The sequence below is a fragment of the Haloleucobacter ellipsoideus genome, assembly GCF_052491725.1.
On record NZ_JBQWAR010000015.1, the window covers coordinates 57,672 to 115,342 of the forward strand.

Sequence of the window (57,671 nt, forward strand, 5' to 3'; positions counted from 1 at the left end):
TGACCCCCAACTTCAGACCCAGCCCGGCTGAACCGGGCATCTGGAAGAAACGCCACAATCAAGAATGCGAGGCTCCGGCAGTCCCGGCCTTGCCCAAGATTTCAGGGAGGAAACCATGACCTATCAGGAACCGATCCACGACATCGCCCAGCTCGCGATGGTTGAGCTGTTCACTCCGAAGTACGATGAATCCCTTCGGTTCTTCACCGATTTTCTCGGCATGTACAAGCATGCCGAAGATGAGCATTCCGCCTATCTGCGCGCCTATGAGGACCGCTACCACCACTCCCTCAAGCTGACCCGCCGCGATCAGGCCGGCGTTGGCGCGATTTCCTGGCGGGCAATGTCGCCACAGGCGCTTGACCGGCGGGTGGCCGCGATCGAGTCCTCGGGCCGCCCCGGGCGCTGGGTGGAAGGACACAAGGGCTATGGCCGCGCCTATGAATTCACCACCCCCGACGGGCATGTGAACCACCTGTTCTGGGAGGTTGAATATTTCCACCCGACAGAGAGCCAGCGCTCGCGCCTGCTCAGCCGCGCCCAGAAGCGTCCGCTTTCGGGCGTGCCGGTGCGCCGTCTCGATCACATCAACATCATGGCATCCGATGTCACCGCCAATGCACGCTTCTTCGAGGACCTCCTGGGGTTCAAGAAACGCGAGAATGTGATTTTCGGCGGCACGCAGGAACTGGCCTGCTGGCTCTCCGTCAGCCCGCTGGCGCATGAAATCGCCCTGACCAAGGACCAGATGGGCCCGGGCAACCGCCTCCATCATGTCGCCTTCTGGTATGGCAATCAGGGCCAGATGCTGGATATCGCGGACCTGTTCGCCGAATATGGTGTGCATGTGGAGGCAGGGCCCGCCAAGCATGGCATCACCCAGGGCTACTTCATGTATCTGTATGAGCCGGGTGGAAACCGCATCGAACTGTTCGGCGATACGGGCTATCTGATCTTCGATCCGGAGTGGAAAACCGTCACCTGGACGGAAGACAATTTCTGGTCTGAGGGCGGCGTGTGGTTCGGCGGTGACCTGCCGCAGGACTTCTTCATCTATGGCACGCCCCTGATCGAGGCCGCCCAGAAGGCGACGACGCGCGAGACTGAAGCGGCACAATAGCCTCCTGAGCCTCCTGCCGGGGCGTGGAAAACACGTCCCGGCCTTCCAGACAGAACAGGGTCCCGGCAAAAGGCGACGCACGAGGCATGTCCCGGCGGCGCCTTTTGCATGTTCGCCCGCATCTCTGGATAAAAAGGCGGCAAGCTGCCACCCCTGCCTCATGAACGGGCAGAAAAGCGAAGCACAACAGGAAGGAAGCCCTGTCGACATCCTGAAAAACATCCGACAACAGAAATGGAATGGCCGATACAGAGTATGTACGCTCCGGCTGCGGCAAGACGTGACAGTCCTGCTGTGAAATGCATCCATATGTTCGGGCAATTGTCTGCTCCGCTCGCCTCTCCTCCACATCTCCATCCATGAAATGCATGGTCATTCACCCGCTCTGGTGTATATATACCCCGCCGGCGGCAGAGCCTGATGGGCAGTGTTCTGGCAGCCCCTGGACCGTGACATGCAATTCGGGATGAAGGATCAGGCGATCATAAAAGTCCGCACACAGTGCATATGGCGCTTGTCGGCAACGCACCTGCATGGCGTGTGATGGCGGGTTCTGACACGCGGACGAGAGCGCGCGGGCCGTGGCGGCCCGTGGCACGGATCGCCTGCGCGGGTGGGGCATTGCTGCTGGCGGGCTGCGGACGCGCGCCACCGAGCCCCTCGCTGTTTTTCTTCGGTGCCTATTTTCCCTCATGGCTGATCTGCGTGGCCGGCGGCATCATCGGCGCGCTGGTGCTGCGACTGGTGTTCATCCGCACCGGCATAGATGACCAGTTGCCGGTGCGCCTGCTGGTCTATGTCTGCCTTGCCGCTGCGGTGGGCTTTGCCCTCGCCCTCGTCATTTACGGGTTGTGACCATGACCGACCCTGAAACCCAGCCCGCCGCCACACCGGACGCGCCGAACGGGACACCGCCAGCACAGCAGCGCTCCCCCTATGCCGGGCACAAGGCGGGCCGGCTCGGCATTGTGGTCGCGGCGCTGATCATTATCGGCGCGGGGCTGCTGGGCTGGCTGTATCTGCGCATGGGCGAGAACAACCCCACCTCGAAGGATGTGGTGCTGGTGGCCGATACGGTGAATGTCGCCCCCAGCATACCGGGGCGGATCATCGCCATTCATGCCCGGGAAAACGGCAAGGTCCGCAAGGGCGATCTGCTGTTCGAGCTGGACCCGGCGCCTTACCAGCACATGGTGGCCCAGACCGGCGCCGACCTGAAACTGGCCGAGGCCGCGCTGGAAACCCAGCGCCGCAATATTGCCGCCGAACAGGCCAATGCCGAAATCGCCAGCCAGCAGATCCAGCGGGCGCGCACCAATCTTGCCTTGGCCGAGGCGACCCTCGCCCGCCTGAACGCCCTTCTGCCGAAAGGTTATGTCACCCGCCAGCAGGTGGATGATGCCCGCACGGCGCGCGATGATGCCCGCGTCAGCCTGTCCCAGGCGATCAAGCAGTCCGAGGCCGCAAACCGGCTGGTGGGCACGCTGGATGAGGCCGAGGCGCTGGTTGCGGCCCGTCGGGCGGCGCTGGCGGTGGCGGAATACAATCTGGACAACACCCGTGTCTATGCCTCCCATGATGGCCGCGTGGTGGGGCTGAATACGGCGGCCGGCCAGTTCGTCATTTCGGGCCAGTCCCTGTTCACGCTCATCGTCACCGACAGGTGGTATGCTTCCGCCGCCTATGAGGAAACCGAGCTGCCGCTGGTGCGGATCGGCAATTGCGCCCGTGTCTATGTGCTCTCGGACAGTTCGCGCCCCCTCAAGGGCGTGGTGGAGGGGATTGGCTGGGGTGTCGCCTCGGAGGAGCTGATCAACCTGCCCCGCGCCTTGCCCTATGTGCCCAAGACGCTGAACTGGGTCCGCATCGCCCAGCGTTTTCCCGTACGCGTGCGCCTGATCGACACTCCTGAGGAGCTGATGCGCATTGGCGCTTCGGCAGCCGTGACCATACAGCATGGAACAGACTGCTGAATCGCCCCTGCGGCTGATGGTCCGCCAGACCCTGGAGGACCTCAAGCCCTTTCCCCTGCGCTTTGCGATGACATGGCGCGTGGCCGCCGTGTGCGCGCTCGTTTCGGGGATTGCGATGATGTATCATATCCCGGAATCCGCCATCAGCTGCTATCTGGTCATCTTCCTCATGAAGTCGGATGGCACGCAGAACATCATCGTGCCGCTGGTGGCCGCCTTTCTGATCACGCTGGTTGTCGCCATGCTGCTGGGGGTGGTCATGGTCACCATCGAGTCCCCGCTGCTGCGGGTGCTGGCGATGGCGTTCTTTTCCTTCATCTTCCTGTTCATCGGCGCGGCCTCCAAGCTGGGAGAGGCCGGCGGCGTGGTGGGGCTCATCTTCGCCTTCATGCTCACCCTGCTGGACCTTGTGCCGGTGGGAAAGCTGGTTTCCGAAGGCCTGCGCTATGCCTGGGAAATGGCGGTCATGCCCCTCGTCGTCACGGCGGCCTTCAGCCTTGTCTTCGGCCCCTCCACCCTGAGCGTGTTGCGGGTGACGATGACGGAGCGGCTGGGCGCCGCATGGGCGGCCCTTGCCGGACGGCCCGAAAAGCTGAACGACCTGCTGCTTGAGGGCAATGACGACGGCGTGAAGGGTGCCCTTCTCACGCGTGTGTTTCATCTGGCGCCGGCGCCAGCCATCGCGCAGATCGAGACGGACGTACAGGCCTCCTACAAGGTGATGCTGGCGGCCGGAGCCATGCCGCAGAACACGCCCCCTGCGGAGCGGGCGGCACTGGCGGCGGATCTGGAACGCGCCGGCCGGGCGCTGGAGGCCGGCCAGCCTGTCCCCATGCCCGTTTCAGCGCCAGGCTCGGGCCATGCGGAACGCGCCCTGCGGAATGCGCTGGCAGAAATGGCCGGAGACAACCGCAAACCTTTCAAGCCGGCCCCCGCCGAGCCCTTCTTTGCCCCGGATGCCCTGACCAACCCGGCCTATCAGCAGTTCGCCCTGAAGATCACGCTCGCGGCCATCAGCTGCTATATCTTCTACACGGCCATTGCGTGGGATGGCATCCACACGGCCATGATCACCTGCTATGTGGCTGCCCTCGGCACGACGGGCGAGACCATCCACAAGCTGGCCCTGCGCATTGGCGGCTGCCTCATCGGCGCGTCGCTGGGGTTCGGCTCCATCCTGCTGTTCATGCCCTATATGGATGAGGTGTGGCAGCTCATGCTGCTCATCTTCCTGGCCACGCTGGTGGCGGCGTGGGTCTCCACCGGGCCGGAGCGCATTTCCTATGCCGGAGTGCAGATCGGCCTCGCCTTCTTCCTCACTTTGCTGCAAGGCTTCAGCCCCAGCACCAGCATGGATTCCGGGTGGGACCGAATTGTCGGTATTCTTGTCGGCAATGTTGCGGTGTATCTGGTATCCACACTCATCCGCCCGGCCCCGCTGGCCGGCACGGTGCGGCAGAATCTGGCGAAAGCGCTGGAAGGGGCTGCGCGTCTGGCCCGAACAGCGCCGGATGAGCGCACGATGCATGTGGCGCAGGCAGCGCAGGTGGAGAAGCTGGTGGGGCAGGTCAAATATCAGATTTTTCTGCTGCCCTTCGAGCCGGCGCGCATCCAGCTTGCCCCGCGGGAGAAACTGAATCTGGGTAAGATGGCCGGGCAGCTTGCCATGCTGAACCGGGAGATCTTCCTGTCTTCCGAGGATCTTTCCGGCCTTGCCACACGGCTGGAAAATCTGGCCCGGAATGTGCGGCGCCCCCATTCCGGCTCCAGCGACCTTGAGGAAACGACCGTTCCCGGCGGGGAGGATGATGCCGCGGCCAGCGGGCGCATGCTGCGCCGTATGGGCCACATGGAAGCGCTGGGCGCGGGGGGGCTGTGATGCGCAGGCGCCTTTCAGGCCCCGGCGGCCTTCCCCGCTTTCTGCGCCGCACCTGTGTGCTGCTGGTCTGCACCGGCCTTGGCCTTGCCGCCTGTGCGCCCAATGCCGTGAGGCTCGCCCCGGAGGCGGCGGACCAGCCATGGGTGCCGGGCACCGGGGAACAGGGGCAGCCCAATGCCCTCCTGCCCCAGTTGCAGGGGGCGCAGGACAGCGCAGCCCGGCCCGGAGATGACACGCGCCCCCCGGACTTCACCATTCCCGCCAATCCCGAACTGGCCCGGATGGCCGAGGCGCCCCAGCTCGACACCACACACAGCTACGGACTGGCCGAACTGATCGACATCGCCCAGCGCTCCAGCCCGGATACGAGGCTGGCATGGGAACAGGCCCGGCAGGCCGCCCTTGCGGTGGGCATGGTCGAGGCGACCTATCTGCCCCTCATTACGGCGAATGTTCTGGCTGGCGGCATTGAAACCTCCGTTCCCGATCCGGTTCCCGGCCGCGACCGGCATATCAAGCTGACCGCGCAGGGCACCGCGACACTGGTGGCCTTCGAATGGCTGGTGTTTGATTTCGGCCAGAGGGGCGCGGTGGCCAAGGCCGCGCGGGAGGGGTCCTTCGCCGCCAATGTGCTGTTCAACGCCGCCCACCAGAAACTCATTCTGGAAGTCGCATCGGCCTATTACCGCCATGGCGCGGCCGTCAACGGCCTGCGGCTGGCGCGGCAATCCCTCACCAACAGCAATGCGGTTCTCGCGGCTGTGGAAGCGCGGATGCAGAATGGCCAGGCAACCACGGTGGAGCTGGCACAGGCCCGCCAGCAGGTGGCGCAATCGAAACTGAAGATGGTGACCGCCGAAGGGCTGGTGCGCGACCATTATCAGGGCCTGCTCACCGCCATGGGCGTGAACGCCACCCAGAAAATCAGGATCAGCGAGCCGGCGCGGCGGCCGCTGCCGGCGCGGGTGGACCATACGGCGGAAGAGATGATCCGCCTCGCCCTTTCCCGCCGGCCGGATGTGGTGGCCAGCTATGCGGCCCTCAAGGCCAGCAAGGCGGGAGTGGAGGCGGCACAGGCCGAGGTCATGCCCAAGGTGTTCCTCACCGGTGTCGCCGGGTCGAATGATACACGCTATGGCATGGGCAACCTGCCCCCCGCCCGTGAGCGCCACGACACCTCCGCCATCATGCTCGGCGCCACCGTGCCGCTCTATGATGCCGGCCTGCGCGCGGCCCAGATCAGGAATGCCCAGTCACAGGCCGCCGCGGCCGAACAGACCTTCCGCAAGACCCAGAATGCCGCCGTTTCGGAAATCGTGGTGGCGTCCAATGTGCTGCGCACGGCGCTGGAATCCTACCGGGCGGCCGGCGCATTGGCGGATGCGGCCAACACCACCTATGACGCCGCCCTTGATGCCTACAGGAACGGGCTGGGTACCGTAACGGTGGCGACCGAGGCGAATACCGCGCTGCTGGATGCCCGCCTTGCCCAGATCGAAGCCCATGCCACGGCCCTGATCGCCGCTGTGAATCTGGCCTTCCTGACCGGCAGCCTCACCTCACGGGACAATCTGGGCCTTTACGGCCCGCGCCACTGAACACAGGCCGCCGCCTCACTCCGGCTGGTCGATCAAGGGGCTCGGGCAGGCGAAGCGCACCAGCGCCGCGCGGTCGGTGATGCGGATATGCGCCCCTTCCGTGCTGACCCCATGCTTGCGGACAACGGCAAAGGCCCGGGACAGGTTTTCCGGCGTCATGCCAAGCAGGGCGGAGAGCACGCGCTTCTCGAACTCCAGCTCCACATAACCCTCGCCCCCCGAAGCCGCCTCTTCCTGCAGCAGCCAGTTGGCGAGGCGCTCCGCCCCCGTGCGCAGCTTCTGGTTCTTCACCTCCTTCACCATGCGCCTGTAACCGCGCGCCAGCTCGGCGACAGTGGCCTGCATGAAGGCGGGATCGGCGGTTATCGCCGCACGCACCGCCTGGCCCGGTATCATCAGCACCTGCGACTTCTCCAGCGTGCGGGCGGATTGCAGATAGACATCATCATTCAGGACCGCGGCCAGAATGAAGGTGCCCACCGGGCGGATGATGCTGATAGTGGTTTCCCGGCCGGAACCGGTGGTGAACATTTCCACCAGCCCGTCCACCACCACGTGCAGGAACCCTGCCGGGTCGCTCTCGTTCACCAGCACCACACCGGGCGGGAAGCGCTGGAGGAAGCCGGCATGCACCAGCCCTGCAAATGTCTCTTCGCGCGCATCGTGGAACAGGGGCAGGTCACGAATGGCGGCTGCGTCTTCGGGCCTCATTATCATCCTCAAACCGGGTGCTCACCGGATAACAAGGGGTCGATTGATAAATGTCAAGTACAGAGAATACATACATCATTTTGTGAGAAAAACTATTTCAATCAAGAATGGCTATACAATCAATTACTTCATTTATTCTGACTAGATGACATCAAAACTGACACAGGTCAAAGCTGATCCCGGATGCTGGAGGAATTATAAAATGGCACAATAGAAAAGTGCTATCGCAACAGGCGAGTTGAAGCCATGCAAACGCAGACAGGGGTGAGCGTCGCAGACCAGCGAACCTCCCTCGCCATGAGCACCGTCGCTTTCACCGTATGTTTTGCGGTGTGGACGATCTTCTCCATCATCGGCATCCGTATCCGGCAGGAACTGGGGTTGAGCGATACCCAGTTCGGCCTGCTGGTCGGCACGCCCATTCTCACCGGATCGCTCATCCGCGTTGCACTGGGAATCTGGACCGATGTGTATGGCGGGCGCGTGGTCTTTTCGCTGACCATGCTGGCGGCCGCTGTCGCCACCTTCCTGCTCACCTATGCCGATACCTATCCCATGTTCCTGCTGGCGGCCCTTGGCGTGGGCATTGCCGGCGGCTCGTTCGCGGTTGGCGTGGCCTATGTCTCGCGCTGGTATCCGGCCAGCAAGCAGGGCACGGCGCTGGGCATTTTCGGCGCCGGCAATGTCGGCTCGGCTGTCACCAAGTTTCTCGCGCCCTTCATCATGGTCGCCTATGGCTGGCAGGCCGTGGCGCAGATCTGGGCGGCGGCGCTGGTGGTGATGGCGGTGGTGTTCTTCTTCACCACCAAGGATGACCCGGTTCTGGTGGAACGCCGCCGCACCGGCGTGCGCCCCAAGAGCGCCTGGCTGGAGCTGGAGCCGCTGAAGAATGTTCAGGTCTGGCGCTTCTCCCTCTACTATTTCTTCGTGTTCGGCGCATTCGTGGCGCTGGCGCTGTGGCTGCCGCAATATCTGGTGAAGGTCTATGGGCTGGACATCACCAGCGCGGGCATGATCGCGGCCTTCTTCTCCGTGCCCGCCAGCCTGTTCCGCGCCTATGGCGGCCATCTGTCCGATGTGTATGGCGCACGGCGGGTGATGTACTGGACCTTCATCGTCTCGGTCATCGCCACCTTCGTGCTGTCCTATCCGCCCACCGATTATGTGGTGCAGGGCATCAATGGCCCCATCTCCTTCCATATGGAAATGGGTGTGGTGGGCTTCACCATCGCGGTCTTCGTCCTCGGCTTCTTCATGGCTCTGGGCAAGGCTGCGGTCTACAAGCACATTCCTGTCTACTACCCCCACAGCGTGGGCTCGGTCGGCGGCCTTGTGGGCATGATCGGCGGGCTGGGCGGCTTCATCCTGCCGCTGGTTTTCGGCGTGCTGAACGACCTGACCGGCCTGTGGACGAGCTGCTTCATGCTGCTCTTCCTCATCGCCGTCGTCTCGCTGGTGTGGATGCATCTGTCCATCCGCCAGATGGAGAAGGATGCGGTTGGCGAGGAGCTGTCCAGGCTGCCGGAACTGCCTGAAATGCAGGGTCTGGCGGAAGCACGGCCGGAGGCGCCCGCAGCGCCGGCACCGGCGCCTGCAAAAGGCAGGAGCCGTGGCAAGACGATGGCCTCTCCGATGGCCTCTCCGGCGGCCGGCGGGCCTGCGCCCGCAGCCCTCCCGGTTGCCGCGGCAACGCTTGCCGAACAGGCCGGAAAGCCGGCCCGCATCAATGGCGCCGTGCTCTATGACTGGAGACCGGAGGACAAGGGCTTCTGGGAAAAGACCGGCCGGAAGATCGCCACGCGCAATCTCTGGCTCTCCATTCCCGCGCTGCTGCTGTCCTTCGCCATCTGGCAGATGTGGTCGGTGGTTGTGGCCAAGCTGCCGCTGGTGGGCTTCAGCTTCACCACCAACGAGCTGTTCTGGCTCGCCGCACTGCCGGGCCTGACGGGCGCGACCCTGCGCATCTTCTACTCCTTCATGGTGCCCATCTTCGGCGGGCGGCTGTGGACGACGTTGACCACATGGTCGCTCATCATCCCCGCCGTCGGCATCGGCTATGCGGTGCAGAATCCGGACACGCCCTATGTGATCCTGCTCATCCTCGCGCTGCTGTGCGGGTTTGGCGGCGGCAACTTCGCCTCCTCCATGGCCAATATCTCCTTCTTCTTCCCGAAGGCGGAGAAGGGCAATGCGCTGGCGCTGAATGCGGGCCTGGGCAATCTGGGCGTGAGCGTGGTGCAGTTCGTGGTGCCGCTCGTCATCACCATGGGCATTTTCGGCAGCTTCGGCGGAGATCCCGCCATGGTGAAGACCGCCACGGGCGAAGCGCCGCTGTGGCTGCAGAATGCCGGCTTCATCTTCGTGCCGTTCATCATTCTCTCGGCTCTGGGCTCCTGGTTCGGCATGAATGACATTGCCGCGGCCAAGGCCTCGTTCCGCGAGCAGGCGGTGATCTTCCAGCGCAAGCACAACTGGCTGATGTGCTGGCTCTATACGGGCACGTTCGGCTCGTTCATCGGCTATTCGGCCGGCTTTCCGCTGCTGACCAACATTCTCTTCCCGGAAGTGAATGCCCTCAGCTATGCCTTCCTTGGCCCGCTTGTGGGTGCGCTCTCGCGCTCCGGCACCGGCTGGCTGGCGGATCGCTATGGCGGCGGGCGCGTCACCATCTATGTCTTCGTGCTGATGATGGCCGGTGTGCTGGGTGTGCTGTGGTCCATCGGCATGCGTGCGGAGCCCTGGGCGTTCTGGGCCTTCTTCGGCTGCTTCCTGCTGCTGTTCTTCGCAACGGGCGTGGGCAATGCCTCCACCTTCCAGATGATCCCGGCGATCATGTCTAAGGAGATGGAGCGGCTGATGCCGAAGGCCAGCGCCGAGGAGCGTCGCCTCCACGCCGAGAAGGAAAGCGCGGCCATCACCGGCTTCACCTCCGCCATCGCCGCCTTCGGGGCCTTCTTCATCCCCAAGGGCTACGGCTCGTCCATCGCCATGACCGGCTCGGTGGATGCGGCGCTGTGGGCCTTCTTCATCTTCTATGTGAGCTGCCTGCTGCTCACCTGGGCTGTCTACACGCGCAAGGGCGGCCTGCTCCACGACATCGAACGCGGGATCACCCCGCGCCCCACTTCCCGCGCGGCTTCGGCCCGCTGAACGGAGGCCATGATCTCATGTCCCATTTCCTTGACAGGCTCACCTTTTTCCGGCGGGAAACGGAAACCTTCTCGAACGGGCACGGCATTGTCACCCATGAGGACCGCTCATGGGAGGATGCCTACAGAAAGCGCTGGCAGCACGACAAGATCGTGCGCTCCACCCATGGGGTGAACTGCACCGGCTCATGTTCCTGGAAGATCTATGTGAAGGGCGGCATCGTCACCTGGGAAACCCAGCAGACGGACTATCCCCGCACACGGCCGGATCTGCCCAACCATGAGCCGCGCGGCTGCGCCCGTGGCGCATCCTACAGCTGGTATCTCTATTCCGGCGCGCGGGTGAAATATCCCATGGTGCGCGGGCGGCTGCTGAAGCTGTGGCGCGAGGCGCGCCGGCATCTCACCCCGGTGGCGGCCTGGGCCTCCATCGTGGAGGATGCAGGCAAGCGCGCCTCCTACACCTCCATCCGCGGCCATGGCGGGCTGGTGCGGGCGGACTGGGACGAGGTGAATGAACTCATCGCCGCGGCCAATGCCTACACCATCCGCAACCATGGGCCGGACCGCATCGCCGGCTTCTCGCCCATTCCGGCCATGTCGATGGTCTCCTATGCTTCCGGCGCGCGCTATCTCTCGCTGCTCGGCGGGGTGTGCCTGTCCTTCTATGACTGGTATTGCGACCTGCCCCCCGCCTCGCCCCAGACATGGGGGGAGCAGACCGACGTGCCGGAAAGCGCGGACTGGTACAATGCCGGCTTCCTGATGGTGTGGGGCTCCAACGTGCCCCAGACCCGCACGCCGGACGCCCATTTCTACACCGAGGTGCGCTACAAGGGCACCAAGAGCGCCGTGGTGAGCCCGGATTATGCCGAGGCCACCAAGTTCGCCGATATCTGGCTGAACCCCAAGCAGGGCACGGATGCCGCGCTGGCACTCGCGCTCGGCCATGTGATGCTGCGCGAATATCATCTGGACCGCACCGTCCCCTATTTCGATGATTATCTGCGCCGCTATTCGGACATGCCCTATCTGGTGCGCCTGGAGGAGCGCGATGGCGCATGGCTGCCCGAGCGGATGCTGCGCGCCAGCGACCTGCCCGGCGCGCTGGGCGAAACCAACAATCCCGAATGGAAGACGGTGGCGTTCGACGAGAGCGGTGATCTCGTCGCGCCCATCGGCTCCATCGGCCATCGCTGGGGCGAGCAGGCCAAGTGGAACCTTGAGGAGAAGGACGGCTCCGGCCGCGCCATCCGCCTGCGCCTGACGCTGGATGGCAAGGGCGACGAGATGGCCTCTGTCGCCTTCCCCTATTTCGGCCAGCGCGCCACCGAGCATTTCGTGGCCACCGCCCATGATGAGGTGCTGTGCCGCAATGTGCCGGTGCGCCTCATTCAGGGGGCGAATGGCGAGGTGATCCGCGTCGCCACCGTCTATGACCTGATGATGGCCAATTACGGCCTCGATCGCGGCTTTGGCGGCGGCAATGTCGCGCGCTCCTATGATGAGGACCTGCCCTTCACCCCGGCCTGGGCCGAGCGCATCACCGGCGTGAAGCGCGACGCCATCATCACGGTTGCACGCGAATTCGCCACCAATGCGGAAAAGACCAATGGCCGCTCGATGATCATCATCGGCGCGGGCATGAACCACTGGTACAATATGGACATGAACTACCGGGGGGTGATCAACCTTCTGGTGTTCTGCGGCTGTGTCGGCCAGTCGGGCGGGGGGTGGTCGCACTATGTGGGGCAGGAGAAGCTGCGCCCGCAGACCGGCTGGACACCTCTGGCCTTCGGCCTCGACTGGAGCCGCCCGCCGCGGCATCAGAATGCGACCTCCTTCTGGTACGCCCACACCGACCAGTGGCGCTATGAGACACTGACGGCGAACGAGCTGCTGTCTCCCACCGCGCCGAAGGGCGAGTGGAACCACAGCTTCATCGACTACAATGTCCGCGCCGAGCGCATGGGCTGGCTGCCGTCCGCCCCGCAGCTCAAGCAGAACCCGCTCACCATTTCCGCCAGGGCAAAGGCCGCCGGGCTGGAGGTGAAGGACTATGTGGCCTCCGCGCTGAAGAGCGGCGAGCTGAACCTGTCCTGCGAAGACCCGGATGACCCGGACAACTGGCCGCGCAACCTGTTTGTGTGGCGCTCCAACCTGCTGGGGTCTTCCGGCAAGGGCCACGAATATTTCCTCAAGCACCTGCTGGGCACGCAGAACGGCGTGATGGGCAAGGATCTTGGCGCGGAAGGCGCTGTGCGCAACAGCGAGGTGAAGTGGCACGAGAAGGCGCCGCAGGGCAAGCTGGACCTGCTGGTGACACTGGACTTCCGCATGTCCACCACCTGCGTCTATTCGGACATCATTCTTCCCACCGCCACATGGTATGAGAAGAACGATCTGAATACTTCAGACATGCACCCCTTCATCCATCCGCTCTCCGCGGCGGTGGACCCGGCATGGGAATCGCGTTCGGACTGGGAGATCTACAAAGGCCTTGCCCGTGTCTTCTCGCAGATCGCGCCGGAAGTGCTGGGCGTGGAGGAGGACACGGTCCTCACCCCCATCCAGCATGACAGCGCCGGCGAACTCGCCCAGCCCTTCGATGTGCAGGACTGGAAGAGCGGCGATATCGACCCCATCCCCGGCAAGACCATGCCGCAGGTGAGCGTGGTGACGCGCGATTATCCCGCCCTTCACGCCCGCTTCACCGCGCTTGGCCCGCTGATGGAGAATGTGGGCAATGGCGGCAAGGGCATTGGCTGGAAAACCGGCCATGAAGTGGATGCGCTGCGCGAGCTGAACGGGGTGCACCGTTCCGGCCCGGCCAAAGGCCAGCCGAAGATCGAGACCGACATCGACGCGGCCGAGGTCATTCTCATGCTCGCGCCCGAAACCAATGGCGAGGTGGCGGTGAAGGCGTGGGAGGCGCTGGAGAAGTTCACCGGGCGCGACCATGCCCATCTGGCGCTGCCGAAAGAGGATGAGAAGATCCGCTTCCGCGATGTGCAGGCCCAGCCGCGCAAGATCATCTCCTCGCCCACATGGTCCGGCATCGAGAGCGAGAAGGTCTGCTACAATGCCGGCTACACCAATGTGCATGAGCTGATCCCCTGGCGCACGCTCACCGGCCGCCAGCAGCTCTATCAGGACCATTTGTGGATGCGCGCCTTCGGCGAGGCTTTCGTCACCTGGAAGCCACCGGTGGACCTGAAGACCATTGCCGGCGTGCGCGGCAAGAAGCCCAACGGCAATACCGAGATTGCCCTCAACTTCCTGACTCCGCACCAGAAATGGGGCATCCACTCGACCTATACCGACAATCTCCTGATGCTGACGCTCAACCGTGGCGGCCCGGTGGTGTGGATCTCCGAGGATGACGCCAGGAAGGCCGGCATCGTCGATAATGACTGGGTGGAGGTGTTCAACTCCAATGGCGCGCTGACAGCCCGCGCGGTCGTCTCCCAGCGCGTGATGAACGGCATGATGATGATGTATCACGCCCAGGAGAAGATCATTAACACCCCCGGCTCCGAAATGACCGGGAACCGCGGCGGCATCCATAACTCGGTGACCCGCACGGTGCTCAAGCCCACCCACATGATCGGGGGCTATGCACAACTTGCCTACGGCTTCAACTACTACGGAACCGTGGGCGCAAACCGCGATGAATACATCATTCTCCGCAAGATGAACAAGGTGGACTGGCTGGAAGAGCCCCTTTCCGCAGCCCCTGCACGGGAGTTGGCCGAATGAAGATCCGCGCCCAGATCGCAATGGTGCTGAACCTCGACAAGTGCATCGGGTGTCACACCTGCTCCGTTACCTGCAAGAATGTGTGGACCAGCCGGCAAGGCGTGGAATACGCATGGTTCAACAATGTGGAGACGAAGCCCGGCATTGGCTACCCGCGCGAGTGGGAAAACCAGAAGAAGTGGAATGGCGGCTGGCGCCGCAAGAGGAACGGGAAGATCGAGCCGAAGATCGGCGCGAAGTGGCGGATTCTTGCCAATATATTCGCCAATCCGGACCTGCCGGAAATCGACGACTATTATGAGCCCTTCACCTTCGATTACGAGCATCTGCACAATGCGAAGGAATCGCAGGCTTTCCCCACCGCCCGCCCGCGCTCCCTCGTTTCGGGCGAGCGGATCGAGAAGATCGAATGGGGGCCGAACTGGGAGGAAATCCTCGGCGGCGAGTTCGACAAGCGCCGGAAGGACATCAATTTCGAGGGTGTGCAGGCCGATATCTATGGCCAGTTCGAAAACACCTTCATGATGTATCTGCCGCGCCTGTGCGAGCATTGCCTCAACCCGGCCTGCGCGGCCTCCTGCCCTTCCGGCGCCATCTACAAGCGCGAGGAAGACGGCATCGTCCTGATCGATCAGGAGAAGTGCCGGGGCTGGCGCATGTGCGTTTCCGGCTGCCCGTACAAGAAGATCTATTACAACTGGTCTTCGGGGAAGTCGGAGAAGTGCATCTTCTGCTATCCGCGCATCGAGGCCGGCCAGCCCACCGTCTGTTCGGAAACCTGCGTGGGGCGCATCCGTTATCTTGGCGTGCTGCTGTATGATGCCGACCGCATCGAGGAAGCCGCCAGCGTGCCGGACGAGAAGGACCTCTACCAGGCCCAGCTCGACCTGTTCCTCGATCCGAACGATCCGGCCGTGATCGCGCAGGCGCGCGCCGATGGCGTGCCGGAAGCGTGGCTGGAAGCGGCGCGCATCTCGCCCATCTGGAAAATGGCGATGGACTGGAAGGTCGCCTTCCCGCTCCATCCTGAATACCGCACCCTGCCCATGGTGTGGTATGTGCCGCCGCTCTCGCCCATCCAGTCCGCCGCGGAAGCCGGAAAGATGGGGCTGGATGACGGCATGCCGGATGTGCGCTCCCTGCGTATCCCCATGAAGTATCTCGCCAATCTTCTCACGGCCGGCAATGAGGAGCCGGTGGCCCTGGCGCTGGAGCGCATGCTGGCCATGCGTGCCTATATGCGCGCCAAGACCGTGGACGGACGCATTGACGAGAGTATTGCCTCCCGTGTCGGCCTCACCGGCCATGACATTGATGACATGTACCAGATGATGGCGATCGCCAATTACGAGGATCGCTTCGTCATCCCCACCGCGCATCGCGAATGGGGCGATGATGCCTTCGACATGCGCGGCTCCTGCGGCTTCTCCTTCGGCAATGGCTGCTCGGGTGGAGAGACCGAACTCAACCTGTTCGGCAGTCCTTCCCGACCCAATCTGAAGGTGCGCACACCGATGGAGGTGGAATGATGGGCAACGCAACCCGGACTTCAGGGCATGGCCTCACCCTGCGCGTGCTGTCGCAGCTCCTCACCTATCCGCGCGGGGAGCTGGTGGAAGCCATGCCCGAACTGGCCGGAATCCTGACACGGGACAGGGCGCTGGATGACGCCATGCGCGCCAGCCTCTCCCCGTTGCTGGAACGGCTCGGGCAGGATGATCTCTATGCCGTGCAGGAAACCTATGTGGCCCTGTTCGACCGCACCCGCCGCCTCTCCCTGCACCTGTTCGAGCATGTGCACGGGGAAAGCCGCGATCGCGGACAGGCGATGGTGGATCTGGCCGGGCTCTATGAGAAGGGCGGGCTTTTCGTGGCATCCAATGAGCTGCCCGATTATCTGCCCCTGTTTCTGGAGTTCCTCTCCACCCGCCCATGGGATGAGGCACACGACCTGCTGAAGGATGTCTCCCACATTCTGGAGCAGATCGAGCAGCGCCTTGTGGAGCATCATTCTGATTATGCAGCCATTTTCACGGTGCTGCGGAGGCTGGCCGGTGAAACGGCCAGCGTCCCGCTGGTGAATGCCGGCACCGTGCAGGCCCCCGCGCCCGATTTCGAGGCGCTGGACAAGGAATGGGAGGAAACGGTGGTCACCTTCGGCCCCGGCGATGCCATGGATGGCTGCTCCGTCGACCGTTTCCGCACCCAGCTGCGCGCCGCGCGCCGCGACGTGCGCCAATCCGCCACCTGAGGGAGACAAGGCCATGTCCGGTTTCACCATGTCCGGCCTCACAGCCTATGAGGCCATCAATGACGCCCTGTTCGGCTGGTATCCCTACCTTGCCCTCACGGTGTTCTTTCTCGGCTCGCTGATGCGGTTCGACCGCGAGCAATATACCTGGAAAACAGGCTCCTCGCAGCTTTTGCGCCGCCGGCAGCTGCGCTGGGGCTCCAACATGTTCCATATCGGCATACTGGTCATCTTCATCGGCCATGCCGGTGGCCTGCTGACCCCCATCTGGGTGTTCGAGATGCTCGACATCGAACCCAGCACCAAGCAGGCCATGGCGGTGACGATCGGCGGCATTGCCGGCGTCATCTGCTTCATCGGCATCTCGATGCTGGCGCACCGGCGCCTGTTCGATCCGCGCATCCGCGCCAATTCCAGCTTCGGCGACACGGCCATCCTGCTCATCCTGTGGGTGCAGCTCACCCTGGGCCTCTCCACCATCTTCATCTCGCTCCAGCATATGGACGGGCATGAGATGGAGAAGTTCATGTTCTGGGCACAGGGCATCATCACCCTGCATCCCGAGGCGGCCTCCTACATTCTGGATGTGAACCCGCTGTTCAAGGTCCATATCCTGCTGGGGCTCTCCATCCTGCTGGTCTTCCCCTTCACCCGCCTCGTGCATGTGTGGAGCGCGCCGGTCTGGTATCTGGGCCGCAGGGGCTATCAGGTGGTGCGGGCGCGCAAGCCCGGCCCGGTGGCCAAGCCCGTGGCGCGCAATATCCGCTCCTTCAATCCTCCGGCGGAGTGACGGCCATGGTGGAAATCGTCCGCAAGGTCGAAGCCTCGCCCAGGGCGCGCAAGATGGGGCCGGTTTCGGTGAATGGCGTGGCCATCTCCCGCGCGGATATTGCGCGGGAGATCCAGAACCATGCCGCGCCAAACCCGACAGCGGCCTGGGAGTCCGCCGCCCGCGCGCTGGTGGTGCGCGAGCTGCTGCTCAGGCAGGCGGCCTTTCTGGGCCTTGAGGCCGAGCCGCAGACCGATGCCGACGGCCTGAGGGAAACGGATGAGGAAGCCCTCATCCGCACCCTGCTGGAGCATGAGGTGAAGGTGCCCACCGCAGACCGCGACACCTGCCTGCGCTACTATGAGCGCAATGCGCGCCTCTTCCGCACCGATGACCTCCATGAGGTCTCCCACATCCTCCTGCCGGCCCCGCAGGAGGATGAAAGCGCCCGGCAGGCCGCGCGTGAACTGGCGCAGGCCCTGCTGACCCGGCTTGAGAACGGCGCGGTTTTTGAAGACCTCGCCCGGAGCCACTCCGTCTGTCCCTCGCGGGAGCTGGGCGGCAGCCTTGGCCAGATCGGCCCGGGCCAGACGGTGCCGGAATTCGAGGCTGCCCTCTGCGGCATCACCCCCGGCACGGTGCACCCACAGCCCGTGGAAACACGCTATGGCGTGCATCTTGTGCGCGTGGCCCATCGCATCGAGGGGCGCGCGCTGCCGTTCGAGGCGGTGGAGGCCGAAATTGCCAGCCGGCTGGAAGAGCATGCCTGGCATATCGCCGTACGCCAGTATCTCTCCCTGCTCGCCGGGCAGGCGGAGATCTCCGGCATCGATCTGGACGGGGCATCAAGCCCGCTCGTGCAATAGGAGGCCCCCATGCTGCTCGGCACATTGCTGCGCCAGTTGCAGGATGAGCGCATCGCGAACGACCTGCTGTTTGCCCTTGGGGATGTGACCCTGGCCGCGCGGGTGGAACAGGCCGCGGGCGTGATGGATGAAAATGTGGGTGAATATGCCGCCGGCGCCTGTGCCCGCTTCAGCGATGGTGCGGATGACGAGGCGTGGCTGGCCCTGATGACAGCCATCGAGCGCAGCACGGACCCTGCCGCCACCTGCCTGCGCACCATGCTGGAATGGTCCATGGCGCGTGATGCCGAGGATGCCGCCCTCATCGCCTCCGGCGTGGATGAGGAGGAGCGGCTCGACCAGGGCGGCTGTTCCGGTGGCCATGGCGGGTGCGGCTGCGGCAGCGGGGGGAGCGGCGGCCACCATCATCACCACCACCATCATGGCCACGAACCGGGCTGAGCCTGAAAGGGGAGAGCGGACATGGGACAGGCCAGCCGGGACCCGAGCGATCTCGTCCTGCATGAACTGTTCGATCGGAACCTGAAATGGGCGCGGCACAAGACGGAGGAAGACCCCACCTTCTTCAGCCGTCTGGCCGTGCAGCAGGCCCCCACCTATCTGTGGGTGGGCTGCTCCGACAGCCGCGTGCCCGCCAATGACGTGGTGGGGCTGGACCCCGGCGAGCTGTTCGTGCATCGCAACATCGCCAATGTCATCCATTCCAGTGATCTGAACATGCTGTCCGTGCTGGAATATGCGGTCGACGTCATCGGTGTGCGGCACATCATGGTGTGCGGCCATTATGGCTGCGGCGGCGTGCGCCGGGCCATGGAGGATGCGGATGATGCCAGTGGCGGCGGGGGGCTGGTGGACCATTGGCTCGCCCCCATCGTGGACCTGTATGTGCGCCACCGCGCGGAGATCGACCGCCACGCCGCCCCCGAAGCGCGGCTGGACCGTCTGTGCGAGCTGAATGTGGAATTGCAGATGCGCCGGCTGGCCGCCACGCCGGTGCTGAAGACAGCATGGTCACGCGGGACGGATATCACCGTTCATGGCTGGATCTATGGCATTGGCGACGGGCTTTTGCGCAATCTCGGCACCACCATTTCCTCCGCCGAGGATCTGGCCGCCCTCCCCCCTCTCGATGCCCTGCTCTCAGCCCCCAGCGAACCGATGACCGCCGCGCGCCTGCATGCCATCGCGGCCTTCCTGGAACTGGATATGGCAGACGTCTCCGCCATATCCCATCTGTGTCCCCATGAGCATCGGGAAGGCGAGCGCCATGCCCAGAGTGCCCCGCCAGAACATGCCGAGGAGAGATGACATGAGCGCTGCCGCCCCTTCCTCATGCGCCATGATGGATCTGTTCGGCCGCCGTATCACCTATGTGCGGCTCTCGGTGACAGACCGGTGTGACCTGCGCTGTGTCTATTGCATGTCGGATGACATGAGTTTCCTGCCGCGCGATCAGGTGCTCTCCATCGAGGAGCTGGACCGGCTGGCATCCGCCTTTGTCGCTCTGGGCGTGCGCAAGCTGCGCCTGACCGGGGGCGAGCCGCTGGTGCGCAAGGGGATCATGGACCTGTTTGCCGGCCTCTCCCGGCATCTGGCCAGCGGCCAGCTGCGCGAACTCACCCTCACCACCAATGGCACCCAGCTCGCCCGCCATGCCGAAGAGCTGGCGCGCCACGGGGTGAGACGGGTGAATGTCTCGCTCGACACACTGGATGCGGACCGCTTCCGCGCCCTCACCCGGCGCGGCACGCTGGCGGTGGTGATGGATGGCATCCGCGCCGCGCTGGATGCCGGGCTGAAGGTGAAGATCAATGCCGTCGCCCTCGCCGGCACGACAGACAGGGAGGTCTTCGACCTGATCGATTTCACCCACTCCAGAGGCATGGACCTGACCTTCATCGAGACCATGCCACTGGGGGATGTGGGTGTCGACCGCATCGACCAGTATCTGCCGCTGGACCGGCTCCGCGCGCAGATCGAAACCCGCCTCACCCTTCTGGATACGCCGGAGCAGACCGGCGGCCCGGCGCGATATGCAAGGGTGGAGGAAACCGGCGGACGGATCGGCTTCATCACGCCCATGACCCATAATTTCTGCGAAAGCTGCAACCGCGTGCGGGTGAGCGCCACCGGCATTCTGCACAGCTGCCTGGGGCAGGAAGAGGCGCACGACCTGAAAACCCCGCTGCGCGCCTCGCCTTCGGATGAGCTTCTGCATGCGGCCATTCGCACCGCCATCCGCGCCAAGCCGAAGGGCCATGATTTCGTGATCACCCGCAATGGCGGCCCGGCCCTCTCCCGGCACATGTCGGCACTGGGCGGGTGAGACAAGGGGGAACATGCCTTCTGCCCGCCTTTGCGGATATGATCCCGGCAGGGCTCATCCGGCCCGCATCATGACCCTGAGCAGGAACAGACCATGGATGATGTGACCCTCGCGCGCGCGCTGCATGTGCTCTCCATCGTGCACTGGATTGGCGGGGTTTCCTTTGTCACCCTCATCATCCTGCCGCTGGCGCGACGGCGGGCGGGCCTTGCGGGGCCGGAATTCTTCGAGGCGGTGGAGCACCGCTTCGCGGCGCAGGTGCGCTTTTCCATTCCCCTGGCCGGCCTCACCGGGTTCTGGATGACATGGCGGCTGGACCTGTGGGCCCGGTTTCATGACCCGGCCTTCTGGTGGATGAGCGCCATGCTCATTTTGTGGGTGATGTTCATGATGGCGGTGTTCGTGGTGGAGCCCTTGCTGAAACACCGCCTTGAAGCCGCGGCCCGCGCCGCGCCCGAGGCCTCGCTCCGTCGGGCCGCCCATCTGCACCTGATCCTGCTGACACTGGCCGCCATCACCATTCTGGGCGCGACAGCCGGTGCGCACGGATTGTTTCTGTTTTGACCGGGGCCGCTTCGGCGCGCCTGAAGGATAGGACCATGGGAACCGCACAGGCCCAAAGAAACCATACTGGCATGGCGCTGCTCCGCGGCGGTTTCCGGCCCTTCTTTCTGGGGGGCGGGCTGTTTGCACTGGTGGCCATCGCCATCTGGCCAGCGCTCTATGAGGGCAGGCTGGATCTGCCGACCGCCTTCACGCCGCTGGTCTGGCATGGGCATGAAATGCTGTTCGGCTTCGGGGCGGCCGTGGTCGCCGGCTTTCTGCTGACCGCCATTCCCAACTGGACCGGCCGCCTGCCCGTGACCGGTCCGGCGCTGGCGGGGCTGGCCCTGCTGTGGCTGGCCGGGCGCGCGGCGGTGCTGTGCTCCGGACAGATCGGCTGGCTTGCGGCGATGGGGGTGGATGTCGCCTTTCTGGTGGTGTTCTGCGCCGTCGTGGCACGTGAGGTTCTGGCCGGGCGCAACTGGCGCAACCTCAAGGTCATCGCGCTGGTGGCGCTGCTGGCCCTGGCCAACCTGTCCTTCCATCTGGAGGCGCATGTGCACGGGATGGCGGAATATTCCACCCGCGCGGCCATGGCCATCACCGTCTTTCTCATTCTGCTCATTGGCGGGCGTGTGGTGCCCAGCTTCACCGGAAACTGGCTGGCCAGGCGTGGAGAAGAACGCCCAACCGCCTTCAACAGGCTGGATGCCGCCCTGCTCATTCTGGCAGCCATCGCCCTGCTCTTCTGGATCGGCGCGCCGGAAGCCCGGTGGAGCGGCGTGATGCTGCTGGCCGGGGGAGCCGGCTGCCTGCTGCGCCTTGCCCGCTGGCGCGGCTGGCGCACGGGAGCGGACCCGCTGGTGCTGGTGCTGCATGTCGCCTTCCTGTTCACCGGGCTCGGCTTTCTGGCGATGGGCGCAGGCGTGCTGTGGCCCGATATTCTGCCACCGACAGCCAGCCTGCATGTCTGGTCCATCGGCAGCATCGGCCTGATGACACTGGCGATGATGACCCGCGCCACTCTGGGCCACAGCGGCCAGCCCCTGAGCGCCTCCCCCGGCACACGGATGGTCTATGTGCTGGTCACCGTGGCCCTGGTGGCGCGGGTGGCGATGGCGCTGTCTCCGCAATGGGCGCTGGAGCTGATGTGGATTGCCGCAGCGACATGGTGCGCGGGCTTTGCCGGCTTCGTGGGCATTTATGGCCCCATGCTCTGCCGGCCGCGCGCATAGATGTGCTGAAGGTGGCCGGGAGGATGCTGGAACATCCCGGCCGGTCCATCATCCCTGCCGTTCGGGCGGGGCGGATTTTGGCAGCGCGGACCCCCGACGCATCCTGAGGATCGACTCCCCCGCCATCAGCGCGATGGCGGCCCAGATGCTGCCATAGGTGAGCCACTGGCTGGGGGCGATGCGCTCGCCCAGAACCAGCGCCACCACGACCAGAAGAGCGGGCTCCACATAGCTGAGCAGGCCGAAAATGCCGAGCTTGAGCTTCTGGCTCGCCGCAATCATCAGCGCCAGCGCCACGGCACTCAGCAGGCCAAGCCCGACCACCAGAATGCCGATGGTGAGAACCTCCCACTCCCGCGCCGCTTCCGGCAGGGGGCCGAGGATGAACCATATGCTCAGCGGCAGGCTCAGCGCCATGTCCAGCCATGCCCCGCCGAGGGTATCTGTCCCCATCTTGCGGCGCAGCACATAATAGACCGGGTAGAGGAAGGCCACCACGAAGGTGGGCCACGAGATGCGCGGCGCGAAGATCAGTTCATTGATGACCCCCACCGCCGCAATGGCGCAGGCGATGAGCTGAATGCGCGAGATCCGCTCGCCGAACACGATCCGCCCGGTCAGCACCAGTGTGAGGGGCAGCAGGAAATAGCCCAGCGAGACATCCAGCGCATAGCCATTCACCGGCGCCCACATGAACAGCCAGAGCTGCACGCCCAGCAGCGCCGAGGACAGGAGAAGGCCGGGCCAAAGGCGCGGATTGCGCAGGATCTTGCGCCACAGCGCCGCCAGATCCGCCCGCCGCCCCGAAAGGAAGATGAAGCCGGCCATGAAAGGCACGGTGAGCAGGATTCGCCAGCCATAGATCTTGTCCGAGCCAAGAGGCGCGAGCTGGGCGGCATAATAATACAGCAGCGCGAACAGCCCGGATGCCACGAGCGAGAAGGCCACGCCTGCTCTTGAGGTGGCGCTGTCGATAGACATCGCAAGACTTCCTGGATGGATGGGGCATGACGGGGGATCAGCAGCCGGCGGTGACGCACGGGCCTGCAAGCCTTCATAGGCCCCTTATCGAAGGGCGGCAATGGTGGCGGGCAGGCCGGCGCCACGGTCCACCCCTCACGCCGCACGCGCCGCCTGTTGTGTGGAGCCAAAGCCACACCGATCCATGCACCAGACGCAGGCGAGCCATGCGTCAGCGCGCATCCACCAGATTTGCGAGCAGCCCTTCGGGATCGTTCTCATAGGCCCGGCGCACGGCCGCAAAAGCCAGCTCCCCCCCATGCCCGGCCCCGCCCGCATGGAGCCAGCTGTCCACCATCAGATAATGGTCGCTGAGGCCATGGAGCGGATCCGGCACCCGCATGGGGCGGATCAGCGCGCTGCATGCCGCCCGGTCCAGATGGCGATACAGCACGCTCCAGTTCTGCCCGCCGGTATCGAGCCCCAGCGGCGTGTCGGTTCCGAAATCCAGCGGCAGATGGCCTACCTTCTCGAAATTGAACACGCAATAGCCGGGCCACAGATACCAGGCATCACCCTCCGAGCGCACCATGCCATAGCAGGGACGATCGGCCACAAGAGCGCGCAGGTCCACCCGCTCCAGCGGCACCAGATCATGGTCGAGCAGGGCAAAGACGCGCGGGGCCACCGGGCGGACGAGATTATGGAAAATCCAGTTCAGCGCCACGGCATGGGAGCGCGAACCGTTGCGCCCGCCCTTGAAGGGTACAGGAGGCAGGTCGCAATAGGCAATGAAGGGCGGGCCCTGATGCGCCGCACAGATGGCGGCATTGCGCACCCTTGCTTCCGGATCACTGGAATTGTCGCACACCACCAGCGGCATGTCGGGCGTGAAGCGGCCCATCGCCGCGATCAGCAGCGAGATGGCCTCCGGCATGTTGAAGGCCACCGTGAAGGCCAGTCCCTCACGGTGCTGGCGCAGGCGCTGCACCAGTTCCTCCTGCCCCGGCGCCTTCCGGTCACGATAGATCCGGTCCACCACCACATTGCGGGCGCGCCTGAGGCGGTGGGCCAGAGGCACGCCTGTCAGCCATTCGGAAACGGCATAATGGTTGAGTTGACGCATGGCAGGATGAAACCGCGCTCAGGGCCGGCTGCCCGGGGCAGCGGCCCCGGACGGCTCTTGCACGGGCGCTTCGGGAGAAGGCATCCGGGCGGCAGGCTCTTCAGGGGCGGATGCTTCCGGTGTCACCTCCCCAGACGCCCCCTCTTCAGACTGCCCCTCCCGGGATGGAGCCCCTTCAGGAGATGCCGTCGCCGCAGATGGCTCCGGGGAGCCCGCCGGTGCGGTGGAGGGGGCCTGCGCCGCGCTGTCCTGCCCCTTCAGGGCATAGAGATGCGCCTCACCCCGGCCATCCCCGCGCGGATAGCGCCCGAGCAGCTCGAAATTCTGCGGAAAGTCTTTCAGGGCGCGGGCCATCACCCCCTGCACCGTGCCCTCGCGGGCATCGGATGGCAGGTCCGTGACGATGAAGGCAGGGCCGATCTGCGTCAGGCCGGCCATCAGGTCAGGCGCATCGGGATACAGCACCGCGCCTTCCGCCGGCCCGCGTCCGGCAATGGCCAGAACCGTGCTGCCGGGCAGGACGAAGGAGCGAATCATCTGATCCTGCTGCGCCATGGCGGCCACCAGCGCCGCCTCGCCGCGCGTATCGGAAACCACCAGCACCGAGAATGAGCCGCTGCGAGCCGCCAGCATGGCCTCCGCCGCCTCATCCATGGCGTTGCCGGGCTTGTTCACCGGCTCCAGAATGGCGGGCATGCCCACCAGCAGCAGCACCAGAGCCACGAGCAGGCCGATAATGGTGGGCCAGCCCGAAACCACGAGACCTGCAAGCCGCATCAGGCCATAGGCCGCCAGCATCACCACGGGCGCAAGCAGCGGCAGCAGCGAGACCGGCTCGATCTCCAGCGGAATGAGGCACAGCACAATGGCCCCGGCAATGGCGAGCGCGGCCACGCTCACCATGATCTCCGCCCCCGGCTTGCGCCGCGCCCCTTCAAGGGCGGCAAAGACGATGCCGGCCAGCGCAAGCACCAGCAGGATGATGCTGGTGCCGGCCACCAGACCCTGGCCATAGGCCTGCGCGGCATGGACGATGAAGGAGGAGCCGAAGGGCGCCGGCAGGGCCGCCAGCACCATCGGGAAGGTGCCGATGGTCCACGGCCCGGCCAGAATGAGGATGATAAGATAGGCCAGCCACAGACGGGCCCGCAGCAGCAGATGGAAGCGGCCGCACAGCACCACCGCGACCAGCGGCAGCAGAAGCAGCAGCACCGCCGTGCCCTTGGTGAGAATGGCCGCGCTGGCCAGCAGCGCGAAAGGCACGGCCCCGCGCGCGCCATCACTGGCCAGAAAACGGGAAAAGGCCAGCGCCGCCCACAGGGCGAACAGCGCCATCGGCAGATCAAGCCCCACCACGATGGTGGCCTCGCGCATCAGCGCCAGCGCCAGCAGCGTCACGCTCACCGCGCCACCGGGCAGCGGCCCCAGAACCCGGCCCGTGGCCCAGCCTGCACTGACCATGAGGAAGGCGGCCAGCACCGCCGGCAGAAGCAGGATCGCGGAAGTGGACGGCCCCAGAGCCGAGACCCAGAGCCCTTCCAGCACATAGAAGAGCGGCGGCCAGACCCCGAGGACAACCGCGGGGAAATGCAGCGCATAATCGGAAACGAAGGCCAGCGGCGCCGGCATTCCCCTGGCGAAATACTCCGCCATCATCAGGCCGCTCACCACATGGCCGGCCTCGCTGGTCCGCGTTGCGGCAAATTCCGCCACATAGGCGCCCGAGGCCCGCTGAAGCGCGATGATGATGGAGGTCATCAATGCGCCCAGGATGAGGAAGGCCAATACCCGCAGCGATTTCATGCCAGTCCCGGTTTCATGTTCCTGCTGCACCTGAAGGGGCCTCCACCTCGATGATACTGCTCCGGCACGCAATTTGGTGATGCATGCCCTGTCGTTCCCGCGTGATTTTCCACGCACGACGACAGACTTCTAGAAGAGGAGTGGTTCAACGTCCATGCCCGCCTGTGCAGGCCGTGATCCATGTTGCCACTTTCCATGCCCGCTGCAAGCCGGATACACTCTCCTGAGCCGGCCATATGGTGATGATCGCCCCGTCTTGCATGGAAGAAGCCGAAAAAATGCCTCGCACCTCCCACCCGCTCAGCCGGCGCATGAGCGCGGCGCTTCTCGCCATCGGCCTTGCAGCTTTCATCCCGGCCCGCTCCGGGGCAGAGGAGACGGAGACGGCCAAGCCTGAGGGCTATCTGAAGAAGCATGAGCTGCCGGACAGCCTGAGCCTGCTGCCCCCGCCGCCCCGGCCCGACACCCCGGCCTTCGCGGAGAATGACGAGATGCACCGCCGCGCCGCCCGCCTGCGGCATACCCCGCGCTGGGAACTTGCCCAGCAGGATGCCGACCTGCGCGAGGGCGGGGCCATCACGGCATTTTCCTGCGCGCTTGGCGTACAGATCGATGCACAGCAGACCCCCCGGCTGCATATGCTGCTGATGCGGGCCATGCGGGATACCTCCCGCTCCACCCGTGCGGCCAAGACGCATTATGCCTTCACCCGCCCGTTTGTGGCGCGGGGCGAGACCAGCTGCACGCCCCACAAGGAGGACTCATTGCGCAGCAATGGCTCCTATCCCTCCGCCCATGCGGCGCGCGGATGGACGCTGGCGCTGCTGCTCTCGGAGCTTGCGCCCGAGCGGGCCAATGCCCTGATGGCGCGCGGCGCGAGTTATGGCGAGAGCCGGATGATCTGCAATGTCCACTGGTACAGCGACATCCAGCAGGCGCGGGTGATGAGCCACGCGACACTGGCGCGCCTGCATGGCCGGGCGGATTTCATGCAGGACATGGAAGCTGCCCGTGCCGAGCTGGCTGCGGCTCGCGCCGCCGGCCATGCCCCCAGGCAGGATTGTGCCGCTCAGGCGAAAGCCCTGCAGGACAGCCTCACCGGCACGAACTAGCCCCATCCTCAGGCCCGGAGAGACAATGCGGATGGAGGCCGGATCCGGCCTCTGCTTGACCCCTGTCCCTTCCCCTCAGGCGGCATCCACCAGAACGAGCTCGCTGTCGGCAAGGGCCGTGACGCGGAAGCACTCCACCGCGCTGATGGCGATGCCATCGCGGGCATGGGCGCGCACGCCATCCACCTCGATCTCTCCGGTGGCGGGGACGAGATAGCCGAAGCGGTTCGCCCCGAGCGTATATTCAACCGATTCACCGGCCTTCAGGGTTGCGCCCAGCACGCGCGCATCGGTGCGGATGGGCAGGGCCTCGCTGTCTTCCCGGAAACCGGAGGCCAGAGGCACGAACCGCCCACCCCGCTCACCCTTCGGGAAGGGCTTGGTGCCCCAGGCCGGCTCCTCACCATTGCGGGTGGGGATGATCCAGATCTGGAACAGGCGGGTGGGCATCTCCTCCCGGTTATATTCGGCATGCACGATGCCGGTGCCGGCAGACATCACCTGCACATCTCCAGCCACGGTGCGGCCCTTGTTGCCCAGGCTGTCCTCATGGCTGATCGCGCCTTCGCGGACATAGGTGATGATTTCCATGTCGCGGTGGGGGTGCGGCGGAAAGCCGGTCTTGGGGGCGATCCAGTCATCATTCCACACCCGCAGATTGCCCCAGTGCATGCGCGCCGGGTCGTGATAGTTCGCGAAGCTGAAATGGTGTCTTGCATCCAGCCAGCCGTGATTGGCGTGACCCAGGCTGGAAAAGGGGCGCAGTTCAATCATCTCCCGTCTCCCGATATGTCCGGCGCCACCGGGCGCCTGTCTTGAGAGGAAGATGGGGCTTGTATGCCTTCAAGAGAAGCGGGATAAATTCATTCATTTCGTTCAGGAAAGTTGAAAAGATGGATGCGCCCGGCACGCCCAGTTTCGAGCAGCTTCGCATTTTCCTGGCGGTTGTGGAGGCTGGCAGCTTTGCCGGCGCGGCCCGGCGCCTGAACCGGGCGGTTTCCGTCATCAGCTATGGCATCTCGAATCTGGAACTTCAGCTCGGCCTGTCCCTGTTCGAGCGGGAAGGCACCCGCAAGCCCCGCCTCACCGCCGCCGGCCGGGCCGTGCTGGCGGAAGCCCGCACGGTGACACAGGGCATGGATGGCCTGCGCGCGCGGGTGAAGGGTCTTCTGGATGGCATGGAGGCGGAGGTTGATCTGGCCGTGGACGTGATGCTGCCGGCGGAACGGCTGGCACGGGTGCTGCGCGGTTTCGCGCTGGCCTGCCCCACGGTCTCGCTGCGCCTGCATGTGGAGGCGCTGGGTGCGGTGGCCGCCATGGTGCTGGATGGAAAAGCCGCTATCGGCATCTCCGGGCATCTGGCGATTGGCATAGGGGAGCTGGAGCGGGTGGCGGCGGGTTCCGTGGTGATGGCGCCTGTCGCCGCGCCGGACCATCCCTTGAGCCGCATGGCGCAGATCCCCGCGGGCGCAGGACGCAACCATGTGCAGCTGGTGCTGACGGATCGCTCCCGCTTCACCGCCGGGCGGGACTTTTCCGTTCTCAGCCCGCGCACCTGGCGGCTGGCGGATCTGGGTGCGAAACACGCCTTGCTGCGCGAAGGCATAGGCTGGGGCAACATGCCCCTGCCACTGGTGCAGCCGGATCTGGTGGATGGCACATTGTGCCGCCTGCACATGCCCGACCAGCCCGCCGGCGCCTACCGCTTCTTCGGCATCTGGCGGCGCGATACGCCACCCGGCCCGGGCGCGACATGGCTGCTGGAGCAGTTCTGCGCCACCGGGCCGGATGATGCACATGGCACGCTGCCGGATATCGGTGCGGACCCTGCCGGCCCGGCGCCTTTCTGATCTCAGTCGAACAGCGAAAGCTGCTCGCCAACCACCGGCGCACGGTGGAAATGCTCGGTTGTCAGTTTCACGCCGCGCCCGTGCAGGCCCAGGCGGCGGGCCGCCAGCTCGAACCGCCGGCCGATGGTCCAGGCATAGGGGCCGTCCCCGCGCATGCGCTTACCGAAAGTGGGGTCATAGTCCTTGCCCCCATGCATCTGCCGCACCAGCGCCAGCACATGGCGGGCCTTGTCCGGGAAATGGGTCACCAGCCATTCGCGGAACAGGTCTGCCACCTCCAGCGGCAGGCGCAGCGTGACATAGCCGGCCTGACTGGCGCCGGCCGCCTTGGCCGCATCCAGAATACGCTCGATCTCCATGTCGTTCAGGGCCGGAATGAGTGGCGCGGTCAGCACCGTGACAGGAATGCCCGCCTCGCTCAGGGCGCGGATGGTGGACAGGCGGCGCAGCGGGCTCGCCGCGCGCGGCTCCATCAGCCGGGACAGCTTCGGATCCAGCGTGGTCATGGATATGGCCACCTTCACCAGCCCCCGTTCCGCCATGGGGGCCAGAATATCGATATCCCGCGCCACCAGACCGGATTTGGTGACAATCCCCACCGGATGGCCAAACTCGGCCAGAACCTCCAGAAGCCGCCGTGTCACCTCATATTGCCGCTCGATCGGCTGATAGGGATCCGTGCTGGTGCCGAGGGCGATCACCCTGGGCTTGTAGCGCGGGTGGGAAAGTTCCCGGCGCAGCAGGTCCGGTGCATCCGGCTTGACGAACAGGCGGGTCTCGAAATCCAGACCGGCGGAAAGGCCGTGATAGGCGTGGGTGGGCCGCGCATAGCAATAGACACAGCCATGCTCACAGCCGCGATAGGGATTGATGGAGCGGTCGAACCCGATATCGGGCGAGTCATTGCGGGTGATGACCGTGCGGGCACGCTCGGCTGTCACTTCGGTGCGGAAAGGCGGCAGATCCTCAAGGCTCTGCCAGCCATCATCAAAGGCAATGCGCGCGGCAGACTCAAAACGCCCGGTGGCATTGGAAACGGCCCCTCTTCCGCGCCGCCGTCCGGCCTCCACCACCGCATCCGTCATGCCATCCGCACACAGATCCGCCGGCATCAGGCCCGCGGGCTGATGGAGGGAGGGGGTGGGGATATGAGAAGCAATCGGGCTCATGCTTCATGCATAGCATAAAGCATGGAACAAATGAAGAACAATTAACCCTGTTTCGACACGGGCGCCCGGAGCACGCCCGCATCTGCGGGGCTGCTCCGGGCCGCGCCATCACTCAAGGATGATCAACAGATCCTTGGCATCGACATTGTCGCGCACCTTGGCCACGATCTCCTTCACCACACCACCACGCGGGGCGTTCAGTGTGGTTTCCATCTTCATGGCTTCCATGGTCAGAAGGGCATCGCCGGAAGAAACCTTCTGCCCCACCCGTACCGCGATGGAGGAAATCGCACCCGCCATGGGGGCGGCGATATGGTCCGGGTTGCCATCCTCGGCCTTGCGGCGCCCCCCCTTCACGATGCGGGTCTTGTCAGCGATGCGGATGACACGCGGCTGGCCGTTCAGCTCGAAGAACAGCTTCACATAGCCCTCGCCATCCGGCGCGCTGATGGCCTGAAGACGCACGACAAGCGCCTTGCCGGGCTCCAGCTCCACCACGACTTCCTCACCCGGCTGCATGCCATTGAAGAAGGTGGGGGTGGGCAGGGTGGTCACCGGGCCGCCCTCCTCCACCGCGCGGGCAAAGGTGGCGAACACCTTGGGATACATCAGCCATGAGGCGAACTCATTATCGCTCACCTCCCGTCCGGCATCCTGCTCCGCCTGCTTGCGGGCGGCGGCAAGATCCGCCTCGCCCAGCAAAGCGCCGGGGCGCGCGGTGCTCGGGGTTTCCCCCTTCAGGGCCTTCTTCTGCAGGGCCTGCGGCCAGCCACCGGCCGGCTGGCCCAGATCCCCGCGCAGCATCTCCACCACCGAGGCGGGGAAGGCGATGTCGCGGTCCTGGTCCAGCACATCGTCCGGGGTCAGGTTCTGGGCAACCATCATCAGCGCCATGTCGCCCACCACCTTGGAGGAGGGCGTGACCTTGATGATGTCGCCGAACATGTCATTGGCCTGCCGGTAGGCGCGGGCCACCTCATGCCAGCGCGTATCCAGCCCCAGCGAGCGGGCCTGCTCCTTGAGATTGGTGAACTGCCCGCCCGGCATTTCGTGCAGATACACCTCCGATGCGCCCGAACGCAGATCGCTCTCGAATGGCGCATAGAGGGCGCGCACGCCTTCCCAGTAGAAGCTGATCTGGCGGATGGCCTCCGCATCCAGTCCACTGTCGCGCTCCGTATGGCGCAGGGCCTCGACGATGGAGCCGAGACAGGGCTGGGAGGTGGCGCCGGACATGGCGTCGGTGGCCGCGTCAATCGCATCCACCCCGGCCTCGATGGCGGCGATGAGTGTCGCCCCGCCAATGCCGGACGTGTCGTGCATGTGCAGATGGATGGGCAGGTCCGTCACATCACGCAGCGCCTGCACCAGCGCACGGGCGGCCGGGGGACGCAGCAGGCCGGCCATGTCCTTGATGGCGAGCATCTGGCAGCCGGCGGCCTCGAACTCCCGCGCAAGACCGGCATAATAATTGAGCGAATATTTCGCCCGGTTCGGGTCCAGCACATCACCCGTATAGCAGATCGCGCCTTCCGCGATCTTGCCGGCCTCAAGCACCGCATCAATCGCCACCCGGGTATTCTCCACCCAGTTCAGGCAATCGAACACGCGGAACAGGTCGATCCCCGCCTCCGCGGCGCGGGCGATGAAGAAGCGCACCACATTGTCCGGGTAATTGGTGTAGCCCACGCCATTCGCGCCCCGCAGCAGCATTTGCAGCAGAAGGTTGGGCGCGCTCTGGCGGAAGGCGGCGAGGCGCTCCCACGGGTCTTCATTCAGGAAGCGCATGGCCACATCGAAAGTGGCCCCGCCCCAGCATTCCAGGGAAAGAAGCTGCGGCAGACCGGCGGCATAGGAGGCCGCCGCCGGCACCAGATCCTTCGTGCGCATCCGCGTCGCCAGCAATGACTGGTGGGCATCGCGCAAGGTGGTATCGGTGATGAGCACCTGCTTCTGCGCACGCACCCAGCGGGCAAAGCCCTTCGGGCCAAGCTGGTCCAGAAGCTGCTTGGTGCCATCGGCGGGCGCGGCACTGAAATGCGGCGCGACCGGCATGTGCAACGGGGTCGGCACCGCAATGCGGCCCTTCATGTCCGGATGGCCATTGACGGTGACCTGCGCGATGGAGGTCAGCAGCTTGGTTGCCCGGTCCTTGCGCCTGGGCAGGTTGAACAGCTCCGGCGTGTCATCGATGAACCGCGTTGTATAGGTCATCGCATGGAACACGGGGTGGTTCAGCACCGCCTCAAGGAAAGGCAGATTGGTGGTGACGCCGCGAATGCGATATTCGCGCAATGCGCGATCCATGCGTGCAATGGCTTCATCCGGGGTCGGCGCCCAGGCTGTCACCTTCTCCAGCATGGCATCATAGAAGGGCGTGACCACCGCACCCGAATATGCCGTGCCGCCATCCACGCGAATGCCGAAGCCCGCCGCGCCGCGATAGGCGGTGATGCGGCCATAGTCCGGCGCAAAACCGCGCTCGGGATCTTCGGTGGTGATGCGGCATTGCAGGGCATGGCCATCGAGCGTGATGTCGGCCTGCGGGGGAATGCCGGTTTCCGCCAGCACGCCAACATGCCCGCCTTCCGCAATGCGGATCTGCGCCTTCACGATATCGAGCCCGGTCACCACTTCCGTGACGGTGTGCTCCACCTGAATGCGCGGATTGACCTCGATGAAATAGAACTTGCCCGTGTCGGCATCCATCAGGAACTCGACCGTACCGGCTCCCACATAATTGGATGCGCGCGCGATGCGCAGGGCCGCTTCCGCCAGCCCCTCACGGGCGGCATCATCCAGATAGGGTGCGGGCGCGCGCTCCACCACCTTCTGGTGACGGCGCTGGATGGTGCAGTCCCGCTCATAGAGATGCACCAGATTGCCGTGGGTATCCCCCAGCACCTGCACTTCCACATGGCGGGCGCGCTGCACCAGCTTTTCCAGATATACCTCGTCCTTGCCGAAGGCGGCGGCCGCCTCGCGCCGGGCGGTGGCCACGGCATCCAGAAGCTGGCTCTCGGCGGTGATGGGGCGCATGCCGCGCCCACCGCCGCCCCAGCTCGCCTTGAGCATGACCGGATAGCCGATTTCAGCGGCCAGACGGCGCACCTCATCGGGATCATCCGGCAGCGGATCTGTCGCCGGCATCACCGGCACACCAACCGATATGGCCAGTTCACGCGCCGCGACCTTGGAGCCCAGCTGGCGCATGGTTTCCGGCGAGGGGCCAATGAAGATGATACCCGCCTTCGCGCAGGCTTCGGCAAATTCCGGGCTTTCGGAAAGGAAGCCATAGCCGGGGTGAATCGCATCCACCCCCGCCTCAAGGGCGGTTGAGATGATGTCGTCGATATTCAGATAAGCCTGCAACGGCCCCTTGCCGGCCCCGACACGGAAAGCCTGGTCCGCTTTGAAACGATGCAGGGAGAGGCGGTCTTCCTCGGCATAAACAGCAACGGTTTCAATACCCAGCTCTGTTGCGGCACGGAATACGCGGATCGCGATCTCCGAGCGGTTCGCGACAAGCAACCGCCTGATACCATGAGTCTTCTCAGCCACTCTCCAGCCCCATCATCGTTATAATCATTGTGCCCCGCATCTTGTTCGGGTGCAGTGCATCAGGCGGGCTAGCGCAAGCCCGTGTCAAGCCAGATTGTAACGGGACCATCATTTACTAGCGAAACCTGCATATCCGCGCCAAACACGCCATTGGCGAGCGGCACCCCCAGAGAGGCCATCTCGCGCGAGAAATGCTCATAGAGCGCACGTCCCTCCTCCGGTGCAGAAGCGCTTGAAAAACCAGGGCGATTTCCCTTTGTTTCCGCCGCAAGAGTGAACTGGCTGACAACCAGCGCCGCCCCGCCCACATCCAGCAGCGAACGGTTCATGCGCTGGGCTTCATCCCTGAAAATTCGCAAATTTGCAGCTTTGCGCGCCAGCCATTCGGCATCCTTCTGCGTATCGCCCTGCATGGCGCAGACCAGGACAAGAAGCCCCTCCCCGATCTGGCTTTCGACATGACCATTGATGGAAACGGATGCGGATGAAACCCGCTGGACAAGACAACGCATGGCAGTAAAGCCCTCACTCCATGTAACGGGCCGCGCTTATAGCCTTCCGGGCCACGATGGCGAACCGCAGAACCTGTTTGTGTCGCGGCCGGCATATCCATGCCGGCCGCTGATATGTGCGAGCCCTCAAAGGAGCTGCTTGTTCCCGGTCTCAGGCGCCCATGCCAGCGATGCCAGCAGACCCACAAGCGGAAATGCGGACATGATGATGATGGATGCGGATGCGCCCAGCATGTCGAGGGAAGTGGGCAGCAGATACACCGCGCCGGCCGCAGAGATTCTGGAGAAGGCTGCGGAAAAGCCGACACCGGTGGACCGCAGTTCGGTATCGAAGATCTCCGCCGGATACACATACTGGATGTTGTTCGCCCCCGGCGCGATGAACATGTAGACGCCGAACAGGATAACGATCACCCAGAAGGGCGCATCCGGCAGCAGCCCGATGGCCAGCAGGGCCGCGAACATGATGGCGAAGGTCCAGATGACGAAATGGCGGCGGCTGAGCCAGTGCAGCAGCAGCAGGCCGAAGACCGCGCCGAGAATCTGCATCGCGTTCAGCAGCATGTCCACCAGCGTGCCGTCTTCGAACCCCAGCGATTTCATCACCGGGCCGATAAAGGTGAAAATGGCGAAGAACGGCCCCACCTGACAGAACCAGAACAGCCCCGAATACAGATGCTGCATCTTGTTCCGGCCGGTGAACAGCTGGATGACGGACGGACGGCTGCGGTTGAGCGTCACCTCCGGAATGTCATATTCGGGACCGAAATGCCGGTCCACGATGCGCCGCGCCTCGTCCTCCCGCCCGCGCGCCTTCAGCCACATCGGCGTTTCCGGCAGGCCCATCCGCAGGATGAAGGTGATGATGGCCGGAATGGCGCTTGTCGCCAGCAGAAGCCGCCAGTCATCGCCCTTGTAGAGCGCCCCGACAATGAAGGCGACGGTGAACCCGATCTGCCATGCCACCGCGAATGTGCCCAGCAGCACACCGCGCCCCTTGCGCCTTGAGAACTCGGCCAGAACCGAGGTGCCCACGGCATATTCGACACCGATGGCCAGCCCCAGCGCCAGACGCAGGACCACAAGCTGCCAGACATCCTGCACAAAGAGCTGAAGAATGGAAAGAATGACGAAGGACGCCAGGTTCCAGGAGAAAACCGGCCTGCGCCCGTAAGTATCGGCAATGTTTCCGAAGAAGATGCCCCCGATGAACACACCGATCAGCGCGCTGGAGGCAATCAGCCCCTGGCTGAGCGGCGACAGGCTCAGCTCACCGCCCGCAAGCGAAAGCGCCGGCCCCACAATGCCCAGCACATAACCATCCAGCGCCGCCCCCCCAAGAACAGCGGCTGCGGCAAGGATATGAATGGGCTTGAGAGGAGCCTCATCCAGACTGGGGCGCTGCCGTGCGGGCGCACCTGTGTTCGCGTTCATTTCAGGACTCCTGCCCAGATGACAAGCCATGCACATTCAGGGCGGAAGCATCAGGTCAGGCGACAAAGCAAAATAGAACATATGCGTCGCGTGGCGTGCGGAAATGCGTCATCTGAAAATAATACCAGATCAATACTCCATCATTCTGGAATATCTTCAGGATGAATCAGGATCATTACTTCCTGCAACGGGCAAGAGCCGGCATCCCCACCCACGACGTATGGGAAGGCAGATGACAGATACTGCACGATGCAGCCTCACCCCTCCAAGCGGAAACAGGAGGGGTGTGAGAGCGTCAGACGGTCATGCCCATGGATTCGGGATTGCGCGCCACGGCTGGCAGGTCAATCGGCAGATCCATTTTCGGCACCGGCGCAATGGCGGCCGCAGCAGCGGTTTTGCCCTTGCGGATTTCGTGCGGGGTGCTGTTGAAATGCCGGCGGAACATGCGGCTGAGATGCGATGAATCACAAAAACCGCATTCCACCGCAATGGCCGCGACAGACTTGTCCGTCGTTTCAATCAGGCGCCGCGCAAATGTCAGCCGCACGCCCAGAAAAGCGGCCTGTGGCGAACTGCCAAGGGCGGCCCGGAAATGCCGTTCAAGCTGGCGCTTGCTGTTCCCCATGCGGCGCGCAATCTCCATCACCGACAAGGGGTTGTCGATATTCTGCTGCATGATGAGCAGGGCCCGCTTCACCATCGGATCTTCAGTTCTGAAATCCAGCGGAATGCCCGGCTGTGGCCGCTCCGGCTGCTGCACGCCATCGATGATCATGATGTGCAGGCTCTTGGAAGCCTGCGCCCGCCCGACATGCTTTTCAACCAGATAGGCTGCAAGATGGGCCGAGCTTGCACCACCGGAGCAGGTGAGGCGGTTGCCATCCACCACGAAGATCTGGTCCGACACCGGCATGAGCCCGTCAAACTGCTCCAGAAAATCGGTGTGATGGAACCAGTTCACACAGCAGCGATACCCGTCCATCAGGCCGGCGCGGTGCAGGATGAATGCGCCCGTGCACACCCCCACAAGCGGCACACCCGCCCGCGCGGCCTGCTGCAGATAATGCGTATAGGCGGCGCTGAGATTGGGGATCTCATCCATCAGCCCGCCAATCACGACGATATAGTCGAACTTGCGCGGATCCCCAAGCTTTTCAGTGGGTTGGATGTTGATTCCGCTGCTTGAGGGCACCGGCTGCAATGTATCCGAAAGCACGCTCCATTCGCACATGATGGGGCGGCTGCGATCTCCCTCATCAGCGGCCAGCCTGAGCACATCGACAAAATTGGCGAAGGCGCACAGGGTGAAGCGCTTGGAGAGAATGAATCCGACGGAAAGACGGGGCTTGTGCGGCGCCTGGCGCAGGCCGCGCGAAACCGCCGATCCAAGTGTATCCCTTGGATTTTCAGCTGTTTTTTTCATTTTTCCTCCCGCTCATTTTTTTTGAGCTTCTCTATGTCGTAGTGCTAATCCGGCTTTGACGCAAACATTCTGTTCAACATCGCCCGCTGTCGCAACAATAGCCCCAATGGAAAATCGTATTTTCCCAATTAAATACAATAATTTGGCGCGATAAACAGCATTACTGGAAACAGCAGGAGCGAACGACCCACTATTTGTCGCACAACTTCCGGTTTCAACCGGCGGTCAAGCCGCATGGCGCGGCCGATGTGCAGAATAAGTGCCGATCGTGAAGGCTTTCAACCCGACCGGAACATGAAACATGTGCTGGAACACGCAGTTTCATTTGTCCGCGGGGATGTGGAGGAGCGCGTCTTCTTGTGACGCGCACGGACTTCCATGTCGGGATTGTGCTCAAAAATCGCCTGGTGGGAACGTCTTGCCGTGCATGCGGAAAAGAGGGTTTTGCGATGAAGGTTTTGGTTCCGGTCAAGCGGGTTGTTGACTTCAACGTGAAGATCCGCGTCAAGGCGGATGGTTCCGGTGTCGACACCGCGAATGTGAAGATGTCGATGAATCCCTTTGACGAGATCGCCATCGAGGAAGCGATCCGCCTGAAGGAGGCCGGAAAGGCCAGCGAGATCATTGCCGTCTCCATCGGGCCGGCGCAGGCGCAGGAAACCTTGCGCACCGCCCTCGCCATGGGCGCGGACCGCGCCATCCTCATCCGGCAGGACGAGACTGTCGAACCTCTCGGCGTCGCCAAGCTGCTGAAGGCGGTGATCGCCGTGGAAGAGCCCGGCCTTGTCATCCTCGGCAAGCAGGCGATCGATGATGACTGCAACCAGACCGGCCAGATGCTCTCCGCCTTGCTGGGTTGGGCGCAGGCCACTTTCGCCTCCGCCCTTGAGCTGGGCGAGGGCAAGGCGCGGGTGACCCGCGAGATCGATGGCGGCCTTCAGACCATCGAGGTGAGCCTGCCTGCCGTGGTGACCGCCGATCTGCGGCTGAACGAGCCGCGCTATGCCTCCCTGCCCAATATCATGAAGGCCAAGAAGAAGCCCCTCGAGGAGAAGTCCCCGGCCGATTACGGCGTGGACACGGCGCCCCGCCTGAAGGTGCTGAAGACCGAGGAACCCGCCTCCCGCAAGGCCGGCATCAAGGTCGGCAGCGTGCCCGAGCTGGTCAACAAGCTGAAGGCCGAGGCCGGCGTCATCTGACAATTCGGAACGGAATTTCTGAAATGGCTATTCTTCTTATCGCAGAACATGACAACAGCACCCTTTCCGACCAGACGGCCCGCGCCCTGAACGCAGCCGGCCGGATTGGCGGGGAGATTGATATTCTGGTGGCGGGCAAGGCCGCCGGCTCCGTCGCGGAAGCGGCCGCGCGGCTGCATGGTGTGCGCCGCGTGCTGCTGGTGGAAGGCGATGCGCTGGCCCACCAGCTGGCCGAGAATGTCTCCGACCTCATCGTCTCGCTGAGCGCGAATTACGACACCATCATTGCCGCCGCCACCACCAACGGCAAGAACATCCTGCCCCGCGTGGCGGCCCTGCTGGATGTGATGCAGGTTTCCGAAATCATCGAGGTTGTGGCGCCGGATACCTTCAGGCGGCCCATCTATGCCGGCAATGCCATCCAGACCCTTCAGGCGCTCGATGCCACAAAGGTCATCACGGTCCGCACCGCCAGCTTCAGCCCGGTGGAAAGCACGAACAGCCCGGCCCCGATCGAAACCACAGCCCATGCCGGCACCGGGCGCGGCCTCTCAAGCTTCATTGGCAATGCCCTCTCGGCCGGCGACCGCCCGGAGCTGAGCTCGGCGAAGATCATCGTTTCCGGCGGCCGCGCCCTGGGCTCGCGCGAGAAGTTCGAGGCGGTCATCCTTCCGGTGGCGGACAAGCTGGGCGCGGCCGTGGGCGCATCACGCGCCGCCGTCGATGCCGGTTACGCCCCCAATGACTGGCAGGTGGGCCAGACCGGCAAGATCGTTGCACCGGACCTGTATGTCGCCTGCGGCATTTCGGGGGCCATCCAGCATCTGGCCGGCATGAAGGATTCACGGGTCATCGTCGCCATCAACAAGGACGAGGAGGCCCCCATTTTCCAGATCGCGGATTACGGCCTTGTGGGAGATATCTTCGACGTTCTTCCCGAGCTTGAGCGCCAGCTCTGAATAAAACAGCCAGAATTGCAGGGAGGAACCTGTCATGAGTGAGAAGTCTTACATCCTCAGGATCAATTGCGAGGACAAGCCGGGCATCGTTGCCGCGGTCACCACCGCACTGGCCTCGCGCGGGGCGAACATTGTCGAATCCAACCAGTTCTGGGATCGCCAGACAAACCAGTTCTTCCTGCGCATTGCGTTCAGCGCCCCCGATTCCGTCAACCGCGATACGCTGGAACTGGCGCTGAAGCCCGCCATCGACCGGTTCGACATCAAGACCAAGATCGAGGATCTCTCCCGCCGCCCGAAGATCATCATCATGGTTTCGAAGTTCGACCATGCGATGCTGCATCTGCTCTACCAGATCAAGGTGGGCTGGCTGAATGCGGACGTGGCGGCCATTGTCTCCAACCATGAGGACGCCCGCCGCGCCGCCGAGCATGAGGGCATCCCCTATTATCACTGGAAGGTGACGAAGGAGAACAAGGCCGAGCAGGAGGAGCGCCTGTTCGAGCTGGTGCAGAATTCCGGCGCGGAGCTGGTTGTGCTTGCCCGCTACATGCAGGTTCTCTCGAACGAGATGTCCAACCGCCTGTTCGGCATGGTCATCAACATTCACCACTCCTTCCTGCCCAGCTTCAAGGGCGCCAAGCCCTATCACCAGGCGCATGAGCGCGGCGTGAAGCTGATCGGGGCAACGGCGCACTATGTGACGGCCGACCTCGACGAAGGCCCGATCATCGAGCAGGAAACCGAGCGCGTCAGCCACGCCATGACCACCGACGACTTCGTGGCGGCCGGGCGGGACATCGAATCCCGCGTGCTGGCGCGGGCCGTGAAATACCATCTTGAAGGCCGCGTGATGCTCAACAATCACCGGACCGTCGTCTTCACCCCCTGACGTTCTCCTCCCGGGTGAAACTCGGGGTGTCTGGCGCATGTCCCGCGGTCATGGCGGCCTTCCGGGCCCTGCGCCAGCCCCCTCTTTGCACCGTGAACCGGTGCTCCGGGCCTGTCCCCGAACAGGCCGGCGCACCCGGAAAGCCGAACATCACAGACGCGAAGATCTTCAGGAAAGACCCGCATGACGTCCAGGATTATTGATGGAAAGGTCCATGCCAGCACGCTGGGCGAGAAGATCAGCGCCAGTCTGCCGGCCTTCAGGGCCAAGACAGGCCGCGCGCCGGGCCTCGCGGTTGTTCTGGTGGGGCATGACCCTGCCAGCGAGGTCTATGTCGCGGCCAAGGGGCGGATGGCGCGCCAGCTCGGCATGGAGAGCTTTGAATTCAAGCTGGCCGAAACCACCAGCCAGCAGGACCTTCTGGATCTGATCGCAAGGCTGAATGCGGATGATCGGGTGGATGGCATTCTCGTGCAGCTTCCGCTGCCGGGGCATCTCGATACGCTGGCCGTCATTTCGGCGATTGACCCGGACAAGGATGTCGATGGCCTGCATCTGGTGAATGCCGGGCGTCTTGCCTCCGGCCTTCCCGGCCTTGTCTCCTGCACTCCGCTGGGGTGTCTGCTCATGCTGAAGGCCGAGCTGGGCCAGCTTTCCGGCAAGGATGCCATTGTCGTCGGGCGCTCCATTCTGGTGGGCAAGCCGATGGCCCAGCTTCTTCTGGCTGAGAACTGCACGGTCACCATCGCCCATTCGCGCACCCATGACTTGCCCGCAAAGGTGCGCGCGGCCGATATCGTGGTCGCGGCGGTGGGCCAGCCGGAAATGATCCGCGGTGCGTGGATCAAGCCGGGGGCAACGGTGATCGATGTGGGCATCAACCGCATCGAGCGCGATGGCCGCAAGAGACTTGTCGGCGATGTCGAGTTTGCCGCGGCCGCACACAGTGCCGGGGCGATCACGCCCGTTCCCGGCGGGGTCGGCCCGATGACCATCATGAGCCTGATGTACAACGCCGCGCGGGCCGCGCATGTGCGCAAGGAGCTGCCTCCACCCGAGCTGTGAAGATGCTGCCAGCCCCTTTCGGGAGCGGGGCGATGAAAGCCTCCCGAGCCGCATGCGGCTGTCATCTTCCGGCAATTCCCCCGCTGGATTTGTCGTGAAAGTGCCCGTCTGATTTCGCCAAACAGGCTAATATCTATTTACGAACAAAGAGGAATGAAAAATGTCTGCATTCCCGGAGAAGGCACGGGTTGTCATCATCGGTCTGGGTGGCATTGTCGGCGCTTCCATCGCGCATCACCTGATCGAGCGTGGATGGGACGATATTGTCGGCATCGACAAGTCGGGCATCCCCACCGATATCGGCTCGACAGCCCATGCGTCGGATTTCTGTTACGCGGTCAGCCATGACCTGCTCACCACCTGGACCACGCTCTATTCGGTCGACTTCTATGAGAAGATGGGCCACTACGCGCGCATTGGCGGCATCGAGCTGGCCCGCGTGGGCGATGACCAGCGCATGGATGAAATCAAGCGCAAGGTTGCCTCCGGCAAGGCTTTCGGCGCCCGCGCAAAGTTGATCGGACCGGCCGAGATCAAGGAAAAATTCCCGCTGGTCGAGGAAAGCCTCGTGCAGGGCGGCCTGTGGGATCCGGATGCGGGCCTGGTCATTCCCCGTTCGCAGACGGTGGCCGGAAAGCTGGTGGATCAGGGCGTCGAAGCCGGGAAGCTGAAGGCTTTTGCCAATACACCCGCCAAGTCCCTGATCATCGAGGAGGGGCGCATCAAGGGCGTGGTGACCAGCCGCGGCACCATTCGCGCCGATATCGTCATCGTCAGCACGGGCCTCTGGGGACGCCTGATCGCCGAGATGGCGGGCGAGGACCTGCCCGTCATGCCGGTGGACCATCCCCTGACCTTCTTCGGGCCCTATACTGAATTTGCCGGCACCGGCGCCGAGATCGGCTATCCGCTGATGCGCGACCAGGGCAATTCGGCCTATATGCGCGATACGGGCGACCCCAAAACCACCGAGGGCGGCCAGATCGAGTGGGGCTATTATGAGGAGAAGAATCCGCGCCTCGTTCATCCCCGTGACCTGCTGGAGAAGGAAGAGGCCCGCCTCTCACCCTCGCAGCGCGATCTGGAGATGGAGCAGATCCTCGAACCGCTGGAACGCGCCATCGAGCTGACCCCCATTCTGGGCGAGCTGGGCTATAATGAGGGCCATTCCTTCAACGGCCTGCTCCAGACCACCACCGATGGCGGCCCCTCCATCGGCGAGAGCCAGAAGGTGCGCGGCCTGTGGTATGCCGTCGGCATCTGGGTGAAGGACGGCCCCGGCATGGGCAAGCTCCTCGCCGACTGGATCACCGATGGCCGCACCGCCATCGATCACAACCGGATCGACTTCGCCCGCTTCAACGCCTTCCAGCTCAATGAGAAATACATCGAGGAGCGGTGCTACGAGACGGCCGCAAAGATCTACAATCCCCCGGTCCATCCGCGCGAGCCGTTTGAGGGGGGCCGCAATATCCGCCGCTCGCCTTTCTATGAGCGCGAAAAGGAGCTGGGCGGCCACTTCATGGAACTGGGCGGCTGGGAGCGCGCGCACGGTTACGCAGCCAATGAGCATCTGCTGGAAAAATATGGCGACCGTGTCCCGGTGCGCGAGAATGAGTGGGACAACCGCCATTTCTGGCGCGTCTCCAATGCCGAGCATCTGGCGCTGAGCGATGATTGCGGCATCATCAATCTCTCCCACTTCCATCTCACCGACATCGAGGGGCCGGACCACGTCGCGCTGCTGGAATGGCTGTGCGTCGCCAAGATCGGTGGAGACGGCAATATCGGGAAGGGCATCTATACCCACTTCCTGGATTCCGAGGGCATGGTGCGGGCGGACTTCACCGTCATCCGCATGGCGGACCGCTGCCGTCTCATCAATGGCGCCGATGCCGGCCCGCGCGATTTCCAGTACATGCGGCGCGTGGCGCAGGACAAGGGCTTCGATGTCACCATTACCGATGTCACCGAAAAATACGTGACGGTCGGCATCTGGGGGCCCAATGCCCGGGTCAACCTGCAGAAGGTTGTCGAGGACCCCGCGGCGCTGGAGGCGGAGAACTTCCCCTTCGCGGCCATTCGCCCCATCCGCATCGCCGGGAAGGATGTGACGGCTTTCCGCATCTCCTATGTGGGCGAGCAGGGCTGGGAACTGCATATGCGTTATGAGGATGGCCTTGCCGTATGGGATGCGCTGCGCTCCACCGGCGTGATCGCCGTCGGCGTGGAAACATATGCCAATTCCCGCCGTCTGGAAAAAAGCCTGCGCCTTCAGAATGCGGACCTGCTGACCGAATACAATCTGTTTGAAGCCGACCTGTCGCGCCCGAAGGTGAAGGAGGCGGATTTCGTCGGCAAGGCGAAGCATGTCGCGTACCGCGCGCGTGAGCACCAGCCCGCCATGCTGTGCACTCTGGTGATGACCGACAATGTCGACAGCAAGGGGGTCGCCCGCTATCCCGTCGGCGTCCTGCCGGTGTTTGACCCGGAAACCGGGGAGACGATCGTGGATGAGCTGGGGCGTCGCTCCTACACCACCTCGATCGTGTATGGCCCCTCCATCGGCAAGAATATCGCACTGGCTTACCTGCCCTGGTCCTATTGTCAGGAAGGGCGCAAGCTGCAGGTGGAGTATTTCGGCGAAACCTACCCGGTCGAGGTCACCGGCATCGGATACAAGCCGCTCTATGACCCCCAGAACCTGAAGCCCCGCACCTGATCGCGGCTTCACACGGAACATCGCCAATACTGAAGGAAGGGGAGACGAGTCCTCCCCTTCTTTTTTGGGAAAGCTTGTAAAAATCCACCAAAAATCCGTGAGTTCAGTTTCCGCAGCGGAAATTGGCGGAAGACGCAAATATTTCCCTCCCGCGACAACTTTGCGAACACCGATTGTCGCAAGCTGACAAGGCGAACCGGTCAAAGATTGATAGATTGGCATAATCCGAAGGTGAAGACTTTCACCAGGAGCGGAACACTATAAGGGGAATAACAATCCCCAAAAAACCCGCACCCATGCAGATGTCAGAAACTGGACACGCATGGAGCGAAGCATTCACTTCAGGGATGCGCTCTACATCAGGATATATGACGCCAACTCGCCGAAAGGCGATCAATAATAAAGGGTAGGGTACGGAAATGAATGTCCGAAACGAGATGCTGAACCTGATCCGCGGCCGGAAGGAAGGGCACTCCCTGCCCCAGCCCTTCTACATTGATCCGGATTTCTACAAGGTCGATCTGGAGCTGTTCTGGTATCGCGAATGGCTGTTTGCGGGCCATAATTGCGAAATCCCGAAAGCCGGAAATTTCTTCACCCTGCAGGTTGGTGAATATCCCGTTGTCGTGGTGCGTGACCGTACCGGCGAGATCCGCGCCTTCCACAATTCCTGCCGCCATCGCGGCAGCCGCGTGTGCACCAGCGCGAAGGGCGCCTCCGCAAAGCTGGTGTGCCCCTATCACCAGTGGACCTATGACCTTGACGGCAAGCTGCTTTTCGCACGCCAGATGCCGGAGGACTTTGACCCCGCGGCCCACTCCCTCAAGCCCATCGCCTGCCAGACGGTCGCCGGCTACATCTTCATCTGCCTGTCGAACGAGCCTGCGGATTTCCAGCCTTTCCGCACGCTGATGGAGCCCTATTTCGCGCCCCACAACCTGACCGACGCCAAGATTGCCCATGAGACGACGATCATCGAAAAGGGCAACTGGAAGCTGGTGTGGGAGAACAACCGCGAATGCTACCACTGTGCGGGCAACCATCCCGAACTGTGCAAGACCTACCCTGAAGCCCCGAATGTGACCGGCGTGAGCGGCGGCGCCGATGACCCCGAAATGGCCGAACACTGGGCCAAGTGCGAGGCGGCGGGCCTGCCGGCCCGGTTCAATATCCACGAGACCGGCCAGTTCCGCGCCATCCGCTCCCCCTTGCTGCGCGATGCGGTGAGCTACACCATGAGCGGCCGGCCGGCGGTGAGGAAGAACCTCTCCGCGCAGGTGAATGCAGACCGGATCGGCGCGCTCATGCTGTTCCACTATCCCACCACCTGGAACCATGTGCTCATCGACCATGCGGTCACCTTCCGCGTGCTGCCGCTCGGCCCGAACGAGACGGCGGTCACCACCAAGTGGCTGGTCAACAAGGATGCGGTCGAAGGGGTCGACTATGATCTCGATGAGCTGACCCATGTGTGGATGCACACCAATGACCAGGACCGCCAGATCGTCGAGGAAAATGCCCGCGGCATCCATTCCCCGGCCTATGAGCCCGGCCCCTATTCCGCCCTGCATGAAGGCGGCGTGATGCAGTTTGTCGAGTGGTATTCCAGCTTCCTGGAGCCGCGTCTGGATGGCACCAGGCCCCTTCCCATCCGCGAAGTTGCCGCCTGAAGACGGGCGGACACACAATGGATGGCGTCCTCGACACACAGCCCGACGAGATGAAGCCATGGATTGATCACCTCCAGCCCCTGGAGGTGATTTCCGTGACCGATGAAACCCCGGATGTGAAGACCTTCACCTTCAGGGCGGATGGCCACACATGGTTTCGCTACAAGCCCGGGCAGTTCATCACCCTTGAGCTGCCCACGGCAGACGGCCCGCTGATGCGGACCTATACGCTGTCCTCCAGCCCCTCGCGTCCCTTCTCGGTCGCGGTGACGGTGAAAGCCCAGCCGACCAGCATCGGCACGCGCTGGATGTTCGACAATCTGCGCCCGGGAAGCCGGGTGCGGGCCTTTGGGCCGGCCGGGCATTTCACCCATTTTGCCCATCCCGCATCAAGATATCTGTTCCTGTCCGCCGGCTCCGGCGTGACACCGATGATGTCGATGCTGCGCTGGTTCTCCGATTGCGCGCCGCAGACCGACATCACCTTCGTGCATTGCGCCCGCACGCCGCAGGACATTCTCTTCCGCGAGGAGCTGGAGCTTCTGGCCACCCGCATGCCCAATCTGTCCCTGCACTTCATTGTGAAGGACAGGACAGCCGGCCGGAAGGTGTGGTCCGGCCATGTCGGGATGCTGGACATGGCCCGCATTCCCCTGATGGCGCCGGACCTGCGGGAGCGGGAGGCCTTCTGCTGCGGGCCGGAGCCCTTCATGCAGGCCATGCAGGATGCGCTGAAGGCCCACGGGTTCGATCTGCATCATTATCATCAGGAGAGCTTTGGCCTGGCACTGCCGGAAGGCGGGGCGACACCTGAAGATATTGAAATGGCGGCCGATCAGGATGTTCTGCCCATCCGCTTTTCCCTCTCCGGCGTGGATGGGGAATGCGCGCCGGGCCAGACCGTGCTGCAGGCGGCGCGATCAGCCGGAGTGCGGATCGGGGCGGCCTGCGAGTCCGGTATCTGCGGCACATGCAAGGTGATGAAGCTCTCGGGCGAGGTCGTCATGTCGCACAATGGCGGCATTCTCGATGAGGAGATCGAGGAAGGCTACATTCTGGCCTGCTGCTCGCGCCCGACAACACCGGTGGATGTGGAAGCATAAGCCATAAGCCCGGAAAGGTCCGTGCGGGGCGGCATGTGTCGTCCCTCCCAGACCTGTGCCCGGGGCATGGCCGTGTGCGGGCCGCAGGCCCGGCAGGCGGAACATGAGGCCATTGGCCAGCAGCTGTCCCGGCAACATCAACACAAGAAGAGTCCGGCAAGCGGAACTTGCGGAGTGAGGGGAAACATGACGGACGTGACCGGCTCCGAACGCGAGAGCATGGAATTCGATGTGGTCATTGTCGGCGCAGGCCCGGCCGGCCTTGCAGCGGCAATCCGTCTGAAACAGGTGAGCCCGGATCTTTCGGTCGTGGTGCTTGAGAAAGGCGCGGAAGTCGGCGCCCATATTCTTTCCGGCGCGGTTGTCGATCCTGTCGGCATAGACAGGCTACTGCCGGACTGGCGCGCGGATGCAGACCACCCCTTCCGCACACAGGTGAGCGATGACCAGTTCATGGTGCTCACCCGCTCGCGCGCCTTCAGCCTGCCCCATGTCCTCATGCCCCCCTTCATGGGCAATGAGGGCAATTATGTCGTGTCCCTTGGCAAGGTGTGCCGCTGGCTGGCCGGCAAGGCGGAAGAGCTGGGTGTCGAGATCTATCCCGGCTTTGCCGCGACAGAACTGCTCCATGATGAGCGCGGCCATGTCACCGGCGTGGCCACCGGCGACATGGGCATCGGCAAGGACCTCAAGCCGGGGCCGAACTTCACCCGCGGCATGGCCCTTCTGGGAAAATATGTGCTGATCGCCGAGGGCGCACGCGGCTCGCTCGCCAAGCAGGCCATTCAGGATTTCGGGCTTGCCGAGGGGCGCGAGCCACAAAAATTCGGCATTGGCATCAAGGAGCTGTGGGAAATCAGGCCGGAGAACCACAAGCAGGGTCTGGTGCAGCACTCCTTCGGCTGGCCGCTGGACTGGAGCACCGGTGGCGGCTCGTTCCTCTATCATCTTCAGGACAACATGGTTGTTGTCGGCTTCGTGGTGCATCTGAACTACAAGAACCCCTATCTCTCCCCGTTCGAGGAGTTCCAGCGGTTCAAGACCCATCCTGCCATTCGCGCGACATTCGATGGCGGCAAGCGGCTGGCCTATGGCGCGCGGGCGATCACGGAAGGTGGCTACCAGTCGGTGCCGAAACTCACCTTTCCCGGCGGGGCCCTGATCGGCTGTTCGGCGGGTTTCGTGAATGTGCCGCGCATCAAGGGCAGCCACAATGCGGTGCTCTCCGGCATTCTGGCCGCGGACAAGATTGCCGCCGCCATCGCCGCAGGCCGGGCGAATGACGAGCCGGTGGAGATCGAGAATGAGTGGCGCACCGGCGACATTGGCAAGGATCTGAAGCGGGTGCGCAATGTGAAGCCGCTCTGGTCGCGTTTCGGCACGCTTGTGGGCGTTGGCCTGGGCGGGCTGGACATGTGGACCAACCACCTTTTCGGCCGCTCGCTCTTTGGCACCCTGGCCCATGGCAAGAGCGACGCGCACTCTCTTGAGCCCGCATCCGCCCACAGGAAGATCGCCTATCCGAAGCCGGATGGCGTCCTGACCTTCGACAGGTTGTCCTCCGTGTTTCTCTCGAACACCAACCATGAGGAAAACCAGCCCGTCCACCTGCAGGTCGCCAGCCTGGAACTGCAGAAGGAATCCGAGCTTGGCCGATATGACGGCCCCTCCGGCCGCTATTGCCCCGCCGGGGTCTATGAGTGGGTAGAGGAGAATGCAGACCACAAGCTGGTGATCAACGCCCAGAATTGCGTGCATTGCAAAACCTGCGACATCAAGGACCCGAACCAGAACATCAACTGGGCCCCGCCACAGGGGGGCGAGGGGCCTGTCTATCAGGCCATGTAGATGGCCTGTTTCCCTGCGTCATGGCGCTGCGTGATGTCTCAAAATCTTATGTATAAGTCGCAATTGTTCTAGCAAGTCCGCCGCCCGGAGCACACAGTGAGAGCCTGTTCAGCCGGGCAAAAGCAACGCCGGGCTGCGGGCAGAATGTCTTCATATTCAAAAACTTGTTCGCACCCCTTTCACGGTGAGCCTGCCCGTATTGCCAACGGGCGGCCTTGCGACGGATGGTTCTTATGGATCAAGCGCATCATGTGCGGCGTCTGTTTGTTTTCTATCTGCTTCCGGAATTCACGCTCATCGCATTTGCCTCCGCGATAGAGGCCCTGCGGCTGGCCAATGCCGCCCTTGGCTTTGATGCCTACAGGTGGCGCCTGGCCTCGGTGGATGGCGCGGAGGTTCAGGCCAGTTGCGGTCTCACCATACGCTGCGACAGCGACATTGCGACAGAGCGCAAACAGACCGGACATGCGGACCGGCCCTATATGGTCGTTGTATGCGGCGGCCTGAATGTGGACCGCTATCCCGTGCGCAGCGTGGAGGCCTGGCTGCGGGAGTGCAAGCAGAACGGCGTTTCCATTGCAGGTCTTTGTACCGGGGCCCATGTGATTGCTTCAGCACAACTTCTGGCCAACAGAAAATGTGTCATCCACTGGGAGAATATTCCAAGCTTTGTGGAGCAGTTCAAGAATGCTTCCGTGCAGGCGGCCCTGTTCGAGATTGATGGCGGCATTCACACCTGCGCAGGCGGTGCGGCCTCCTTCGACATGATGCTCCACATCATCCGCAATGACTATGGAGAGGCACTGGCCGCCAGTGTGTGTGACCGGGCGATTGTCGACCGTATCCGCAACCCCGACGAAAGCCAGCGCCCCAGATTCTCCCCCCAGATCAAGCAGCACCATCCCGCCGTGCGCCGGCTGATCGAGCGCATGCAGGAAACCCTGACAGACCCCCTCTCCATGGATGAACTCGTCTCCGATGCCGGCCTCACCCGCCGGCAGGTGGAACGCATATTCAGGGGAGAGGTGGGCAGCTCTCCCGCGCGCTTCTATATGCGCCTGCGACTGGAGCGGACAAAGCTGCTGCTGCAACAGACTGCGCTCCCGATTGTGGATATTGCCATTGCAAACGGCTTTTCATCCGCCTCCCATTTCTCAAAGACATACCGGAAGTTCTATGGCTGCTCGCCGCATGAGGTCCGGCTGCGAAGTGCAAGGTTTCCCATCCAGAGCGAAAGTGCACAGGATGCGGAAGACAAGACGCAGGCATGATCTTCTCACCGAGGAGTGCAGGCGGGAAAATAGCCCTGAAGCAAAAAGCCCTGGCCGGTTCTCACCAGCCAGGGCTTTTCCTTTCAGGACAGACCGGCAGGATCAGGCGGCATTCAACATGCCGTGCGGGTCCAGAACGAACTTCATCGCCGCGCCATGATCAAAGGTCTCGTAGCCCTTGGCGGCGTCTTCAAGCGAGATCACCGTTGCATTGACGATATCGGCGATGGGCAGACGATCATGCAGGATGGCCTGCATGAGCTGGCGGTTATATTTCAGCACGGGCGTCTGCCCGGTGTGGAAGGTCTGCGCCTTCGACCAGCCCAGACCGAACTTCAGCGAAAGGCTGCCATGCCTGGCCGCCTGATCCACCGCCAGCGGGTCTTCCGTCACATACAGGCCCGGAATGCCGATGGAACCGGCCGCGCGGGTGATTTCCATCATCTGGTTGAGCACGATGGCGGGCTGTTCGCCACCGGCATGGCCACGGGCCTCGAAGCCCACCGCATCAATGGCCGCATCCACCTCATCCGTGCCGATCACCTCGGCCACCATGTCACCGAGACGATCGCTCTTGGACAGGTCGATCGGCACGAAACCGACCTTTTCCGCATGCGCCAGACGCTCACGGTTGAAATCACCGATCATCACCACCGCAGCCCCGAGAATGCGCGCGGAAGCTGCCGCGGCAAGGCCCACAGGGCCGGCGCCGGCAACATAGACCGTGGAGCCAACGCCCACGCCCGCCTTCACCGCACCATGGAAGCCGGTGGGCAGAATATCTGACAGCATGGTCAGATCACGGATCTTCGACATGGCGCGATCGCGATCCGGGAATTTCAGCAGGTTGAAATCGGCATAGGGCACCATCACATAGCGCGCCTGCCCGCCGATCCACCCGCCCATGTCCACATAGCCGAAAGCGCCACCGGCGCGGGAGGGGTTCACCGTGAGGCACACGCCGGTATCCTGGCTGCGGCAGCAGCTGCACCTTCCGCAGGCCACATTGAACGGCACGGAGACGATATCCCCGACCTCCAGCATTTCAACGTCAGAGCCCTTCTCGATGATTTCGCCGGTGATCTCATGCCCCAGCACCAGGCCGGATTGCGCCGTCGTGCGCCCACGCACCATATGCTGGTCCGAGCCGCAGATATTGGTGGAGATCACCTTCAGGATGACGCCATGCTCGATGCGACGCCCATCCGGAGTGGAGAATTTCGGGTCCTCGATATCGCGGACCTCAACCACACCGGGCTTGACATAGACAACACCACGATTCCTGCTCATCTGCTTTTCCTCCGCTGAATTGTCTTGTGTTTCCTTGGGCGGAACATTCGGGCGCATCCCGTTTCCGCCATGCCTGAAGCTGAACACAGCCAGACCTGTTTTGCTATGATGCGCGCGAAATCACATGTCGCAAACATGCAATAAACTCAAATCAGACAGGAAAATTCTGCATATCGACAATAAATGATACGAAATATCAAAATATCAGCACTCTGGAATATTGACTGCCAATCCGCCCAGACTGGTTTCCTTGAATTTTGTATTCATCTCCTCGCCGGTCTGGCGCATGGCTTCAATGCAGTTGTCGAGCGGCATATAGTGGGAGCCATCGCCCCGCAGCGCGAGGGAGGCTGCCGCCACGGCCTTGCTTGCGGCAATGCCATTGCGCTCGATGCAGGGCACCTGAACAAGACCGGCAACCGGGTCACAGGTCATGCCAAGATGATGCTCCAGGGCGATTTCTGCGGCATTCTCAACCTGTTCCGGCGTGCCGCCCAGAACCGCGCACAGGCCGGCGGCCGCCATGGCCGCGGCCGACCCCACCTCGCCCTGGCATCCGGCCTCCGCGCCGGAGATGGAGGCATTGTGCTTGATGAGGCCGCCAATGGCCGCCGACGTCAGCAGAAAATCCTCCACCCGCGCCGGGTCTGCATCATGGCAGTGGTCGAGATAATAGCGCAGCACGGCCGGCACCACGCCGGCCGCACCATTTGTGGGCGATGTCACCACCTGCCCGCCGGCGGCATTCTCCTCATTCACCGCCATGGCATAGACGCTCAGCCAGTCATAGGCGGCATGGGGCTGGGTTGAATTGGACTGGATTTCAGCAATGAGCTGGCGGTGAATATTGCGGGCACGCCGGCGCACCCGCAGGCCGCCGGGCAGTTCACCCTCGCGGCTCAGCCCGCGTTCAATACAGGCATTCATCACCGACCAGATGCGCGCCACACCCGTTTGGACCTCATCCGGCGTGCGCACGCAGATCTCGTTTTGGCGCTTCATGTCGGCAATCGAAAGCCCGCTCTCGCGGGCCATGCGCAACATGGCAGCGGCGGTTTCGAACGGATAGGGCCAGTGAATGGCCTCATCTGCGGCAATGATGGCATCGGGGCATTCGCGTTCCGCCGCCGTGACAACGAAACCGCCGCCGATGGAATAGTAAGTCTCTTCCAGCAGCAGCTGGCCCTCAGCGTCAAAGGCCTTGAAAATCATGCCATTGGCATGACCCGGCAGGGCCGGACCATAATCGAATATGATATCCCCTGCCGGATCGAAGCGCAGGGCCGGCAAGCCCTCGGGATGCAGAAGATGCTGCTCTTCAAGCCTCCTGAGCTGCCGCTCGGCTTCCTCCATGTCCAGCTCTGCCGGCAGCCAGCCCAGAAGGCCCAGCGCCACGGCGCGGTCTGTGGCATGCCCTTTTCCGGTAAAGGCGAGGGAGCCATAAAGAAAAGCCTGAAGATGCGCGGCCCGCGCCCCGTTTTCTGCCTTTTGCAGCAGGTGAAGAAAGCTCACGGCAGCCGTCATCGGTCCCATTGTATGGGATGACGACGGGCCAATACCAATCTTGAACACATCAAAGATGCTGAGAAACATGGCATTCCTCGCCGCCAGCATGACGGGCGTCCCGGGCATCCGGCGAAGTCCGGGAGATGGTTTCAGGTGCATGTCTCGGAGGGACATGCACCGTGCAGGCTGAAGGGCATGCCAGCGCCTCTTGGCGAAGCGCCGGCCTGCCCGTCACATCACGCGCTCATCCATAGATGGGGAAGCGCTTGCACAGCTCCTGCACATCCTTGAGCACCTCGGCCTCGACCTGCGCATCACCTTCCGCGCCGGCGCGGGAGAGCGACTCGATGACCGTCAGGATCAGCTCGCCCACCCGCCGGAACTCCTCCTCGCCGAAACCGCGCGTGGTGCCGGCCGATGTGCCCAGCCGCACGCCGGAGGTCACCGCCGGCTTTTCGGGATCAAACGGAATGGCGTTCTTGTTGCAGGTCAGGCCCGCACGCTCCAAAGCGCGCTCCGCATCCCGTCCGGTCACACCCTTGGGGCGCAGGTCGACCAGCACGATATGGGAATCCGTTCCCCCCGAAACGATATCCAGACCGCCGGCGATCAGCGTGTTGCTGAGCGCCTTGGCATTCTTGATGACATTGGAGGCATAGACCTTGAAACCGGGGCGCAGCGCCTCGCCGAAGGCCACCGCCTTGGCGGCGATGACATGCATCAGCGGGCCACCCTGATTTCCGGGGAAGACGGCGGAGTTGAACTTCTTCGCCAGCGCCTCGTCATTGGTCAGGATCATGCCGCCACGCGGGCCGCGCAGGGTCTTGTGGGTGGTGGTGGTGACCACATGGGCGTGGGGAATGGGCGAGGGATACACACCCGCCGCCACAAGGCCGGCATAATGGGCCATGTCCACCATGAGATAGGCGCCCACCTCGTCGGCGATCTCACGGAAGGCGGCGAAATTGATCGCCCGCGGATAGGCCGAGGCCCCGGCCACGATCAGTTTCGGGCGGGTTTCCAGCGCCCTGGCGCGCACATGCTCATAATCGATCTGCTGATCGGACTTGCGCACCTCATAGCTCACCACATCGAACCACTTGCCGGACATGGTGACCGGAGAGCCATGGGTGAGATGGCCGCCATGGGCAAGCGACATGCCCATGATACGCTCACCCGGCTGGAGCAGGGCGAAGAACACCGCCTGGTTGGCCTGCGCGCCGGAATGGGGCTGCACATTGGCATAGCCCACCTTGAACAGTTCCTTCGCGCGCTCGATGGCCAGCGTCTCGACCTCGTCGACAAACTCGCACCCGCCATAGTAGCGCTTGCCGGGATACCCTTCCGCATATTTGTTGGTGAGCACGGAGCCCTGTGCCATCAGCACATCGACGGAGACGATATTCTCGGATGCGATCAGTTCGATCTGGTTCTGCTGACGGCCCAGTTCACGGCTGATGGCCTCGGCGATCGGCTTGTCGGTGATGGAATGGGCAACATTGGCGTAGGTCATGTTTCCTCCCTGGATCATTCCCCGGACATGGCCTGCGGGAGATCCGATCCTGCTTGAGATCCTGAAGGCGCGCGGACCACCCCGGCCGCGCGCGCAATGCTGCCGGCGGCGCTCAGACGCCGCTTTGCAGTTCGGTGCTGACAGCTTTCAGCAATTGCCAGACAAAGGGTGTGAACGAATGCCAGACCTCGATGCGGAAGCGGTCTGTCCCCTCGCGCAGCAGAATGATCTGCGCCTTGTCCATGATGGTCCGGCAGCCTGATCCTGCCGGCATGGCGGACACATTGAAGGCCAGCACCGATTGCAGTGCCCAGGCCGCCGCCTCGCCCTCCACCACAATGCCCGTCTCGCGATGGCCGACATCGACAAGACTGTGGATCACGCTGGGATAAAGCTCCGCAAAACCGCGCACAATGTCCTCCTGCCCGGCCTGCGGCGCGAGGAGATACCATTCGTCCGGGCCGATACACAGGGCGGTCTTTCCATCCGCCTGCGTCATGGCGCCAATGGTGTCCGGCAGGGGAATGCCGAAGACCCGCGCGGCCGCATCGCGCTGCGCCGGGTCAATGCGCAGATTGAACCGGGCGGGATTATCGGCCGGGGAGATCCGCAGCGCCCCGCCCTTGCAGCTCACAGTCTCGCGACCAATGGGAGTGTATTCATTCAGCATGGCCGGGATTCCTATGCGCTGAGCCGCTTGTTCTCGGGATCGAAGAAGACCGTCCCGGTGATTTCAGCGCTGATCGTGTGTTCAGGCATCGGGATGTAGATGGTCTGCCCCATCCTGGCGCGGCCGCCCTCCACCACCGCAAGGGCGATGGAACGGCCGAGCGAGGAGCTCCAGTAGGAGGAGGTCACATGCCCCACCATCTTCATGGGAATGGGCTGGTTCGGGTCGAGAACGATCTGCGCCCCTTCCTCCAGAACGACCTTCGGGTCTTTGGTCAGCAGGCCCACAAGCTGCTTGCGGTTCGGGTTCAGCATGTCCGGGCGGGTGAGCGAGCGCTTGCCCACGAAGTCCGGCTTGGCCTTGCCGATGGCCCAGCCGAGGCCGGCATCATCCGGGGTCTGGGTGCCATCGGTATCCTGACCGACGATGATATAGCCCTTCTCGGCCCGCAGGACGTGCATGGTCTCCGTGCCATAAGGCGTGATGTTGAAAGCCTTTCCGGCCTCAAACAGCTTTTCCCACACGGCGCGGCCATAACGGGCCGGCACATTCACCTCATAGCCCCGCTCGCCGGTGAAGCTCATGCGGAAGAGACGGGTCGGCACACCGCAGATCCGCCCTTCGGCAACCGCCATGTGCGGGAACGCCTCTTCCGACAGGTCAATGCCCTCGACGAATGGCGCGATCAGGTTTCGGGCGTTCGGCCCGTTGATGGCAATCACCGCCCACTGTTCCGTGGTGGAGGTGAGCCACACCTTCAGGTCTGGCCATTCGGTCTGGAGATAGTCCTCCATCATGTTGAGCACGCGCGCCGCGCCACCGGTGGTGGTGGTGACATGGAACCGGTCGCTCGACAGACGGCCGATCACGCCATCATCACGGATGAAGCCATCCTCACCCAGAAGCACGCCGTAACGGCAGCGGCCGGATGCCAGCTTGGTCCAGGGATTGGTGTACATGCGGTTCATGAATTCCGCCGCATCCGGCCCCACGATCTCGATCTTGCCGAGGGTCGAGGCGTCAAAGATGCCGACGGAGTCACGCACGGCCTTGCACTCGCGTGCCACGGCGGCGTGCATGTCCTCTCCCCCCCTGGGGAAGTACCAGGCGCGGCGCCACAGCGACACCGGCTCGAACACCGCGCCCTGTTCCTCGGCCCAGCTGTCGATGGATGTCTTGCGTGTCACCTCGAACAGGGGGCCGCGATTATAGCCGCAGAACGCCCCGAAAGTGGTGGGGGTATAGGGCGGACGGAAGGTGGTGAGCCCCACCGCCGGGGCGCGCCGGTTGAGCGCATCGGCGGCAATGTTCAGGCCATTGATGTTGGAGGTCTTGCCCTGATCGGTCGCCATGCCATTGGTGGTATAGCGCTTCACATGCTCGATGGAGCGGAAGCCCTCACGCACCGCAAGGCGGATGTCCTTCGCCGTCACATCATTCTGGAAATCGACAAAGGCGCGGGCCTTGGAGGCGCTGCGATCCGTCGGCAGCTCGCGGTTGCTGGTGCCCGTCAGCTCGATTTCGCCCTCAACGGCATAGCCCGAAGGCTGCGCCCGGAAACCTGTATCGGCTGCGGCAGCGGCACCGGCGGCTGCCCCGTCGGCAAGCGCGCGGGCAAGGCCGAAATCACCGTTTCCGGCGCCCACGCACCGGCAGGCTTCCGTCGCCTCGCCGGGCACGAAAGTCTGCTCATCGGCCCGCCATTCCAGCTTGCCCCGCGTGTGCGAGAACAGGTGCAGGCTCGGCGTCCAGCCGCCACACATCAGAACCGCATCGCACGGGATCATCCGGGCCGAGCCCACCGTGCGATTGACCGGATTGACCCGCACGGAGCTGACACGCAACCGGCCCTTGGTGCCGGTGACAGTCCAGCCCTCAAGCACCTCGATACCAAGGGACTGCGCCGTCCGCTTCAGCAGTTCGGAAACCCGCGGGCGCACATCCACAATGGCGGACACCTTCACCCCCGCCCGTGCCAGATCGAAGGCAGACAGCCAGGCGCTGTCATGGGAGGTGACGACCACCGGCCGCTCCCCCACCTTCACGCCATAACGGTTGAGATAGGCGCGCGCGGCGCCGGCAAACATCACGCCCGGACGATCATTGCCATCAAAAACCAGCGGCTTCTCGATGGAGCCCTGCGCCAGAACCACCTGCCCGGCGCGGATCCTCCACATGCGTTCACGCGGCGTACCCGGCGCGGGATTGGCGATATGGTCCGTCAGGCGCTGGCACAGGCCGACAAAGTTCTGGTGATAATAGCCGATGGCCGTGGTGCGGGAGAGAATGGTGACATTCCCGAGCGCGGACAGTTCCGCAACCGCACCGGCAAGCCATTCCCAGCCAGACTTCCCGTCAATCGAGGCATCGGTCTCAGACAGCAGGGAGCCACCCGGCTCCGCCTGCTCATCCACCAGAATGACCCTGGCACCCGCACGGCCTGCCTCAAGCGCGGCAGCAAGCCCGGAAGGCCCGGCACCGACGACAAGCACGTCGCAATGGTCGAAACGGCTGGCATAGCTGTCCGGGTCCGGCTCGCTCGGCGACTTGCCAAGCCCGGCCGCGCCACGGATGATCGGCTCATAGACCTTGTTCCAGAAGGACTTCGGCCACATGAAGGTCTTGTAGTAGAAGCCGGCGGAAAACAGCATGTACAGGCTGTCATTCACCGCGCCCACATCCCAGCTCAGGGACGGCCAGTGGTTCTGGCTGCTGGTCACCAGCCCGTCGGAGATTTCCAGAACGGTCGCGCGGGTATTGGGCTCGAAACGGCCCGGCCCGCGATAGGTGCCAACCAGCGCATTCGGCTCTTCCGAGCCGGCGGTGAGAAT

The 57,671-nt window shown here is 63.6% G+C and carries 42 protein-coding genes and 1 pseudogene (2 of these 43 cut by a window edge); 28 read left to right on the forward strand and 15 right to left on the reverse strand.

Features of this window, described 5'->3' with window-relative positions; translation table 11 throughout:
* The 6 genes from thmT to ACT6QG_RS03830 form a co-directional block, all read left to right on the forward strand.
* A protein-coding gene (gene thmT, locus ACT6QG_RS03805) for a 2-hydroxymuconate tautomerase (RefSeq protein ID WP_444976278.1) crosses the window boundary here: on the forward strand, nucleotides 1–31 show its final stretch. The gene continues 218 nt to the left of window position 1, outside the view; 31 of the gene's 249 nt are visible here — the last part of the coding sequence; the start codon falls outside the window, past its left edge; it ends in the stop codon at nucleotides 29–31.
* 84 nt (nucleotides 32–115) lie between these two features.
* Nucleotides 116–1,120, forward strand: coding sequence for a VOC family protein (locus ACT6QG_RS03810; protein WP_444976279.1), 1,005 nt, complete (start codon nucleotides 116–118; stop codon nucleotides 1,118–1,120).
* 591 nt (nucleotides 1,121–1,711) lie between these two features.
* Nucleotides 1,712–1,975: a YtcA family lipoprotein gene (locus ACT6QG_RS03815; RefSeq protein WP_444976280.1), complete on the forward strand. Its 264-nt coding sequence runs from the start codon at nucleotides 1,712–1,714 to the stop codon at nucleotides 1,973–1,975.
* A 2-nt stretch (nucleotides 1,976–1,977) separates the two neighbouring features.
* Entirely contained in the window at nucleotides 1,978–3,093 is a 1,116-nt protein-coding gene (mdtN, locus tag ACT6QG_RS03820) for a multidrug transporter subunit MdtN (RefSeq protein WP_444976281.1), read from the forward strand.
* On the forward strand, nucleotides 3,077–4,972 hold the full coding sequence (locus ACT6QG_RS03825; protein WP_444976282.1) for an FUSC family protein: 1,896 nt from the start codon (nucleotides 3,077–3,079) through the stop codon (nucleotides 4,970–4,972). The genes mdtN and ACT6QG_RS03825 overlap by 17 nt, the downstream gene beginning before the upstream one ends.
* Entirely contained in the window at nucleotides 4,972–6,570 is a 1,599-nt protein-coding gene (locus ACT6QG_RS03830) for a TolC family protein (protein WP_444976283.1), read from the forward strand. The genes ACT6QG_RS03825 and ACT6QG_RS03830 overlap by 1 nt, the downstream gene beginning before the upstream one ends.
* A 15-nt stretch (nucleotides 6,571–6,585) precedes the next feature.
* On the opposite strand, the gene ACT6QG_RS03835 is transcribed toward ACT6QG_RS03830, so the two are convergent.
* Entirely contained in the window at nucleotides 6,586–7,281 is a 696-nt protein-coding gene (locus tag ACT6QG_RS03835) for a cyclic nucleotide-binding domain-containing protein (RefSeq protein WP_444976284.1), read from the reverse strand.
* A 246-nt stretch (nucleotides 7,282–7,527) separates the two neighbouring features.
* Here ACT6QG_RS03835 and ACT6QG_RS03840 point away from each other — a divergent pair, with 246 nt between their 5' ends.
* From ACT6QG_RS03840 to ACT6QG_RS03890, 11 genes and pseudogenes are all read left to right on the forward strand, one after another.
* A complete protein-coding gene (locus tag ACT6QG_RS03840) occupies nucleotides 7,528–10,431 on the forward strand; it encodes a nitrate/nitrite transporter (protein ID WP_444976285.1) in 2,904 nt (967 codons plus the stop codon).
* A gap of 17 nt (nucleotides 10,432–10,448) precedes the next feature.
* Nucleotides 10,449–14,189: a nitrate reductase subunit alpha gene (locus ACT6QG_RS03845; protein ID WP_444976286.1), complete on the forward strand. Its 3,741-nt coding sequence runs from the start codon at nucleotides 10,449–10,451 to the stop codon at nucleotides 14,187–14,189.
* A complete protein-coding gene (gene narH, locus ACT6QG_RS03850; RefSeq protein WP_444976287.1) occupies nucleotides 14,186–15,718 on the forward strand; it encodes a nitrate reductase subunit beta in 1,533 nt (510 codons plus the stop codon). The genes ACT6QG_RS03845 and narH overlap by 4 nt, the downstream gene beginning before the upstream one ends.
* Nucleotides 15,715–16,440 carry a nitrate reductase molybdenum cofactor assembly chaperone gene (narJ, locus tag ACT6QG_RS03855; protein ID WP_444976288.1) on the forward strand — a complete coding sequence of 242 codons (726 nt, stop codon included), beginning with the start codon at nucleotides 15,715–15,717 and terminating at the stop codon, nucleotides 16,438–16,440. Before narH ends, narJ begins: the two co-directional genes overlap by 4 nt.
* Nucleotides 16,441–16,453: 13 nt before the next feature.
* Nucleotides 16,454–17,230 (forward strand): respiratory nitrate reductase subunit gamma, encoded by a 777-nt coding sequence (narI, locus tag ACT6QG_RS03860; protein ID WP_444976289.1) that lies wholly within the window; start codon nucleotides 16,454–16,456, stop codon nucleotides 17,228–17,230.
* A 5-nt stretch (nucleotides 17,231–17,235) separates the two neighbouring features.
* A complete protein-coding gene (locus tag ACT6QG_RS03865; RefSeq protein ID WP_444976290.1) occupies nucleotides 17,236–18,075 on the forward strand; it encodes a peptidylprolyl isomerase in 840 nt (279 codons plus the stop codon).
* Between the two features lie 9 nt (nucleotides 18,076–18,084).
* A complete protein-coding gene (locus ACT6QG_RS03870; RefSeq protein ID WP_444976291.1) occupies nucleotides 18,085–18,516 on the forward strand; it encodes a hypothetical protein in 432 nt (143 codons plus the stop codon).
* Between the two features lie 21 nt (nucleotides 18,517–18,537).
* Nucleotides 18,538–19,158, forward strand: a pseudogene (locus ACT6QG_RS03875) (carbonic anhydrase); the annotation flags it as partial.
* Between the two features lie 226 nt (nucleotides 19,159–19,384).
* A complete protein-coding gene (gene moaA / locus ACT6QG_RS03880) occupies nucleotides 19,385–20,401 on the forward strand; it encodes a GTP 3',8-cyclase MoaA (protein WP_444976292.1) in 1,017 nt (338 codons plus the stop codon).
* 93 nt (nucleotides 20,402–20,494) lie between these two features.
* Nucleotides 20,495–20,965: a hypothetical protein gene (locus ACT6QG_RS03885; RefSeq protein ID WP_444976293.1), complete on the forward strand. Its 471-nt coding sequence runs from the start codon at nucleotides 20,495–20,497 to the stop codon at nucleotides 20,963–20,965.
* Nucleotides 20,966–21,036: 71 nt separating this feature from the next.
* The gene (locus ACT6QG_RS03890; RefSeq protein ID WP_444976294.1) at nucleotides 21,037–22,179 is read left to right on the forward strand and encodes an NnrS family protein; all 1,143 of its coding nucleotides are present in this window, start codon (nucleotides 21,037–21,039) and stop codon (nucleotides 22,177–22,179) included.
* A gap of 48 nt (nucleotides 22,180–22,227) precedes the next feature.
* Here the strand turns inward: ACT6QG_RS03890 and rarD are convergent, their stop codons facing one another.
* The 3 genes from rarD to ACT6QG_RS03905 all read right to left on the reverse strand — a co-directional run bounded on the left by rarD (nucleotide 22,228) and on the right by ACT6QG_RS03905 (nucleotide 26,068).
* Nucleotides 22,228–23,160, reverse strand: coding sequence for an EamA family transporter RarD (gene rarD / locus ACT6QG_RS03895; protein WP_444976295.1), 933 nt, complete (start codon nucleotides 23,158–23,160; stop codon nucleotides 22,228–22,230).
* 211 nt (nucleotides 23,161–23,371) lie between these two features.
* Nucleotides 23,372–24,265: a hypothetical protein gene (locus tag ACT6QG_RS03900; RefSeq protein WP_444976296.1), complete on the reverse strand. Its 894-nt coding sequence runs from the start codon at nucleotides 24,263–24,265 to the stop codon at nucleotides 23,372–23,374.
* Between the two features lie 18 nt (nucleotides 24,266–24,283).
* Nucleotides 24,284–26,068, reverse strand: a complete 1,785-nt coding sequence (locus tag ACT6QG_RS03905) for an ArnT family glycosyltransferase (RefSeq protein WP_444976297.1) — start codon at nucleotides 26,066–26,068, stop codon at nucleotides 24,284–24,286.
* Between the two features lie 278 nt (nucleotides 26,069–26,346).
* Between ACT6QG_RS03905 and ACT6QG_RS03910 the strand changes: the two genes are divergently transcribed.
* Nucleotides 26,347–27,180, forward strand: coding sequence for an acid phosphatase (locus ACT6QG_RS03910; protein WP_444976298.1), 834 nt, complete (start codon nucleotides 26,347–26,349; stop codon nucleotides 27,178–27,180).
* Between the two features lie 75 nt (nucleotides 27,181–27,255).
* Here the strand turns inward: ACT6QG_RS03910 and ACT6QG_RS03915 are convergent, their stop codons facing one another.
* Complete coding sequence (locus ACT6QG_RS03915) at nucleotides 27,256–27,954, reverse strand: pirin family protein (protein WP_444976299.1); 699 nt, start codon at nucleotides 27,952–27,954, stop codon at nucleotides 27,256–27,258.
* Between the two features lie 119 nt (nucleotides 27,955–28,073).
* Here ACT6QG_RS03915 and ACT6QG_RS03920 point away from each other — a divergent pair, with 119 nt between their 5' ends.
* Nucleotides 28,074–29,030 (forward strand): LysR family transcriptional regulator, encoded by a 957-nt coding sequence (locus ACT6QG_RS03920; protein ID WP_444976300.1) that lies wholly within the window; start codon nucleotides 28,074–28,076, stop codon nucleotides 29,028–29,030.
* Nucleotides 29,031–29,032: 2 nt separating this feature from the next.
* Here the strand turns inward: ACT6QG_RS03920 and ACT6QG_RS03925 are convergent, their stop codons facing one another.
* The 5 genes from ACT6QG_RS03925 to ACT6QG_RS03945 all read right to left on the reverse strand — a co-directional run bounded on the left by ACT6QG_RS03925 (nucleotide 29,033) and on the right by ACT6QG_RS03945 (nucleotide 37,132).
* Nucleotides 29,033–30,199 carry a PA0069 family radical SAM protein gene (locus ACT6QG_RS03925; protein WP_444976301.1) on the reverse strand — a complete coding sequence of 389 codons (1,167 nt, stop codon included), beginning with the start codon at nucleotides 30,197–30,199 and terminating at the stop codon, nucleotides 29,033–29,035.
* 108 nt (nucleotides 30,200–30,307) lie between these two features.
* Nucleotides 30,308–33,760 (reverse strand): pyruvate carboxylase, encoded by a 3,453-nt coding sequence (gene pyc / locus ACT6QG_RS03930; RefSeq protein WP_444976302.1) that lies wholly within the window; start codon nucleotides 33,758–33,760, stop codon nucleotides 30,308–30,310.
* A 68-nt stretch (nucleotides 33,761–33,828) separates the two neighbouring features.
* Entirely contained in the window at nucleotides 33,829–34,272 is a 444-nt protein-coding gene (dtd, locus tag ACT6QG_RS03935) for a D-aminoacyl-tRNA deacylase (protein WP_444976303.1), read from the reverse strand.
* Nucleotides 34,273–34,398: 126 nt separating this feature from the next.
* On the reverse strand, nucleotides 34,399–35,706 hold the full coding sequence (locus ACT6QG_RS03940) for an MFS transporter (protein WP_444976304.1): 1,308 nt from the start codon (nucleotides 35,704–35,706) through the stop codon (nucleotides 34,399–34,401).
* A gap of 295 nt (nucleotides 35,707–36,001) precedes the next feature.
* Complete coding sequence (locus ACT6QG_RS03945; protein ID WP_444976305.1) at nucleotides 36,002–37,132, reverse strand: GlxA family transcriptional regulator; 1,131 nt, start codon at nucleotides 37,130–37,132, stop codon at nucleotides 36,002–36,004.
* Between the two features lie 449 nt (nucleotides 37,133–37,581).
* On the opposite strand from ACT6QG_RS03945, the gene ACT6QG_RS03950 reads away from it, so the two are divergent.
* The 9 genes from ACT6QG_RS03950 to ACT6QG_RS03990 all read left to right on the forward strand — a co-directional run bounded on the left by ACT6QG_RS03950 (nucleotide 37,582) and on the right by ACT6QG_RS03990 (nucleotide 49,861).
* Nucleotides 37,582–38,331, forward strand: a complete 750-nt coding sequence (locus tag ACT6QG_RS03950; RefSeq protein WP_444976306.1) for an electron transfer flavoprotein subunit beta/FixA family protein — start codon at nucleotides 37,582–37,584, stop codon at nucleotides 38,329–38,331.
* Between the two features lie 23 nt (nucleotides 38,332–38,354).
* On the forward strand, nucleotides 38,355–39,290 hold the full coding sequence (locus ACT6QG_RS03955) for an electron transfer flavoprotein subunit alpha/FixB family protein (protein ID WP_444976307.1): 936 nt from the start codon (nucleotides 38,355–38,357) through the stop codon (nucleotides 39,288–39,290).
* Nucleotides 39,291–39,324: 34 nt separating this feature from the next.
* Nucleotides 39,325–40,182, forward strand: a complete 858-nt coding sequence (purU, locus tag ACT6QG_RS03960) for a formyltetrahydrofolate deformylase (protein WP_444976308.1) — start codon at nucleotides 39,325–39,327, stop codon at nucleotides 40,180–40,182.
* A gap of 183 nt (nucleotides 40,183–40,365) precedes the next feature.
* A complete protein-coding gene (folD, locus tag ACT6QG_RS03965; protein WP_444976309.1) occupies nucleotides 40,366–41,247 on the forward strand; it encodes a bifunctional methylenetetrahydrofolate dehydrogenase/methenyltetrahydrofolate cyclohydrolase FolD in 882 nt (293 codons plus the stop codon).
* Between the two features lie 160 nt (nucleotides 41,248–41,407).
* Nucleotides 41,408–43,969 carry a GcvT family protein gene (locus ACT6QG_RS03970; RefSeq protein WP_444976310.1) on the forward strand — a complete coding sequence of 854 codons (2,562 nt, stop codon included), beginning with the start codon at nucleotides 41,408–41,410 and terminating at the stop codon, nucleotides 43,967–43,969.
* Nucleotides 43,970–44,388: 419 nt separating this feature from the next.
* Nucleotides 44,389–45,639 carry an aromatic ring-hydroxylating oxygenase subunit alpha gene (locus tag ACT6QG_RS03975; protein WP_444976311.1) on the forward strand — a complete coding sequence of 417 codons (1,251 nt, stop codon included), beginning with the start codon at nucleotides 44,389–44,391 and terminating at the stop codon, nucleotides 45,637–45,639.
* Between the two features lie 17 nt (nucleotides 45,640–45,656).
* Nucleotides 45,657–46,742: an FAD-binding oxidoreductase gene (locus ACT6QG_RS03980; protein ID WP_444976312.1), complete on the forward strand. Its 1,086-nt coding sequence runs from the start codon at nucleotides 45,657–45,659 to the stop codon at nucleotides 46,740–46,742.
* Nucleotides 46,743–46,928: 186 nt separating this feature from the next.
* On the forward strand, nucleotides 46,929–48,590 hold the full coding sequence (locus ACT6QG_RS03985) for an electron transfer flavoprotein-ubiquinone oxidoreductase (RefSeq protein ID WP_444976313.1): 1,662 nt from the start codon (nucleotides 46,929–46,931) through the stop codon (nucleotides 48,588–48,590).
* Nucleotides 48,591–48,823: 233 nt separating this feature from the next.
* Nucleotides 48,824–49,861 (forward strand): GlxA family transcriptional regulator, encoded by a 1,038-nt coding sequence (locus tag ACT6QG_RS03990; protein WP_444976314.1) that lies wholly within the window; start codon nucleotides 48,824–48,826, stop codon nucleotides 49,859–49,861.
* 102 nt (nucleotides 49,862–49,963) lie between these two features.
* Here the strand turns inward: ACT6QG_RS03990 and fdhA are convergent, their stop codons facing one another.
* The 5 genes from fdhA to ACT6QG_RS04015 all read right to left on the reverse strand — a co-directional run.
* A complete protein-coding gene (gene fdhA / locus ACT6QG_RS03995) occupies nucleotides 49,964–51,151 on the reverse strand; it encodes a formaldehyde dehydrogenase, glutathione-independent (protein WP_444976315.1) in 1,188 nt (395 codons plus the stop codon).
* Between the two features lie 204 nt (nucleotides 51,152–51,355).
* Nucleotides 51,356–52,744, reverse strand: coding sequence for an L-serine ammonia-lyase (locus ACT6QG_RS04000; RefSeq protein ID WP_444976316.1), 1,389 nt, complete (start codon nucleotides 52,742–52,744; stop codon nucleotides 51,356–51,358).
* Between the two features lie 157 nt (nucleotides 52,745–52,901).
* Nucleotides 52,902–54,170 carry a serine hydroxymethyltransferase gene (gene glyA, locus ACT6QG_RS04005; RefSeq protein ID WP_444976317.1) on the reverse strand — a complete coding sequence of 423 codons (1,269 nt, stop codon included), beginning with the start codon at nucleotides 54,168–54,170 and terminating at the stop codon, nucleotides 52,902–52,904.
* Nucleotides 54,171–54,282: 112 nt separating this feature from the next.
* A complete protein-coding gene (locus ACT6QG_RS04010) occupies nucleotides 54,283–54,840 on the reverse strand; it encodes a sarcosine oxidase subunit gamma (protein ID WP_444976318.1) in 558 nt (185 codons plus the stop codon).
* A gap of 11 nt (nucleotides 54,841–54,851) precedes the next feature.
* On the reverse strand, nucleotides 54,852–57,671 hold the 3' portion of the coding sequence (locus tag ACT6QG_RS04015) for a sarcosine oxidase subunit alpha (RefSeq protein WP_444976319.1). Its footprint extends 174 nt past the window's final position; 2,820 of the gene's 2,994 nt are visible here — the last part of the coding sequence; the start codon falls outside the window, past its right edge; its stop codon occupies nucleotides 54,852–54,854.

What these genes read in the sequence shown, in the direction of transcription:
- ACT6QG_RS03955 (WP_444976307.1), top strand. Translation starts at nt 38,355, where the DNA reads ATGGCTATTCTTCTTATCGCAGAACATGACAACAGCACCCTTTCCGAC.
- ACT6QG_RS03840 (WP_444976285.1), top strand. Translation starts at nt 7,528, where the DNA reads ATGCAAACGCAGACAGGGGTGAGCGTCGCAGACCAGCGAACCTCCCTC.
- ACT6QG_RS03970 (WP_444976310.1), top strand. Translation starts at nt 41,408, where the DNA reads ATGTCTGCATTCCCGGAGAAGGCACGGGTTGTCATCATCGGTCTGGGT.
- ACT6QG_RS03830 (WP_444976283.1), top strand. Translation starts at nt 4,972, where the DNA reads ATGCGCAGGCGCCTTTCAGGCCCCGGCGGCCTTCCCCGCTTTCTGCGC.
- fdhA (WP_444976315.1), bottom strand. Translation starts at nt 51,151, where the DNA reads ATGAGCAGGAATCGTGGTGTTGTCTATGTCAAGCCCGGTGTGGTTGAG.
- ACT6QG_RS04000 (WP_444976316.1), bottom strand. Translation starts at nt 52,744, where the DNA reads ATGTTTCTCAGCATCTTTGATGTGTTCAAGATTGGTATTGGCCCGTCG.
- ACT6QG_RS03810 (WP_444976279.1), top strand. Translation starts at nt 116, where the DNA reads ATGACCTATCAGGAACCGATCCACGACATCGCCCAGCTCGCGATGGTT.
- ACT6QG_RS03845 (WP_444976286.1), top strand. Translation starts at nt 10,449, where the DNA reads ATGTCCCATTTCCTTGACAGGCTCACCTTTTTCCGGCGGGAAACGGAA.
- ACT6QG_RS03990 (WP_444976314.1), top strand. Translation starts at nt 48,824, where the DNA reads ATGGATCAAGCGCATCATGTGCGGCGTCTGTTTGTTTTCTATCTGCTT.
- glyA (WP_444976317.1), bottom strand. Translation starts at nt 54,170, where the DNA reads ATGACCTACGCCAATGTTGCCCATTCCATCACCGACAAGCCGATCGCC.
- ACT6QG_RS03945 (WP_444976305.1), bottom strand. Translation starts at nt 37,132, where the DNA reads ATGAAAAAAACAGCTGAAAATCCAAGGGATACACTTGGATCGGCGGTT.
- moaA (WP_444976292.1), top strand. Translation starts at nt 19,385, where the DNA reads ATGAGCGCTGCCGCCCCTTCCTCATGCGCCATGATGGATCTGTTCGGC.
- ACT6QG_RS03950 (WP_444976306.1), top strand. Translation starts at nt 37,582, where the DNA reads ATGAAGGTTTTGGTTCCGGTCAAGCGGGTTGTTGACTTCAACGTGAAG.
- purU (WP_444976308.1), top strand. Translation starts at nt 39,325, where the DNA reads ATGAGTGAGAAGTCTTACATCCTCAGGATCAATTGCGAGGACAAGCCG.
- narH (WP_444976287.1), top strand. Translation starts at nt 14,186, where the DNA reads ATGAAGATCCGCGCCCAGATCGCAATGGTGCTGAACCTCGACAAGTGC.
- ACT6QG_RS03825 (WP_444976282.1), top strand. Translation starts at nt 3,077, where the DNA reads ATGGAACAGACTGCTGAATCGCCCCTGCGGCTGATGGTCCGCCAGACC.
- ACT6QG_RS03925 (WP_444976301.1), bottom strand. Translation starts at nt 30,199, where the DNA reads ATGAGCCCGATTGCTTCTCATATCCCCACCCCCTCCCTCCATCAGCCC.
- ACT6QG_RS03940 (WP_444976304.1), bottom strand. Translation starts at nt 35,706, where the DNA reads ATGAACGCGAACACAGGTGCGCCCGCACGGCAGCGCCCCAGTCTGGAT.
- ACT6QG_RS03910 (WP_444976298.1), top strand. Translation starts at nt 26,347, where the DNA reads ATGCCTCGCACCTCCCACCCGCTCAGCCGGCGCATGAGCGCGGCGCTT.
- ACT6QG_RS03870 (WP_444976291.1), top strand. Translation starts at nt 18,085, where the DNA reads ATGCTGCTCGGCACATTGCTGCGCCAGTTGCAGGATGAGCGCATCGCG.
- mdtN (WP_444976281.1), top strand. Translation starts at nt 1,978, where the DNA reads ATGACCGACCCTGAAACCCAGCCCGCCGCCACACCGGACGCGCCGAAC.
- narI (WP_444976289.1), top strand. Translation starts at nt 16,454, where the DNA reads ATGTCCGGTTTCACCATGTCCGGCCTCACAGCCTATGAGGCCATCAAT.
- ACT6QG_RS03835 (WP_444976284.1), bottom strand. Translation starts at nt 7,281, where the DNA reads ATGAGGCCCGAAGACGCAGCCGCCATTCGTGACCTGCCCCTGTTCCAC.
- folD (WP_444976309.1), top strand. Translation starts at nt 40,366, where the DNA reads ATGACGTCCAGGATTATTGATGGAAAGGTCCATGCCAGCACGCTGGGC.
- ACT6QG_RS03900 (WP_444976296.1), bottom strand. Translation starts at nt 24,265, where the DNA reads ATGCGTCAACTCAACCATTATGCCGTTTCCGAATGGCTGACAGGCGTG.
- ACT6QG_RS03985 (WP_444976313.1), top strand. Translation starts at nt 46,929, where the DNA reads ATGACGGACGTGACCGGCTCCGAACGCGAGAGCATGGAATTCGATGTG.
- ACT6QG_RS03890 (WP_444976294.1), top strand. Translation starts at nt 21,037, where the DNA reads ATGGCGCTGCTCCGCGGCGGTTTCCGGCCCTTCTTTCTGGGGGGCGGG.
- rarD (WP_444976295.1), bottom strand. Translation starts at nt 23,160, where the DNA reads ATGTCTATCGACAGCGCCACCTCAAGAGCAGGCGTGGCCTTCTCGCTC.
- ACT6QG_RS03975 (WP_444976311.1), top strand. Translation starts at nt 44,389, where the DNA reads ATGAATGTCCGAAACGAGATGCTGAACCTGATCCGCGGCCGGAAGGAA.
- ACT6QG_RS03920 (WP_444976300.1), top strand. Translation starts at nt 28,074, where the DNA reads ATGGATGCGCCCGGCACGCCCAGTTTCGAGCAGCTTCGCATTTTCCTG.
- ACT6QG_RS03865 (WP_444976290.1), top strand. Translation starts at nt 17,236, where the DNA reads ATGGTGGAAATCGTCCGCAAGGTCGAAGCCTCGCCCAGGGCGCGCAAG.
- ACT6QG_RS03905 (WP_444976297.1), bottom strand. Translation starts at nt 26,068, where the DNA reads ATGAAATCGCTGCGGGTATTGGCCTTCCTCATCCTGGGCGCATTGATG.
- ACT6QG_RS03980 (WP_444976312.1), top strand. Translation starts at nt 45,657, where the DNA reads ATGGATGGCGTCCTCGACACACAGCCCGACGAGATGAAGCCATGGATT.
- narJ (WP_444976288.1), top strand. Translation starts at nt 15,715, where the DNA reads ATGATGGGCAACGCAACCCGGACTTCAGGGCATGGCCTCACCCTGCGC.
- ACT6QG_RS03885 (WP_444976293.1), top strand. Translation starts at nt 20,495, where the DNA reads ATGGATGATGTGACCCTCGCGCGCGCGCTGCATGTGCTCTCCATCGTG.
- ACT6QG_RS03915 (WP_444976299.1), bottom strand. Translation starts at nt 27,954, where the DNA reads ATGATTGAACTGCGCCCCTTTTCCAGCCTGGGTCACGCCAATCACGGC.
- dtd (WP_444976303.1), bottom strand. Translation starts at nt 34,272, where the DNA reads ATGCGTTGTCTTGTCCAGCGGGTTTCATCCGCATCCGTTTCCATCAAT.
- ACT6QG_RS04010 (WP_444976318.1), bottom strand. Translation starts at nt 54,840, where the DNA reads ATGCTGAATGAATACACTCCCATTGGTCGCGAGACTGTGAGCTGCAAG.